The following is a 57,671-nucleotide window of genomic DNA, read 5'->3' on the forward strand; positions in this document are numbered from 1 at the left end:
GAGGCGTTGCCAATCGGCAAAGGTTACGTAGTTGGGTTGGCGTTCTTGCACCAATTTTTCAATGCTCTCACGCTCGGCATGGCTTGGATTGAGCACTTGCCCAGCTACCAAATCTTCGAGCATACATTGCACTGTTTCAACTGCATCAGGCTTATTGGTACCAATTACACCACTTGGGCCGCGCTTAATCCAGCCAGCGGTATATTCGCCAACTTTGGGCTGTTGGCTGGTTGGGTCGATAATGCGGCCTTTTTGGTTGAGGAAGGTTCCCCAGCGTTCGTTGAATGGTACATCGACCAGCGGCGAACCACGATAGCCGACCGAACGGAAAACCAAGCCAACTGGTAAATCTTCGGTCTCACCAGTTGCCCGTGAGGCGATGCTGCCCGATTCGCTGGCGTAGAGTTCGTTTTTGGCCAAACGCAAGCCAGCCACCCGCCCATCGCTATCGCCTAAAACTTCAGTTGGGCTAACCAAGAAGCGGAAAATCAGGCGGCGTTTTTTGCCTGCGGGCGCACGTTGAGCGTAGCCTTGCAGCAACTCGACCTTCTTCTGAGCGGCTTTATCGCCACCAGCTTCCAAATCGGCGCGGCTCACATCGTCGAGGGCAACTTCGCTGGGAATCGCCACCACATCGGCTTCTTCCAGCTCGCCCAATTCTTTGACTTCGGGAGTGGTAAAGGCCGCTTGAGCAGGCCCACGTCGCCCGAGCAAATACACTTCTTTAATATTGCTTTTGCTCAGTGCTTCCAACGCATGGTCAGCAATATCGGTACGCGCCAATTCTTCATGCGAGAGACATAAAATCCGCGCCACATCAATTGCCACATTGCCAACCCCAACCACCGCCACCCGCTCTTGCGAGAGATCGAATTGTAAATGGCGATAATCGGGATGGCCGTTATACCAGGCCACAAAGGCGGTCGCCGGAAAACTATTGGTCAGATCCTCGCCAGGAATCCCCATATGACGATCACTTTGCGCACCAGTGGCATATAAAATTTGATGATAGTGTTCAACTAAATCGGCGTGGCTGAGATCTTTGCCATATTCCACATAGCCAAAAAAGCGAAAACGGGGATTTTTAGCAACCAAATTAAAGGCCTTAGTGACGGTCTTGATTTTCTGGTGATCGGGCGCAACCCCACCGCGAACCAAACCAAACGGTGTTGGCAAACGGTCGAACATATCAACTTCAACAACCAGATCGCTTTGTTTGAGCAAGTGATCCGCCGCATAAAATGCCGATGGCCCAGAACCAATGATCGCAACCCGTAATGGCTGCGCTTCAGTTCCCACAGTTGTCATGATCGCAATCCTTTTGAGCGTCTAGCCCTCTTCGATAATTTGAGTTTCGAGGGTATCGAGCTTACCTTCATATTCCCCAAGTTGCGCCTTGACCACATCGCCAATCGATACAATTCCAAGTAAGATGTCGCCATCAAGAATTGGTAAGTGGCGGAAGCGGCGGTTGGTCATGGTTTGGAGCACGGCTCTAAGATCATCACTGGGGCGACCGGTTATCACATTGGCCGTCATCACATGCTGCACTTGGCGCTCAAAAATTGCCGGGTCTTGGGCTGCGGCCCGAATAATATCTCGCTCGGAGATAATTCCGGCAATTCGATCATCTTCAATTACCACCAATGTGCCAATGTTGTGTTCAGATAAAATCGCCACGGCTTGGCTCAGCGGGGCTTGCGGAGTAATCGTATGAATGATAGGACTTTTGGTAGCGAGCACATGCTTGATCTTCATAGCGTACCTCCAATCTAGCAGCGAATGGGGACGATGTAGGGCAACGATGCCATGCTGATAGTATCATACTTATGTCGATCCCGATATGCAAGATCAATGCCCACCACGCTTAATTGATAATTAATTTTGGTCACAATCGCTCTATTTGAAATTTCTTGCGAGGTTGTATGCTTGATCCCCAGGTTTTTTCAACCAAACGTTTGATTGCTAGCGCGATCAGTCTTGAGCATGCCGATCTGCTGGCTGCAATGCACCAAAATCCGACGGTGATGGCAACCCTCGGCGGTTTGCAAGATCGTCAACGTACCTTGCAAGGCTTGCACAATCAAATTGCTGATTGGCAGCAGGCCGGTTATGGATTATGTATTTTTCATGATCGCGCCAGCGGAGGCTTTGTTGGGCGCGGTGGTTTACGTTTATTGCAACTCGATGAGCAGCCTGAAACTGAAATTGGCTATGCCCTGCTGCCAGAATGGTGGGGCCAAGGCTTAGCGACCGAAATTGCCAGCCAAGCGCGAACGGTCGCCTTTGAACAATTGCAGTTAGCGTCGATTGTGCTTTTCACTATGACCACCAACATTGTTTCGCAGCGGGTTGCCGAAAAATTAGGTATGCGCTATGAACGCCATTTTGAACGAGCCAACCTGCCACATGTACTTTTTCGCCAAACCAAATCAGCTTGGATCGTTAATCGAAACCTGAGATCGATCTAAATTATTAGTAAAACAAATGCCTAAAATCCTCAAGCAGTTGCTGAATGGCTATCTATTTGGCAACTGCTTGGCTTTGAATTCTAAAGAAATACTTAAGATTTTAATTGACTCTTTAAAAATCTATACTATTATCGCTGGTGGGAATGTTCCTATCTTTGCTCTGGACTCTTGGACATTCACACGCGTAGCCATCGCATTCTCGCCTCGTTCTTGCCACGATCAATACCCAATGCTGAGTGTCCTCAATCAAAGGAGATTGTCGCCATGTGGTCGAACCTGAGCCGTTCGCGGTCGTTGTTGACCATTGCGCTCCTTGGGGTCTTGCTTGGTTCACTGAGTTTGTTACCAACGCACACCACCAAGGCCGCGATTACCGCCTATCAAGCCGCCGATCCAAATCTCGCCCCGTATGCCCAAAATGTGCTCGATCGCTTCGTTCAATACAAAGGTCAGTATTGGCTCGGCGGTCAGCAAGAAGTCCACTGGGATAATTCGCGTAAAGACGAAATGTCGAATGCAGTCTTTGCTCGCACCAATCCACAACGTTACCCCGCGCTACGTGGCTGGGATTTTCCGATCGGCGGCGCACTGCCCAACGATGGACAATGGATGATCGACGCGATCATCAGCGATTGGACCAATGCCAAAGTTATTCCAACCATTAGCCAACACTGGACACCGATTGCAAGCCAAGGCACCAATCACCAAGATATGTTTACGGTGGTTGATATTGATCGAATGTTTGTTGATGGCACTGCTGAACGCAATAATTATCTGATTTGGCTTGATAATATTGCCGATGACTTGCAGCAACTCGAAGATGCCAACGTGCCAGTGTTGTGGCGACCCTACCACGAGGCTGGTGGCGGTTGGTTCTGGTGGGATAAAGATAACGGAGCCACCAATTATCGCCGCCTTTGGGATGATATGTTCACCTATTTGGTGACCACCCGTGGCCTACACAACTTGATCTGGGTCTGGACACCTGGGGTCAAAGGGGTCAGCACAGCTTGGTATCCCGCTGGTCAAGCCGATATTTTGGGCAGCGACGTGTATAACGAAACTTCGGGCAACTATGTGAGTTGGTATGAAGATCTTGGGCGTTTCTCGCAAACCAAGATTAAAGCCCTCAGCGAAACCGACTACATGATGGACCCAGCCCTGTTGACCAGTGCCCCATTTGCTTACTTTATGATTTGGCATACCGATATGTTTTATCGCAATACCGATAGTCGCATTCAAAGCACCTATGCTCACTGGGCAACCTTGAATCGTACCAATGTTGGTCAACTTTGGAATGGTACGCTTGGGAGCGCTCCCACAGCAACGCCTGGTACACCAACGCCAACGCCATTGCCTGGGATCGTCGTCAGCGACTTCGAAGATGGCACGCTGCAAGGCTGGACTGGCACAAACCTCGTTTCAGAGCCAGTTGTCAACAGCGAATGGGCTGCCAATGGCCAACGTTCGATCAAGGCCCAAGTTAATTTAGCCGCTACGCCTGCCGATATTCGGCTCGCGCAAGCACTGGATTTGACGGGACAATCACGCATCCAAATTCGCCTGAGTGCCCAAAATGTTGGGAGCGGTCTCAGCGCTAAACTCTACATTAAGACTGGTAGCGCTTGGAATTGGAAAGATAGCGGAACTGTGCTGATCGATTCGGGCACAAGTTTGCTGACGATTGAATTGGCGGGCGTGCCCGATATCAACCAAGTGCGCGAGTTGGGGGTTGAATTCAATGCACTTGCTGGCAATAGTGGCACAGCAACGATCTACGCCGATTATCTAACCGTAGGCGTGGTCAATAGTAACCAGCCAACCCCAACTACGGGGCCAACTGCCACTGCGACCCGCACGCCAACCGCCACGCCCACCGATATTCCACCGCCTTCGCGCACGCCAACCCAAATACCAACGGCCACACGCACGCCAACCCAAGGCCCAACCTCGACCGCAACCAATGTTCCAACGATCACACCAACCACTATTCCAACCGCAACACGTACCCCAACCCAAGTGCCAACAGTTACGCCAACCAGCACTGGCGGCGCTTGTAAAGTTGATTTCAAGATCACCAGCCAATGGGGTGTGGGCTTTATCGCCGATGTTACCGTGACCAATCTCCAGCCAAGTGCCTTAAACGGCTGGAATGTGAAATTCAACTTCCCTGGCGGCCAAACCATCAGCAACCTCTGGAACGGCACGCTCAGCCAAAATGGCAGCGCAGTTACCGTCACCAATGCTAGCTGGAATGGCTATCTTGTAGCCAATGGTGGCACAGCCAACTTTGGTTTCCAAGGTGTTGGTAGCCCGCCAAGCTTGCCAAGCAACGCCTTCCAACTCAATGGAGCCACCTGCCAATAAGCTTAATTTCAGCGGAATAACGACGATCCTAGCAATAGGATCGTCGTTAGCATTTAAGCACCTAGGTGCTAGCTTGAAGCTGGTATGATGAAATAACTGGCTTATAGGTAGCACCCATGATTTTTATTCTGCAATCGATCGCCCTGGCAATTTCCATTTTCAATGCAATTATCTGTTTGTGGTTGGGCATGACCGTGGCGCTTGATGGCGGGCGTGAACGTGGCCCACGTTTGGCGGCGGCTGGTTTATTGATGGCTGGTGTGTTCTTTTTGATTCACGCGGCGATTATTGGGCGTGGCCCGCCAGTCGTTGATGTGGGCTTGCCCTTTTGGTGGCGAGTGATCAGCGTGGTTTCGTTGCTTGCGCCCTATGCCTGGTATGCCACGATGATCTGGTATACCGGAGTAAGCGGCAAGAGTCTGCGGATTCATAAATTGCTGCTGTTTACCATGGGCGTTTTTATTGGAATTTTGGGCTTGGTGCTGACGGCAATTTACCCTTTGCCCCAAGAAGCGCGGATTTTGGCTCTGAAAATTGTACCAGCTTGGTTAGTTGCTAATTTGCCATTTATTGTGGCAGGCTATCTTTTGGCCTTGATTATGTGTTTTAGTTTGCCAATTCATGCTTTATTGACTGGCCCGGGTCGGCGCAACAACTTGCCACATCAAGCATGGCTGCGGGTGCGATCATGGCTGATTCGTACCTCATTGCTGGGGTTGCTGGCCGGAATTGTGGCATTAATTGGGGCGGTGATCGTATTTTCGCAAGGTGCATCGGGTCGCACACCCGAGGTTGCTTGGCTGGCAGATCGCGCAATCGAACTGTTTTTTCAGCTTGATGTGATGGTGTTAATTGTGGTGGCAGCGGCCTTGGGTGCTGCTGGTCAGGCCATGGGAGCCTACGCCGCCTTTACTGATCGCCCCTTGCCGCAGTGGAATCGCATCGATCAATGGCGCTGGTTGGTAGCGATTGCTGGTGGTTTTGCCTTGATGGTCGGGGTCAGCTCAGCGCTGCAAGTCGCTTCGATCTACATTGTGTTGTTTGCCACGACCTTGGCTTCGCTGGCCTATGGCCTGTTGAGTTGGCGCTATCGGGTGGAGCACGAAGCCTTTATGGAGCGTTTGCGCCCGTTCGTCGGCAGTTTGCACTTTCAGGATCGTTTGTTGGATGGCGGAGCAAGCCTTTCGGCTTCGGTCGAAGGCTTGGTTGAGGCGGTCAGTCGTGATGTGCTGCGGGCGGAACGTGCTTGTTTGTTGCTGCGCGATGCGGTGCCAGGCCTGCCCAACGTGATTAGCTATCATTGGGGCCAAACCCCAATTCCGCTACTTGAACAATTGCCAATTTCCAACGAGCGGCGAACTTCGGGTATTCGGCTTGAGGCCCAAAGTGGTGCCGAGTGGGCTGTGCCTTTGTGGGATGGACGTGGTTTGGCTGGAGCGTTGGTGCTTGGTTCGCCCCAAGCAGGTGCGGTGTATAGCGAAGAATTGATGGAAGTAGCAGCGGCCTGCTGTGCTCGTTTGACCGATGCACTGGCTGGCGAACGAGCTGCCCGCATGTTGGGCGATGTGTTGCGCCAACGGATTGCTGAAGTCAAAGTCTTAGGTAGCCAAGGGCGACGCACCTTGCACGATGATGTGTTGCCGCAAATTCATGCCGCCTTGATTCATCTGAGTGCAGTTTCGGCCAACGATCCTATGGCCCAACAAACAATTCAGGCGTTATCGGAGGCCCATACCAAACTCTCGGCGCTGATTCGCTCGTTGCCGCCAGCTACGCCGCATCGTTTGGCCCAAGGTGGTTTAGCCCAAACCTTGCACGACATGGTTTTGGTTGATTTTGGCAATGCCTTTGATCAGGTCAGCTATACGGTTGCACCTGCGGCAGAAGCACGTTTGGCTGATACGCCGCAATTTATCGGCGAAGTGGTTAGCTATGCCCTGCAAGAAACCCTGCGCAATGCCGCCCGCCATGCCCGTGGCAACAATCCTCGCCGCAATTTGCAGATGCGGGTGCAAATCGATTGGCAACATGGTTTAGTTGTCGATATTTGCGATGATGGCGTGGGCATGCAAACCCATCAAGCAAGTTCATCGGGCAGTGGGAGTGGCTTGCGCCTGCATCGTGGTTTGTTGATGGTGATTGGTGGCAGTCTGAATATTGCTACACCAGAGCAGGGCGGCACGCATATTCATATTCAAGTTCCTGAAGAACTATGGAATTTGCCAGTGCTGGAGCCAGAAGAAATTGCCTAAAACCACAAACGGCTCGCATAATGGAGCCGCTTGTGGGAGAGAAGAGAGAGGAGAAGGTTTGATTTCATTATAGCTATCTCAGCTAGATTGTCAAATTAGAGAAGTGTTAACAAGCTTAATCTGGTAAGCTATAGTGTTGGGCAATTAACTGTTGATAATTCTGCCACTCGGTTCGCCAACGCTGCCCATCCCAGCCCAATTCCTCAGTGCAAATCGCTTGAATTTGAGCCTGATATTCGGCTGCACCATTTGGCAATAATAAGCCCAAACGGCTGCGCCGCAACAGCAAATCGCCTACATTGGTTACAGCTTCATACCTCGCCGCCCAACGAATTTCGGCCCACAAACTTGGCAAATCGGCAATTGAACAAAACTCATGGTTGGGCAATTCTTGCAGCATCAAGGGTGCTTCGGCGGCATAACGCCCCAATAGGCGTTGTTTGATGCTTGGGGCGAGCGTGCCAGCCAAATTGCTTGGCGCAGGATTCAGGCGTGGTGCGTTCGGCCAAAGCTTGATCTGTGGTAAGCGTTGGCGTAAAAGCTGCAAGGCTTCGAGCGCAATCAAACGAAAGGTGGTTAATTTGCCACCTGTGACCGTCAACAAGCCTTGCTCTTGCCATAGCACATAATCGCGCGATTCTTTGGATGGATCACTAGCTCCCGTATCGACTACAGGTCGCACCCCGCTCCATGTCGAAATTACATCGCTCAAACTTAAATTTAAACTTGGAAAGGCAGTTTGGGCAGCTTCAAGCAAATAGGCAACTTCAGTAGGGCTGATGCTTGGCTCGTGCCATAAATCCGCTGAATGATCAAGATCGGTTGTTCCAACGATGCTCACACCTTCCCACGGTACAAAAAAGACTGGCCGCTGATCGCGTGGATGCTCCAAATTGATCGCTTGGGCGAGCGGTAATTGGGTTTGGCTAAATACTAAATGGCTACCACGCAAGGGGCGCATTTTGGCTGGCGCTTGAATCTGCTGGCGCAGTTGATCGACCCATGCACCCGTAGCATTCACTATCGCTGTAGCTTTGAGGGTTTGCTGGCGCTGGCTGAGCTGATCGCGCACGACTACCCCAACTACTTGCTCGTTTGCTCGTACCAATTGCTCAACCGCTGCATAATTTAATACCGTGGCTCCAGCCGCCGCCGCTTCGCGCAAAATCCGCAAAACCAAACGGGCATCATCGGTTTGGGCATCGCTGTAGCGTAAACCAGCCGCTAAGTTGGCATCATCAAGGTAGGGCGCTTGTAAACGCAAATTTGCCATGCTCAGATAATGCTGTTCGCGGCGACGTGCAAGCGCATCGTAGGCCAATAAGCCAGCCTGATAGACCCAGCGCTTGAGTGGTTTGCCCTGTGGCAGGCCAATTAAAAAGCCCAATGGTGCAACCAAACCAGGTGCTTCATTTAAAAGCTGTTCGCGCTCAACCACCGAATCATAGGTGACGCACACTTGACCTTGAGCTAAATAGCGCAAGCCACCATGAACTAATTTTGATGAGCGGCTTGAGGTTCCCCAAGCAAAATCGCGAGCTTCAAGCAATAGCGCTTTGAGGCCTGAGCGGGTGGCTTCGCGCACTAAGCCTGCGCCAGTAATTCCACCACCAATGATAATCACATCCCACGCTTGATCGAGCGCTTGCCAAGTGCGCTCACGCCAAGCAGCGTTCCATTGCAACTGCGGATTCATTGGCCATCCTCGTATAATTTGGCGGGATTGAGCAAGCCCTGCGGGTCGAAATGTTGGCCAAGTTGTTGCAATGCGCCAATTCCCAAGCGGCCTTTTTCGGCTTCGAGATAGGGGCGATGATCAAGCCCTACGCCATGTTGATGGCTAATTGTGCCGCCTGCAGTCACAATTGCTTGGCTGGCAGCGGTTTTCAAGGCTTGCCAACGGGCTAAAGTTGCCTGCGCATCGTTGCCAAGCCGAAAAGCATAGGTCGTGTAAATGCTTGAGCCAGTTGGGTAAAAATGTGAAAGATGGGTGAATACATGCACCTGTTCGTGCTCAGCTGCTAATCCATTGCGCAAGCTGTGTTCCAAGCTATGCAACAATGGCGTAACATTCTCCCATGTCGTGGCGGTTTCGACCGTATCTACGCCATAGCCCAACTCCCACAGCCGATTGCGTAGATAAGGCGCACGAAACCGCCCCGTCTGCCAAGCTTTGCCAAAGCTTTGGCCGATATGAACGCCACCATGTTGGCGAGCCAAGCTCAAAACTGCTTGGCGACTAAGCTGAACTTGGGCTTGGCTGCCAATAAAGCCAACCAACAGCATGCATTTTTCCGAGCCAACGCCGCGTAATTTCAAAAAGCCTTCGAGCAAGCCAATCGCTCGTTCATGGCCAGCCAACGCGAGGTTGGTTATGGTTTCGGTGGGCGTGCTAAGCCGCAACATACCCAATGGTAAGTTGGCTTGGGCGATCGTTCGCGCGGCAGTTTGGGCTTGCTCCCAGCTTGCAAAGAAGATCGCATGGACGACATCAAGCTCTGGAATCGGGCGAATTCGCACGGTCGCCTCGGTGATAATCCCGTAGCGTCCTTCTGAGCCAAGCAGCATTTCACGCAGGTCAGGGCCAGCCGCCGAAGCCGGAAAGGGCGCTAATTCTAACGAGCCTTGGGGAGTTTCAACTCGCCCACCTGCCCAGAGTTGTTCAATTCGCCCAAAACCAAGCGATTGCTGGCCACTAGAGCGGGTGGCAATCCAGCCGCCCAGCGTCGAAAGCTCGAACGATTGGGGAAAATGGCCGAGCGTAAAGCCCACAGCCCGTAATTGAGCCTCAAGATCTGGGCCTTTGATTCCAGCGCCAAAGCGTGCCAGCCGCGCAGTTGGGTTGATTTCCAGTAGCCGATTGAGCTTGGCAAGGCTAACAGTTAATATGGGTCGCTCGCCTGCAACTGGATTAATATGGCCAGCCACGCTGGTTCCACCACCATATGGAATCAGGCTAAGATTGTTGGCACTAGCCCAATCGATCAATTCGCGGACTGCTTGACTGGATTGGGGAAAAGCCACGCCATCGGGAATTTGGCCCAACTCGCCGCTGCGCGTAGCCACCAAATCGGCAAAACTCTGGCCACGCGCATGGCGAATCCGCAACTCAGGATCGGTGCTAATTAATTCGTGGTGTGGCAAGTGTGATGCTGGAACTTGGGCAACAATCTCGGCCAAGCTAATATCGCTGGGAGCAGTGCCAACCCCAATTAATTGCTTGAGCAAGCCTAAAATACCAGCTTTAACCGGATAATCTTTGCTCTCATCGCCCCAACCATTCCAACGGCGCATAGTATCCCCTTTGTGCATTATTTGATATTCGCGGCTAACGACTGCCAAAACTCAATGCTCTGGTGCATGGCGGCTTGGCTGGCTTGGCGAGCTAAATCGATATCGCGAGTTTGGGCTGCTTGCAACAGGGTGCGATAAAAGGCTACCGAATGTTCGCGGGCCAGCGCTAGCTCAAAATAATCCAATGCCATCATTTGGTAGAAACTGCGAAAGCCATTTAAAATTAAGGTATAAATTGGGTTTGTCGAAGCGATCGTTAATTGATGCTGCAATTGCCAATCGAATTGAGCATAGGTCGCCGCGTTATCAGCTAACGGCAGCGCTGTTTGCAATAAGGTTACAATTTGCTCAGCGTGATGTTCGATCGCCATGGCGGTGTAACTTGGCGCTAAATCTAAGCGCACGGCTAGCAGTTGCGGCACAATTTGGGCTGGCAGCTCAGTGCTATGTTGCACCAAACTGCGTAATACGCCCAAGCCGCCATCATGCCAAATATTGCAAACCATCGTAGGCTTGCCTTGTTGTACCACCAACCAGCCATCGCGAGCCAAGCGTTGAATCGCTTCACGTAATGTTGGCCGTGTAACTCCCAACTGCACCGCTAGCTCACGTTCGCTGGGCAAGCTGCTGCCTGCAGTATAGCTGCCACCAATAATTTGTTTGATCAATTGTTGTTCGCAATACGATGCTGGTCGTTGTAATTCGCTCATATTCACCAACTGGTCAGACCACTTACCAGTGGAGTATAGAGAAATCTTGAGGCTCTGTCAAGCGGTTTGGAGCTGTTATCGGTATACATTGGTGATGTTTGAATGCTGACAATTTCAATCGGCGTAGCTCAATTCTATACTTTTTTGCTACATCCCTCTGTGTAATGGCTTTTGATTTTCATCCCTCATCCTTCATACTTCATACTTATTAATACTCTGCTAGTTTTTTTCTGGCCTAAATTGTGCGATGATAGCAGTGTGCAATGTGGCACAGCGGAATCGGGCATACAGCTCATGCAATGGAGAATCTGGCTTGATTCGACCTGTTCGCTTGGTAGATAGTCTTGAGTTGCGGCGCACGCCGTATACCTATATGTTGTTGGGCAGCGAGCATGTGCTGGCGGGCAACCATCGGCCTTTGGGTTTTGCGCTGCGCTGTTTAATGCCCTTCGCCCAAGATCGCCATACCTTGGTTTATCATGAGCGTGGGATGCGTGGCTATGTCCAAGGCTGGTATCGTTTAAATAGTGCTGATGCCGATTTGGTGTACCTGGCATCGCAACCGTTTCGGCGTGGCATGCGCCAACCAACCGACCCCGATGTTTGGTATCGTTTGTTAGAAGCATTTGTAGTGCGGATGGGTTCGCGCAATATCGAGCGAATTTTTGCACCGTTGGCCTCGAACTCACCTCATCTGGAAGTTTTTCGCCAACTTGGCTTTCAAAGTTATGCTATGCGGCAGGTTTGGCGGGCCTTAACTCCCGATGTTGCCGAAGGTAGCTCAATTATTGTATTACGCCCACAACAGCGTCGCGACCCCCATGCAATCCAACGATTGTATGAGGCGATCACCCCAGCGACTGTTGTACGATATGAAGGACGAACGTCACGATCTTGGCAATTGCCGGTCGTTGCCCGTCATGGGGTTCGTCAGCGCTCATGGGTGCTTGGGCGCGATGGCCGAGATGATATTTTACGGGCGGCGTTGCATGTGTGGCTTGGCCCACACGCCGCAGTCATGAGCCTTCTGATCGATCCTGCTGAGCAACGCTTAGCCTCGTCGGTTATTCGATTTGGAATGAGCCAATTGGCCAATGCCCATCAAGGTGTCGTCTATCTCCTTTTGCCAGAATATCATGGCGAGTTGCATCACAACTTGGAGGAAATCGGCTTTGAACATATTGGAGATCAACGCCTGACGGTCAAGGAACTCACAGTGCCACTCCGCAATCCATTATTGCGGCCTGTGATCGAAGGAACGCGAGAAAGCGTCGTCAATCCGTCGCTGTCATCGTCGGTTCAATCCGAACCGTGTATCTAACACACCCCGGCGTGTGTTTGAGAGGGATGCAACTATGTTAGATCGTCGCGAAATTACCCATAATATCGATCTGTTGCTGTCAACCTTGCCGCCACGTTTGGCCGAGCCGTTGGCAACCCATGAACAGAAAGATCAAGTTATAGAAATTGTCATGGATTTGGGGCGCTTGCCCGAGGCGCGGTTTCGCCACGACCAATCAAGTTTCCTCAGCGAAACTGAAGTCTCACGCGAAGATCTCGATTATGTGACCGAGCGGATTGGCCAATTTGGTGAGGATAATCGCGCTGGGATTCAGCGCACGCTGCACCGCATTTCAGCCATTCGCAACCGCTCTGGGGTGGTGATTGGCTTGACCTGTCGGGTTGGCCGCGCGGTCTATGGCACAATCGAAATCGTGCGCGATTTGGTCGAAGCTGGTAAATCGATCTTGATTTTAGGCAAACCTGGGACTGGTAAAACCACCATGCTGCGTGAAGTCGCTCGCGTCTTGGCCGACGACTTTCTCAAGCGGGTGGTAATCGTCGATACCTCGAACGAAATCGCTGGCGATGGCGATATTCCCCACCCAGGGATTGGTCGTGCTCGCCGCATGCAAGTGGCTCGGCCAGCCGAGCAACACAATGTGATGATCGAGGCGGTCGAAAATCACATGCCCCAAGTGATTGTGATCGATGAAATTGGTACGGAGTTGGAAGCCCAAGCTGCCCGCACTATCGCCGAACGCGGGGTACAATTGGTCGGTACGGCCCACGGGAATACCTTGGAAAACCTGATGCTCAACCCAACCCTCTCCGATCTGATCGGTGGGATTCAAGCAGTAACCTTGGGCGATGAAGAAGCTCGGCGACGTGGCACGCAAAAAACCGTGCTCGAACGCAAAGCGCCGCCAACCTTCGATGTGTTGGTCGAAATTCAAAGCTGGGACGATGTAACAATTTATCAAGAAGTCGCTTCAGCCGTCGATTCAATTTTGCAGGGCAATGAACCAACCGCTGAACAACGCACCAAGGATGAGCAAGGCGAAATTGTGGTACACGAAGGCCGCCCAGAACGGCTTGATAGCGAAGCCAGCACCATGCTCACACGCCGTGGCGGCTATCGTAGCCGTGAACGCGACCGTGATCGCGGTGACCATGGCGAACGCGACTGGCGGCGTAAAAGCGAACGGCGTGAAGCCCAACGCGAAGAGCGCGAACGCTATAGCTTGGCGCTGAATGGCAGCACCAGCCCAAAAACCGAAGAACCAAGCGTGCTGGTTAAAAAGCCTGGTAAAAATGCTCCTGCTAAGATTTTTGCCTTTGGGGTTAGCCGTAATCGTTTGGAAAAAGCCTTAGATCGATTGGGCATTACCGCTAGTTTGGTGCGCGAGATGGAACAAGCCACGATGGTGATTACGCTAAAAAATTACTATCGCCAGCACCCAACTCGGCTGCGTGATGCCGAAGAACGCGGGATTCCAGTGTATGTGCTACGCTCGAACACCCAAACCCAAATGGAAGAATGCCTCGGCTCGGCCTTCGAAATCAGCATCAGTCCTAGCGACCCGCTGAGCGAGGCCATGGAAGAGGTTGAAGAAGCAATTAGTCAAGTCATGGATGGCTCAACCGAAAGTATCGAACTGAGTCCGCAAAGTTCCTATGTGCGTAGGTTGCAACATCAGATTGTTGAGCGGTACAATCTACAATCAGAAAGTACTGGCAAAGAACCACGTCGCCGTATTCGGATCTTTCGCTAAATCGGCAACGTGGCCTCAACTTGTTGGACTGTAGGGGAACCATGAGCTTGTTCATTACCTTTGAAGGCCCAGAAGGTAGCGGGAAGAGCACCCAAGCCCGCTACCTCAAGGATTATCTACAACAGGCTGGCTATCCAGTCATCTTAACTCGTGAGCCAGGCGGAACGCCAATTAGCGATGCTGTGCGGCGGCTTGTGCTCGATGGTCAATGGACGGCGATGGAGCCGACAACCGAAACCCTCTTGTTTGCTGCCGCTCGTGCTCAGTTAGTTGGCGAAGTGATCTTGCCCTATCTGAAACTGGGCGGCATTGTTTTGTGCGACCGTTATGCCGATTCGACCTTTGCCCACCAAGGTTATGGCTTGGGTCGTAATTTAACCGAATTACGCGAAATTACCCGTTTTGCAACTGGCGGCTTACAACCCGATTTAACCTTCTTTCTGGATTTGCCAGTTGAGCAAGGCTTGCAGCGCAAACGTAAACAGCGCGATGATTTTCGTGAATCAAGCCAATTGGCCTTGCCCTTGCCCCACTTGCCCCAACCAAGCCCCAGCCAAAACGAACATTGGAATCGACTCGATGCCCGCGAGATCGCCTACCACGAACGGGTGCGCAGTGGCTACCTTGAGATGATCGCCGCTGATCCGCATCGTTGGCAGGTGTTTGATGCAGGAATTGAGCGCGAAAGCCTCACCGAACAATTGCTTTTGGCCGTCCAGCCGCATCTCACGACAATTAAAACCTTGAGCTAAAGCCCGCCATATAAGCTGCATCTCAGTCGAGTATCAGGCTGAGATGCGCTTGGGCGGTGGTTCGATATGGTACAATACCCCAATCGTGGTAAATTAATTGCCAGTATTCTAAACCCATGCAATCGCCTCAAACAGCCGAGGCCTTCTTCAGGAAAGCATAGGAACATGACAGAAATTATTGCAGAACTTAAAAGCATCTTGCCAATTGTTGGCATGATTGTTGGGGGCTATTTGGTGCTCTTATGGGTTGCCTCGCTGGTATGGACTTACCGCGATATTGATAGCCGCTCCAACGATGTTTTGGTGCAAGTGCTTTCAACCTCGATGGCCTTCTTTTTGCCATTTGCTGGGTTGTTGTTATATATGTTGGTGCGCCCGCGCGAAACGCTCACCCAAAAATATGAGCGCGAATTGGAAGAAACCTTTATGCGTCGCGATATTGAGGATGAACATGTCTGCCCAAATTGCCAACGCAGCATTCAGGCAGATTTTATTTTGTGCCCGCATTGCCAAACCCATTTGCGCCGCAACTGTGGCAATTGCAATCGGGTGATCGATATGACCTGGCAGGTTTGCCCGTACTGCGCAGCCCCAGCCAACACTCGCATCAACAGCCAACCATTGCGCCAACCAGAATATGAACAACACTACGCCCGCTAGTTTGCAAATGTGCCCCATTTGTAGTAACCCTGTGCAGCCAATGCCCCGCTATCCGCGCTATGTTTGCGCCGATTGTCGGGCATTGGCGGTTGATCAGTATGGCCGTCTAGTTGAGTTTTTCAACACAGGCTTCTTGGGTACAGGCTGCGCTGGTAGCTATCGTGATGATCAATCGGCCTATCTATCCGATCAGTGCTGGATCAACGGGCAACGTTGCACTGCCAAAGAAGCGCGTTTCGGTGGGATTGTGATTGAGGTAACTGAGCATGAATGAGCAGGAGCATTGGCAAGGCTTTATCACCGCCTTCAACGAGGAGCGTTTTGTTGATGGGGTGCTGCAATTAGAAGAATTGTGGTTTCCCACCCGCAACGATCTCTACCGTGGCCTGATTCGGCTGTCGGTAGCGCTTAATCAACTACGTTTGGGGATTGTCGATAGCCCGCGCCAACTGCTTGCCAGCGCCCACGATATGCTGGCTCCCTTTGAAACCAACCAGCACAACCTCAATATTCAACGAATTCGCGAGTATATTCAAGCCTGCGCTAGCTTAATTCCGACTGATCTACGAACTGGCCAAGGCCGCATCGATTGGGATTTGGTTCCACGGATTCAGCTATAAAATCCATCACAAAGAGGAATTAGCGCTTGATCCACGAAGGACACGAAGCGCACGAAGGATGTTTTTTCGCCACAGATTGCACGGATTTATTTGATTATCTGAACCCTTACCCCTAGTCCCTGACCCCTAGCCATCGATCCCCAACCCCTATGTTCTATACTCTAACTCCCTATTACAATTTTCGCATACTTGCATAGCGTAGCACATCGCAGTAGAATGAGCGCTAATTGAATCTGGTACGGCAGCTCCGTACATCAAGCAAATGTTCGGGAACGCTGGGTTCTTGGACGTTTTTTGTAGGCAGCGGGAAACGGCCTGTTGCCAAGGACAAACGTGCTATGCAATGGAAATTAGCACTTCATCGGCCAATTGCTCCGCGTGCGAGCAATGAAGAAACTTTGCGCCGCAATATGCGCTTAGGAGTGGCCAATGGAGTTTTATTTATTTTAGCCGACGCATTTAGCGATGCAAATTTGGTTCTGACGGTGTTTGTACGTGAATTGGGTGCTGCGCCGTGGGTGGTTGGTTTGTTGCCATCGCTTAAATCGGGCGGCTGGCTCTTGCCACAATTGTTGAGTGCTGGTCGCTTGCAAGGTATGACCTACAAATTGCCAGTCTATCGCCAAGTGGGGATTGTGCGTTTTTTTATTTGGTTGGCGATGGTGATGGTGGTTTGGAATGCAACTAGTTTGCCGGTGTGGGTGCTATTGCCGCTGTTTTTGCTGGGTTATGCCCTCTACAACTTTACTGGCGGCTCTGGTTCGGTCGCTTTTCAAGAGGTTGTGGCCAAGACAATTCCTGCTCGCCAGCGCGGGAAGTTTTTTGGGGCACGCAATTTAATCGGTGGTTTGCTCTCGTTTGCCTTAGTTAGCCCGTTGGTTGGCTGGCTATTGAGCCGCGCCAGCCCGTTGCTGTTTCCCCACAATTATGGTGTTTTGCTGTTTATCTCGTTTGTGCTGATTGGCTTTGGGATTATTTCGTTTAGTCTATTTGCCGAGCCGCCAACGACCAACCCACCAGCAGCGATTTCGGCCAAGCAGATGTTTGCCAAGATTCCGGTATTGCTCAAGAGCGATCGTAACTTTCGCCAGTATGTGCTTTCGCGCATGGTTACGCGTTTGTGCGGCCTAGCTGATCCATTTTATATTTTGTATGCCCGTGAAGTATTGAATGTTCCGCCTCGCATGATCGGGGTTTATTTGGCGGTGCGGGTATTCTCAGCAGCATTATCCAACCTCTTTTGGTCACGGATTGGCGACCAACGTGGTAATCGCCTGTTGATTGTATTGACTGGTGGGTTGATTATTACCGTGCCAACCTGGGCCTTGTTGGTAATGCCATTCGCCAGTGTTTTGAGTCCAGAAGCCTTGGGCTGGGTCTTTGGCGTAATCTTTTTGCTGATTGGCCTGAGCGTCGATGGCTCGAACACTGCTAGTTTGACCTATGTGATGGAGCTAGCACCTGCCGAACAACGCCCAGTCTATGTTGGTGTTTGCAATACGTTGATGGGCATTGCCACCTTCTTTCCGGTTTTAGGAGGGGTATTGTTAGCCCAATTTGGCTATTTGCCCTTGTTTTGGATTAGCGCCGCTAGTGCCTTTATTGGCTTGTTACTCTCGCGACGTTTACCTGAGCCACGCAGCAACGAAGGCTAGCAAGAGGCCACCAGCTGATGTATTCTGGTCGGGCGACATCAGTTGGTGGCGTTATGGATTGATCAATCAACCACGAGACTATTGGTGCGAAGGATAAAGGTAAGGCTTGTAAACGTTCTAATCTCGATTTTTGCCTTTTGATTTCTGACTTTTGACCGTATTTATGTGGTAGCATACAGCTAGTTTAGTGGGGGATTGTAATTGTGCGTTTTGTGCGTGCTCGACTCACAACGTTTGACGACCCGCATTATCGGGCGTTTGTTGAACAAATGACTCTTGCTCGTGAAAATCAACGGGCGATTCGGCCACCGCGCCAGCGCGATTTATTCGGCGGCGAGGCCGAACAATTGCTGCGCGAATGGCTGGCTGAGCAAGGCCAGCTGCTTTCCGAGCGGCGAATTCTCGAATATGATGAGCGTAGTGGCCGCCAAACTATCCGCAAATATCGTGAAATCGATGCCTTGGTTGAGCTTGGGCGCAGTGTCCATGTGTTTGAGGTTAAGGCTAGCCGTTCTGCTCACACCATTCGTAAAGCCGCAACCCAACTCCACGACATTCGCGCAGCCCTACAATTAATTATTCCACGAGTCTATACAACGCTCTTATTGGTCGATACTGGCATACCTAATGCCGAGACGGTTAGTGCCTTGATGCGTAGCCCCGATGCACCCCACACTCCACCACCAACTATTGCAGATATCATCGGCGATCAGAGTCGTTTTCATTTAATTGAGCAACCTGACGAAGCGCAACAATGGCCCGATCAGGTGAGCATTCGGCGTTTTAGCCTTGAACAATTGATTAGGATGGCTGGTGATCGTCCGCTCCATCTTGATTGGGATCTTGATGAAGATGAAGAGCCGCCTACGCCACCAGTAATCAATCGTCAGACCGTTGCTGATGATCCCGATGATGAGACTGATAATCCATTTGCCGCGCTGCTTGGCGCAATATGAGGTACTAGCGTGTCCGCCCTCTACGATTCGGCGGTCGAAGCCGACCGCATTGCTGCAACCACCGCCTATCCACCAGCGCCATGGGTCATGCAAGGCACATGGGTTTGGTGTGTTCATCCAGTCAAACGCAACGCTGTGGCCGATTTGTTGCCTGCGCCGCTAAAACCACTTTGGTTGCCAACAGGCCGTACTTTGGCGTTTTCCTTGGTTGGTCAATATGGCACTGGCTCGACCTTGCACTACGGTGAGGCCGCTTGTGGCTTGATTTTGAAGCTTGGGCCACGTCCCGCGATTTGGATTCACGGCTTAGTCGTCGATTTGGATCAATCGGTGGCGGGCGGTCGCAATATTTGGCATTTGCCCAAAGAATTGGCCCGCATTTCATGGACCAACCCCAATCGCGATCGCATCAGCGCCGATCAACATGGGCGTTTGTTGCTGAGCTTCGAGGGGATTCCCAAACGGATCAATGGCTTTAATGCTGGTATGAATTTCGATGTGCTGGTTGTGCACGAACAAGAGCTGTATCGAATTCCGGCCCGCTTTGCTGGCACGGTTGGCATAACCCGCAAAATCCGACCATTTTTTCCAGCTAGCGGCGCATGGGCCAAATTTGGGGTGTCGGGTTATTCGATCTCGGGCTTGGGCCACGGTCGTGGCGATTTCGGCGAATTGATCAAAGTTTAAATACATTTTTGAGTTGAGCCGACTAGCAGAGCAGGCTGGTCGGCTTTTAACATGGTGCGAAAAGATGCGGTATAATTAGCACAGAGGTGCGAAAAATGCCAGATTTATCTCATACAAATATTTCCAATCATGCGCTGTTTGAAGAACGCTTACGCAACTTGCCACTCTCGCCAGGCGTGTATATCTACCGCGATCAAGCCAATACGATCATTTACGTGGGCAAATCCAAAAGCCTGCGTGATCGGGTGCGTTCGTATTTTGGTGCGCCACGTGGCCTGACCAGCAAAACTCGTCGTTTGGTGCAAAATATCGCCGATTTTGAGTTTATTACCACCGATACCGAGCTAGAAGCGCTGCTTTTAGAAATGAATCTGATTAAAAAGCATCGCCCACGCTACAATGTGCTGCTCAAGGATGATAAAAGTTATCCCTATATCAAAATTACCAAGGAAGAATGGCCAAGAGTTTTGCGAGTGCGCAAAGTGCTTGAAGATGGTGGAATTTATTTTGGACCATTTGCCAAGGCTAGCAGTGTCTATGCCACAATTGAGCTATTAAATAAATTATTTGCCTTTCGTTTATGCAACGATGATATGTTTAAAAAACACGAGCGGCGCAATCGGGCTTGTATGTATTATGATATTAAACGTTGCCTTGGGCCATGTGCCAACAACTGTACTACTGAAGAATATAGCACCGCAATTAATCAAGTACGCTTATTTTTAGGTGGCAAACCTGAAGCAATTTTGCGCGACCTGAAAGTGAAAATGAACCAAGCTGCCGAAGATTTACAATTTGAACGTGCGGCCTATGTGCGTGATCAAATCAAAGCTGTCGAACGGGTGATGGAGCGCCAAAAAGTGCTGAATACCGCCGCCAGCGACCAAGATGTAATTGCTTTTGCCCGTGATGAAGGCAAAGCAGTGGTTCAGGTGTTCTATATTCGTGGTGGCAAATTGATTGGCTCGGAGCCGTTTACGCTGCAAGGCACTGAGGAAGAACATCCCGAAGCCTTGATGAGTTCGTTCTTGACCCAATTTTATGATGCCGCCGCCGATATTCCGCCTAATATTCTGCTGCCCGATTATCCCGAAGAAACTCAAATTATCGAGCAATGGCTTGAAAGTAAGGGCGGGCATAAAGTCAGTTTGCAAGTGCCACGGCGCGGCGATAAAAAAGATTTGGTTGATTTGGCGGCCCGCAATGCCAGCCAAACCCTTGACCAGTTACGTTTGCAATGGCTCAACGCCGAACAACGGGCGACAGCGGGGCTGAGCCAATTGCGCGAATTATTGAATTTAGCCGATTTGCCCCAACGGATCGAATGCTACGACATCTCAAATACCCAAGGCACCAATTCGGTGGGCAGTATGGTGGTGTTTGAGCAGGGCGAGCCAGCCAAAAAGCACTATCGTCGTTTCAAAATCAAAACCGTTGAAGGTGCAAACGATGTGGCCTCGCTCAGCGAAGTGCTGCAACGCCGATTTGCCCGCGCCGATGATACTGGCCAAACCGACGAGCCAGCGCCAACCGATCAACCCAACGCCGAGCCAAGCAATAACGACGAAACGTGGGCGGTATTGCCCGATCTGATTTTGATCGACGGTGGGATCGGCCAAGTCAATGCGGCTGCCAAAACCTTGGCAGCCGCCGGCTTTGAGCATATTCCAGTGGTTGGCTTGGTCAAGGGCGATACCAAAGGCCACTTGCCTTATGGCTTGGTCAAACCTGGCCAGCGTGTGCCAATCGCCTTTGCCCAAAACGACCCAGGCTTGCATCTGGTTCAGCGGATTGACGAAGAAGCGCATCGTTTTGCGATTAGTTATCACCGAAAATTACGCACCAAAGGCATGCTGCGCTCGACCATGGAAGATATTCCAGGTATCGGCCCCAAGCGCAAAAAGGCCTTGATCAACGCCTTTGGCTCGCTTGAAGGCATTCGTAACGCCAGCATCGAAGAGCTAGCCGCCGTGCCAGGTATGACCCGCAAAGCCGCCGAGGAGATCAAAGGGCTGTTGTAGAGGGATGAAGGATAAGGGATGAGGGATGAAATTTAGCCACAAAGAAGCACAACGAGGCTTTAACGCAGCGGCGCAGGGTTGGAAAGGATGAGGGATCAGGGATCAGGGGCTAGGGGGCAGTGATCAACGAATCAAGCAAATCTGTGAAATCTGTGGCTAAAAATGTTCGGGCAATTCGCGGCTAAAAACTTAATCTTCGCGTTCTTTGCAGTTTCAGCCCTTCGTGTGCCTTCGTGCGTTTCGTGGATCAAAACCAACCTTCATAGTTGCAGCCTAGGTGCTATGTTCTATGTTCTTTGCTCTATGTTCTTTCTCCCCAAACGTAACAATCTTGCAACAAACCCAATGTTTGAACTTTGACAACTGCTAGGCGATGGTGTATCATCGTAAGCGTTGTCGGGGCGTGGCTCAGCCCGGTAGAGCGCAGCGTTCGGGACGCTGAGGTCGGAGGTTCGAATCCTCTCGCCCCGACCACCAATCACCGTTTTGGCGGTGATTTTTTGTTTTTAGGCTTTTGACAAGCCCGCAACGCTGGTTGATAATGGCCTGCGCTATGCAACGAAGCAGATTTTTTCAATTTCAATCATTGGTTTGGCTTTTGATTGCCGGGGTTTGCGCAGGTAGCCTCGCCGCTTGGTCGTGGCTTGAAAATGAGCAATGGCGCGGCGTTGCCACCAGCGTCGATCAGCCAATTGCTTGGGCTAATGTGCCACAGGGCGGGGTCAATTTGCCCAGCCTGCATCTCGAAGCACCCGAAGTCATTTCGCGTACTCTCGATACCGCCAAAGCGGCTGGCTTTTATTGGCTGCGCGTCCAGTTTCCGTGGGAAGATATTGAGATCCACGCCAAAAACGATTTTCGCGATTATCGCCACGATTACAACGGCGATGGCACGGTCGATCAAACTGATGCTATTTCAGCCTGGACAAAATATGATGGAATTGTGGCCGCTGCGCAAGCCCGAAATTTGCAACTGATCGTGCGCCTCGACCGCCCACCAAGTTGGGCCCGCCAAAACTTGCCCATGGACAGTTTTCGGGTCGCCAAACGTCAACAAGACCCTGGTTCAACTGGTCCGCCCGATAACTATGGCGATTATGGCGATTATGTGACCGCTGTGGTTGAGCGTTATCGTGGCAAAGTGGGCTTCTTCCAAATTTGGAACGAGCCAAATTATGGCCACGAGTGGAATTGGGCAGATCCCAATCCTGATGAGTTTTTTAAGTTATTGCAGCTTGGCTATACTCGCGCCAAAGCTGCCAACCCCGATGCAATTATTCTTTTCCCGAGTTTGACTCCAGCTGATGGCCTCGATTGGCAAGCCATGAACGATTTGCAATTTTTGGAGCAGCTATACGAACTTGGGGCTGCCGATTATTTTGATATTTTCAGTGCTCAAGGTTATGGCCTTGGCCAACCTGCCACCGAAAATCGCTATATTCGCCCCTTGCTCAATGCCGATGGTTCGCTGCGTCGTGATACGCTTTGGCAACGCCCGCTCGATTCGCGCACCGATGTCACACGAGTGGTCTTGCTGCGCGAAGTGATGGAACGTTACGGTGATGCTCATAAGGCCGTTTGGATTAGCGAATTTGGCTGGAATAGCTCAGCAGTTGCCACCCAATATGGCCCGCCAGTCAGCGAGGAGCAAAAAGCCCAATATTTGGTGGAATATCTGCAACGGGCACGCCAGCAATGGCCTTGGCTTGGTGCGATGAATATCTGGTTTTTACGGCCTGGAGTCAACTTCTCGCCTGAAGATCCGACGATTCACTTTGCTTTGCTTAAAAATGATTGGACTGAATTGCCCGCCTACACTGCTGTCAAAGCCTATTTGACCCAAGCACCGCAGTTGGGGATTGGCCACTATCAATCAAGCGATTTGCTCTGGCAGAATGGCGAATATACCGCTAATTGGTGGGGCGAGCATTTAATCGTGCAAAGTGCTGGTCCAATTGAAGTGGTGGTGGATGGTCAAGTGCTTACTGAGCAAGAATTTCGTGGCGAGCTAGGCCAGCATCAAGTAGAAATTCGCGGTGATTGGCAAACCCTAACGATTAGCCGTCAACGCGCTTGGTGGTGGCTGTGGGCCAGCATTCCGTTTGGGCTTTGGCTGGGTTTATTGCTAGCGCTGAAGCGTTTTTATCGCGTCCTAGTGCGAAAGAGAACTGTATGATGCTTGCACGTTGGCGTTGGCATCCCCTCACAACGTTTGGGCTGAGTGGCCTCACGGCCTTGGCAATTGTGGCGCTTTATCGACCCAAACGCTTTGTGCCCTTGATTGGCATTGATGAGGCCGCTGCCCATAATTTACTGTTTGCGCTGGCGCTGTTGGCCCTGTTGGCCGCGCTTGTTTGGCTACGCCCTGAAATTGGTTTGGCGGGTGTGGCAGCGACAATTCCGTTTAACTATCGCTCACGCGGCTTTTGGGATAGCAACTATCCTTTGATTGACGGTAAATATTTCCCGCTGCATGAGCTATTGCTACTGGTCGTCTTGGGCGTTACCGCGCTCGATTGTGGTTGGCGCTTGATTCAACGCCAAAGCGCATGGCAAGCGTGGTGGCGTGAACATTGGCGCATGCTGCTTTTACCCTTGGCTTGGCTGCTCATTGCTACCTTTGCTGCCACCTTGGCCGTACCCGAAGGCCAAGCCGAGGCATGGCGTGAATGGCGTTGGATGATTACTGAGCCATTGTTGCTATATGGCTTGATTCTGTATTGGCAACCACGTTACCCAGTGCGGCGTTGGCTACTTTGGGGCTTGCTGGCTGGCAGCGCAATTGTGGCGATCATTGGCATTTTGCAATGGCGCGACCTCGATTGGACTCCGATTGATGGTACGGGCATGTGTTTTAGTGATTTGATTGTTGATTCAGGCGGTACAAAACGCACCTCATCGGTCTACTGCCACCCCAATAATTTGGCCTTGTGGATGGATCGCGCCAGTATGTTGGCGGTTGTAGCAACTGGTTGGGCGATCTGGCAATGGTGGCACAACCGCACCTGGCAACATGCGGCATGGTCGTTGCTGTATTTTGGGGCTAGCAGCTTGTTGCTGCTCAGTTTGATGCTGACCTATTCCAAGGGGGCGCGATTTGCCGTGGCCTTGGTATTGATTGGCCTGAGCTGTTTGCCGCGCCGCTGGTGGCTACCGCTGCTTACCAGTGTTGTACTTGGTGGGTTGTTGCTCTATTCATCGTTGAGTGGCCCTGAGCGCTTGAACGTGACTGGCGATTCGAGTTCAGCACGCTTGAGCATTTGGCGCTCAGCGACAGCGATGATTATTGATCATCCGATTGTAGGCATTGGGCTTGATCAATTTTATTTTTATTTCAACCCCCAATTCAATCGTGGCTATATTGAGCCAAGCCTTGCCGCCGACCCTGCCGAGCGTAACACCGCCCATCCGCATAATTTGCTGCTCGATTTGTGGTTGCGGGTCGGAATTGTGGGAGTAGTTATTTTTGCAGCATTGGCGTGGCGTAGCCTGCGGCGCACATGGCAACTCTGGCATAGCGAGCAGCCTGAACGCTGGTTGGCCTTAGCGGCTTTGGCGGCCTTGATGGCAGGTTGGTTGCATGGTGGCGTTGATCAAGGCTATTTCTCCAGCGATCTGGCCATGGTGACATGGTTAACCCTAGGGATGATCGATAGTTTCACCCTCAAGGGCCAAAATTGACTGAAAATAGCAGAATAGTCCTATTGAAAAATGGGACTATTGCGCTATAGTCTCTAATTAATGGTTTTTAATATTTTGCTCTAACGTTGCTTGAACTTGCAACGCCGATCTTTCATCGTAATCTCAAGTAGCAAGCGCACTGATTTAGGAGGCGTTCTCGTGACAGCTACTAGCACTGATATTTATAGTGTCGTTCGTGAGACACTCCGCGCCAATTCGTTGCACAATGCTGGCACATTGCCCCCACCACGTCTCCACACAATTGCCATGCAAATTGGCCAATTTTTGCTCGCTGAGCAACCAACATCGGCGACGCTGATGGGACGGATGCTGTTTCAACAAGGCATTGGCTTGAAAAGCCTTTTAGCGGTTGTTGGCGCAGTTCAGGCCGATTATTTGCGCCATGGCGAACAATTACGGGCGATCGAGAGTTACGAATTACTCAAAGTGGTGATCGAAAGCTTTGTTGAACACCAAATTGCCCATGTGCGTTCAGAACATGATCGTTTTCGCCAAACCGTGGAATTGTTACAACGCTCGCTAGGCTAAATGTTGTTTGCAGTGAGGAGTGCTCGCCGTGGAATTTGATCCATCGCAGCCCAATGCTGGGCGAATTTACGATTATTTGTTGGGTGGTAGCCACAATTTTGCTGTTGATCGCATGGCGGCTGAACGTTTGGTGCAGATGATTCCAACAATTGAAAATGGCGCACGCCTAAATCGTTGGTTTTTGGATATTGCGGTCAATCGTTTGGCTGATTTGGGTTTTAATCGCTATCTCGATTTGGCCAGTGGCCTGCCGACCCAAGGCTATATTCACGAAATTCGCCCCGATGCCTTGGTGCTGTACAACGATTATGATCAAGCAACTGTGGCCTATGCCCGCGAAATTATCGGCAACAATCCCCGCGTCATCTATCATCAAGCCAATATTGCTGAACTTGACAGTATTTTGGCGCAAGCAGATCAACATTTTGCTGGCGAACGCAAGCTGGCAATTTGTATGATTGGGGTCTCCTATTTCTTAGATAATCATGTGTTGCAGCAAACCTTGCAACGTTTGTACGAATGGTGTAGCCCAGGCTCGCAAATCTCCATCTCGTGGATTGCCCTGCCCGAAGATCCCAATCCCCAACTGCAAGAGTTGCTAGCACGTTATCGCGCAATGGGCAGTCCAATTTATGCTCGGACTGTCGAGCAAATCAAGCAATTTATCGAGCCATGGACGTTGCTCGAACCTGGTTTTCAGCGGCTCTCTGAATGGAATGAGATTGATGGCACATGGGTGATTGAAGGTGATCGCCAAGCGGGCGATGAGCAAAGCGATATGTATGGCACATTTATGATTAAAGGCTAAGGATCAGGAATTTTTTAACCACGAAGAACACGAATGATAAGAGGGCTGGGATCAGGAGTCAGAACATGCAATCCAAAACGATTGTCCTATGGTCTGTCCCCTGACCCCTAGCCCCTGACCCCTAGCCCCTGACCCCTATCACCCTCTGCGCCTCTGCATTAACCCCTGACCCCTAACATCTAGCCCCTGATCCCTCGTTTGACTTCTGCCTTTTGAGTTTTATTGGCTTCGTCGCCAACCGATCAATGCGCCAACTCCGGCTAAAACTCCAATGCCAACCAGAATCCAAATCATGCTGCTCGATTGACTAGCCGGTGGCTCAGTTGTTTGCGGTGGATTGACGACAGGGACGGCATCAAGCGTTGCGGTCGGCATGAGCATGGGCGCGTTAGGTTCAGCGGTTTGACCTGTTGGTAATAGCGTAACCGTGGCCGAACTTGCCATACTATAATTGGTTAGCGTGCTGATTAGATCAACCAGTGGCAGGGTTTGGGGTTGATTCTGCTCAGTATAATGCACCTGATCTTGTTCAACCTTGAGTGCTCCATCAGTAACAAAGCCAAGCGTTTTCCAAACAGCTGGGCCATGAACATGGTTTGGGACTAAAAATAAGACCCATTTGCTACCTTCAGCAAAGCGATTACCAACGCCAAGGTGGGGCTTACATGATTCGTTAAAACCCATCATATGGTTGATACAGCGATCAAAGGTTCGTTCGAAACCGAACCTTTGATCGCTGTATCAACCGTAAAAAAACCTGATCGTTGTCAATTTTGCTGACTGTAGCAACGACCACCAGATCAGCTTTTTGAGTTAGGTCGTCAAATGTAGGTTCAGCTATTGAACAGGCAGCAGCCGGAGTTGTGGGCAGCAGCACAATTAATATGATCAAACATCCCCAAATCCAACGCATGTTAACCTCCTTACAATCACTATCTCACAGATATACTGATTACTGTTTAGCACTACGGCTACGTTGCCAGCCAATTAATGCGCCGATGGCGGCAACTACACCTACCCCGACCAAAACCCACGGCAACCAGCTTGGAGCAGCAGAAGTTGGTGCAATAGTTGGTGCAACATCGACTTGGGCAACGGGGTTGGCATTCGGATCGGTATCGATCAATTCGGGGGCTGGGGCAGGCAAAATTTGTGGCTCAACTGCTGGTGCTGCTGCGCCGCCAGGCAGCGGATCAACCAATTCATTTGGATTTAGGCTGGCATAATTGCTCAAGGTTTCAACCATATCAGGTAATGGAATTTGCTGTGGCGTGCCTTGTTCGGTATAGCTGACTTGATCTTGCTCAACTTTGAGTGCCCCATAATCGCCGAAGCTAGCAGTTTGCCAAGTGATATCAGGGTCGAGGGTGGTTGGCACAAGGAATAAGACCCAGCGGCTGCCCTCAGCAAAGCGCTCGCCATCGCCGAGGCTTGGCTGACAATCGGCTCCATTGTTAATTTGATGGTTCAGCACATCAAGATCATTTTGTGGCAAGCTCCCCTTGATTGGAGCCTCGACGCTAAATGTTGCTTGGCTGCCTTCAATCTTGGTAACGGTGGCGACAACCACTAGTTCGGATTGCTGGGTTACGCTATCGAGGGTTGGTTCCATCATTTTACAGGCAGCGGCTGGCGAGATTTGCCAGAGGGCTAAACAGGCGGCGAAAAAACCAAACATCCAACGCATGACACACTCCATTTGAATAAAATTAGCTTAATTTGTTGCATAGTAAAGGTTTGATTAAAGTCATAACGTTGGCTGGGCCTGAGAAGTTCCTTGGTGCTCGGGCGATTGGCATGCCCTCACCCCCTGCCCCCTTTCTTACAAGGGTAGGTTTTTAACAATAATTTGGATGGGACTTACCGTCGATGTTCATGCCCTCACCCCCGCTCCCGCACGCGAGTCGAGGGGGAATAAGCGTGGAACTCCCCTTGCCCGCCGCAGTGGGAGAGGGGTTGGGGGTGAGGGGGCGTTACAGTCTGATTATTCGCTAGTCGGGGGTGAGAGGCTGGGCGCGAATCGTGGGAGAGGGGTCAAGGGTGAGGGAATATCAACTTGGATGAGTGGTCGCAAGCGTTGCGGCATGTGGTATCATTCATGCTAGATAAATCGCGCAGTGCTACTTTTGGAGGCAACCCGTGGTGGCGTTTCATGGCTTCTCAACTGAGAATCTCGTGCCGCTACCGGCAGAATTCTTTAGCGATGTTCTCCCTTCAATCAGCAATTTGGCTGAACTCAAAGTAACCCTGCATGTCTTTTGGTTGGTCAGCCAGCAGCGTGGCCGCGCCAAACGCGTTTCATGGGATGCCCTGAGCAGCGACAGTGCCTTGGCTCAATCGTTGCGGGCTGTTTCGCAATTGCGCCCAACCAGCGACGTGTTAGAAGAAGCCTTGGGTTTGGCGGTTGAACGAGGCACATTACTGCACTTAATCAGCCCTGAGCCTGGCCGCGTGGTCAGTTGGTATTTGGTCAATACCCAAGCCAATCGGCATTGGGTTGAGCGCCAAGCGGGCCAGCGTGTGCTTGCGCCAGAAGCTAGCCCAGCAGCCCTGCCAACCATTTTTGGGCTTTACGAACAAAATATTGGCCTGCTAACGCCGCTGCTGATCGAGCAATTGCACGAGGCCAGCGCTAAATATCCCGCTGTATGGCTCGAAGAAGCCATCGCCAAAGCGGTTGAGGCCAATGTGCGCAATTGGCGCTACATTCGGCGCATTCTAGAACGGTGGGAAACCGATGGAAAAGAATCTACGTCGCATCGATCCGAGCAGCTTTTCGATCTCAGCAAATATACCACGGGCAAATATGCCGCCTTCTTCGGAAGAAGCGGCGATTCCGATGGAGGAGATTTGTCCGATTTGTAAGGGTGCTGGCTATTTCTGCATGGATGTGCCGATCAGCGACCCCAACTTTGGCCATTTGATTACCTGCCAATGTAAACTCGCCGAAAAAGAAGGCCGCCAACGTGATAAACTATGGCAACAAAGTAATTTGCAGGCCTTTGAAACTAAAAACTTTGATACCTTTAACACACATGTGGTTGGGGTTAGCGAGGCTTTTACCCGAGCCAAGGCCTTTGCCCAAGCGCCCAAGGGTTGGCTATTTCTATATGGAACCTATGGCTGTGGCAAGACCCATCTAGCAGCCTCGATTGCCAATGAAGCAGTGCGCCGCGAGTATCAAACGATTTTTATGGTTGTACCGGATTTGCTGGATTATTTGCGCTCGACCTTTGGCCCAAACTCCGAGGTGGCCTACGATGAGCGCTTTGAGAAAATTCGCAATATTCAGCTTTTAGTGCTCGACGATTTGGGCACCGAAAGTTCAACTGGTTGGGCTCGCGAAAAGCTGTTCCAAATTATCAATCACCGTTATAATCATCGCTTACCAACCGTCATTACATCAAATGCCGATTTAGATAAATTCGATCCACGGGTCGCATCACGTTTGTCTGATGCAGATATTTGTAGTCAGGTGCTGATCAAAGCAACTGATTACCGACAAACAACAACACGTAACAATAACATTCGATACAAGTAAGATCGCCAACGGGCCGAGTGGCAGTTCATCAGTCCAAGTATGTGGCTGTTGATCTGATACTCATCCAACGAAGTTCTTCATCCTTGTGTCTGTGGGGGTTCGGATGGCAGGGAACCAAGCAATTTTTGACCGTGCGTTAGAACAATATCAGCTTGCATCACGTGCTGGCGATTGGAACAAGGCCTTAACCGAAGCTGCTCGGGCCATGACCGAATTTCCGACTCACGAGCAGGCTCGGATTGCTGTCGCCACCGCGTTGTTTCATACCAATAAGCTTCCACAAGCGCTACAATTGTGGCAGGAGTTGCTCAAACGCAATCCTGATAATCCGATTTTTACTGAATATATTGCCAAGATTTATCGTGCTCAAGGCGATACCGATCAAGCCATCGAGCTTTTTATGCAGCTGGCTGAGCGCTTGATCGCCCAAAAATTGCCTTTGAAGGCAGTACGAGCCTATCGCGATATTTTGGATATTCACCCCAGCCACGAAGAAGCCCGTGTGCGTTTAGCGATGGTGCTGGCTGAATCCGGCGATAAACCTGGCGCAATTCGTGAATATTTGCATCTGGGCCAGCAATTTTATGATGCTGAACAATACGATGCTGCTGATGAAGCCGCTGTCGAAGCCCTCAACGTAGACCCCGCTAGCCTCTCGGCCCAAGAATTTAAGAAGAAAGTCGATTTGGCGCGGCAAGCCTTAATTACTGCTGCCACAGGCGATCAATTGCCCGACCAAGGCCGTTTGCAAACCAAAGAACAAATCGAACGTGCAGTCAACGAGGCGATTGAGTATCAAAATAATGGGTTGTTGGAGCAAGCCGCCCAAATGTATGAACGGGTGGTTGAGGTGCTTCCCGAACGCGCCGACATGCAATATAGCTTGGGCTTGATTTACGATGAGCTTGAGCGGCATAAAGATGCCTTGCAGGTGCTCGAAATTGCTAGCCATAATGATGAGTATGCGCTCTCGGCTCACTTTGCAATTGGTACGATCTACCAAAAGCTGGGCCAAATGGAACGCGCTGCCCAAGAGTTCGAGCAAGCGATTCGCTACGTTGATTTGCAATCGATCGGCAAAGAAGAAGCCAACGATTTGATCGATATGTACGAAGCGACCTCAGCAATCTATCTTGAGCTTGGTGATGTGGCGCGGGCCGCCTCGTTGTATTCAACCTTGGCGGGCTTTTTGCAGGGCAAGCGTTGGGGCGCGGAACAAGCCGCTCAATATAATACCAAGGCTAAAGAGTTGACCGACCGCAGCATGATGTCGAAATTGCGCATGCTTGGTACGGGTATTTTGAATGCGCCGCCACCTGAAGAGGCTGTGCCTGAACCACAGACCGAAACTTGGGGCAAGATGCCCTCGATCACCGATTTCCTCAGCCCCAAAAGCCGCGTCGAAGCTAGCCCAGTCGATGAGATGGCCAGCCTTGAGGCCTTAATTAGCGGTAATGCTAGCCCAGCGCCCCAAACCATGCTGACCGATATTGATCCGCTTGATGTGTTGGCCGCCAATTTGCCACCAGCTGGCGAAGTGCATTTTGCGCCGCTCACGCCGATCGATACCGAAGGGCGCAGCGAGCGGATTCAACGTTTGGTTGAGGCCAGTGAATCGTTTGCTGAACAAAATTTCTTGTATGCAGCGCTCGATGCCTGCCATGAAATTATTCGTTACGATCTTGAGTTTTATGCCATCCACTTGCGCATGGCCGAAATTCTCGAACGTTTGGGGCGCATGGATCAAGCCCTCTCCAAACTCAATTTGTTGATCGAAACCTACAAAGCACGCGGCGAAACCCACAAGGCAATTGGGGTTTATCACAAACTGATCGATCTCTCGGCGGATAGCACAATCATTCGAGCTGAATTGGCCGAGGTGCTACGCAAACAAGGTCGTAGCGACGAGGCCGCCGAGCAGTTGGCCTATGTTGCCAACCAACAATTCCGCCAAGGCCAAACCGTCAAAGCTTTGGAGCAATTTCGCAAGCTGTTGGAATGGGCACCTGATAGTGTCAATTTACGCGCTCAATATGGCCAAGTGCTGCTCAAACTCGAACGCTGGGAAGCAGCCTTGGAAGAATTTCGCCGCGTGATTGTGCAAAAGCCCGATGATTTGGTGGTGATGGCCCAAGCCAATATTGCCCTCGCCATGATGGGCGAATTCCCCGATGCGATTTGGGATTCAGTCGCCGCCTTGATTCAAAAGCTGGCTAGCAATCCGCAACAACTTAACGATGTGCAAGCCGAATATCGGGCCGTAACTTTGATTACTGATCGGGCGATTATTCAATTTCTCTTGGGCTTGATTCAGCAATCAACTAAGCAACATCCGGCGGCGATGCATTCGTTCAATCAAGCGCTCGAGTTGCTGGAAATTGATGCTGATCCCTTAGTTCCGCCAGTGTTGGTTTATCAAGCAATTGCCGATAGCTACATTGCCGAGGGTAATGCTGCTGGCTCAATCGAACAACTGCGCAAAATCGAGGCGATTTTGGTGACTGGTACTGTGCCTGCTATGAGCACCAAGCATGCCTTTGCCCAACCCTTCAACGAGGGCGAGTTGCAACGGCGTTTGGCCGAAGCCTATGCAGCCAATGAGAATTTCGAAGGGGCGATTCAGGCCTTGCAGCGGGTCAAGCAATTGTTGCCCTACGACCGCCAAGCCTACACCAAATTGGCTGATATCTACTTCCGCCAAGGCCGCTTGAACGAAGCCTTGACCCAACTTGATGAATTGGCAACCTACTACGAAAGCCAAAGCCAGCTTGACCGTGCCTTGGAGATTTTGGCCACGGGCTTGCAATTAGCACCCAAGAATATCCCGATCAAATCGCGCCATGCCCAGCTGATGATGCGACGTGGCTATCTTGATGAAGGCTTGGTGGGCTTGGATGAATTGGCCGAATTGCAGCGTAAACAAGGCTTGGTCAAAGATGCAGTGGCGAGCATTCAGCAAGTTGCCGATGTTTATTGGACTTTGGGTAAGGTTGATAAGGCTGCCGAAATGTACAACCGAATTGTGCAGATCGCGCCCAACGACACCGAAGCCCGCCAACACTTGGTCAGCTTTAATATTCTCTCGTTGCGCACCAAAGATGCGATTACCCAGTTGCGTGAAATTGCGCGACTTTCGATTCAGCAGCGCAACTACGAAGAAGCGATTGCTTCATATCACCAAGTGATTGCGCTCGATCAAAAAGATGCCGATGCCTATGAGCAATTGGCCGATGTTCTGATGCGAGCACAAGAGTATGGTCAGGCAGTCCGTACCTATAAACAATTGGCGAAATTGTTGCCCGATGATGATCGGGTTGAAGCCTTGCAAAGTGCCGCTCAACGCATGCTCGATCAGCAACAGGTGGCCAAAGGCTAGCATTCTCCTAAACTTTTCAAAATTCAAAGCAGCGCTGAAGCCTTGTGCTCGGCGCTGTTTTTGTTAATGGCTTGGGGCAATCAAGGAGCAGCTTGGATATGCAAGCGCCACTTAATCGTGAAACCGTACATTTTTGGCAGGATCGGGTGTTGAATAACTTGGAGTTGTTGCATGCCCACTATATTACCCAGCGTTTCGCACCACATAGCCATGAAGAGTTTGCGATTGGGGTGATTGAGGCTGGTGGCCAAGCCTTTACCTATCAACGGCGCTCGCAGTGGCTCATGCCCGCTGGCAGTATTGCGGTGATTAATCCGCAGGTGGTGCATACTGGTCATGCTGCTACGCCCCAAGGCTGGGTTTATCGCATGTTTTATCCTCCAGCGCATATCTTGCAGCAAGCTGCCAGCCAATTAGCTGGGCGCAATCAAGCAACCCCCTTTTTTCCTCAGCCAGTGATTCATGATCCATTTTTGATGCAGCGCCTGCTGCAACTTCATCAATTATTGTAAGACCCCAGCACCACCGCGCTCGAACGCGAATCGCGCTTGCTCTGGACGATGGCGCAACTGATTATTCGCCATGCCCAAAGCAAACCAGCGCTTACCGCCCAGCAACGGCACCCCAAAGCGGTAACGACGATTCGTGAATATTTGGCGGTGCACTATGCCGATTCAATTTCGCTTGAACAACTGGCCCAATTGGTCAATTTAAGTCCGTTTCATACGTTACGGATGTTTCGCCAAGCAACTGGCCTGCCACCACACGGCTATCTCGTTCAACTACGGATCAATCAAGCGAAACAGCTGTTGCATACTCAGTTGCCATTGGCCGAGGTAGCCGTACAAACCGGATTTAGCGATCAAAGCCATTTGAATCGCCATTTCAAGCGGGTTTTGGGTGTTACGCCACTTCAATATCGCCGCCAAGCCTAAATCAGCAAGATCATCCAAGCAATTAATCTTCAATCAGGCTATGCTCAATTTAATCATAGTTTACAAGCTTTGGAGCAGCGCCATGCACTCAATTTCTGCTACCTTTCGTGCTGGAATTCGCGCGTTTTTACCGATTGCCGTGGGTATTATCCCGTTTGCCTTGATTTCGGGCATTGCCGCGATGAGTGTTGGCTTATCGATTCCCCAAGCTATTGCCATGTCGATGATTGTGTTTGCTGGCTCGGCTCAGTTGGTGGCGATGCAACTCTTGGCTGAACATACCCCGGTGCTGTTGATTATTCTGACGACCTTGATTATTAACTTGCGCTTTGTGATGTATAGCGCCTCGTTGGCCGACCATTTGGCTCAATTGAAGCAGCGCTGGAAGTGGCTTAGTGCCTATTTGCTGACCGATCAGGCCTATGCCTTGGCAATTAGCCTATATCAGCGTAAACCCCAAATGCGCTACAAACCATGGTTTTACCTTGGCGCAGCAATCAGTATGTGGATTACTTGGCAAATTGGGGCGGTGGTTGGAATGTTGGTTGGTCAGCAATTTCCGGCCAGTTGGCAACTCGATTTCACGATTCCGCTGACCTTTATTGCTTTGGCCATGCCTGCGATCAAAAATCGGCGCTTGGCGGCGGTAGCTCTTGGCGCGGCGATTATGGCTGGAGCCACGGCAATGTTGCCTTATAAATTGGGCTTGGTGCTGAGTGTATTGGTAGGTGTTGGGCTTGGGTTGTATCTTGAGGGGCGGCAGGCATGATGATTTTACTGCTGATTATGGGGATGGGCTGCGTGACATTTTTGCTGCGGCTCTCGTTTATTAGCGTGGCGGGCAAAACCTCTATGCCTCAATGGTTGCAACGTTGTTTACAATTTGTGCCAATTGCGGTGCTGATGGCGATTATTGTGCCGGATTTAATCTATCAGCAACATCATTATCAATTGCTTAATAATAATGAACGCTTGATTGCTGGCTTGGTTGCGGCCTTAGTCGCTTGGAAAACCAATAACGTGCTACTGACGATTGGAACTGGCATGGGTTTGTTATGGTTATTGCAGAGCTTGTAGCCGAGTGTTCCCTCACCCCCTGACCCCCTCTCCCGCACGCGAGGCGAGGGGGAACCATCCCACCATGAAGGTTTGAATGCCCCTCGCCCGCCGTAGTGGGAGAGGGGTTGGGGGTGAGGGACTCTCAGCGGTCGGTTGGTGGTGGCAATTGGTCGCTTGTGCCCTGCATAGCGCTGACTTGCACCCAGCCAACAATATTGGAGCTACCGCGCACAAAGCCTTCGTACCAGCCATCACGCTGGCGAAATGGCATAAAACGTTGATCTTCTTCTAGCGTATGCAATACCCTAGCCTCAGCATCTGGTGCTGAATGCACGGTCACATCGGCAGTTTTGGGGCGCTGAATCGCATATTCAATCACCCGCAACGCTTCTAAATCATTGGGATCACGCACTTCGAGGTAGCGCAGCAAGCCATTGGCGATGCTCTGAGCAATCACATCTGATTGATTAAGCATAAACGCCCGATCCGTGGGATTGGTCAAAAAGCCCATTTCGACGATCACGGCTGGGGTAGTTGGAGCAATCGCATTGCGATGTCGCCGCCAGCTAAAGGCATAGTAGCCGCGCATGTTGGCGGTAATCGCCGAATCTTGGGGCATATCAGTGCCAGCGGCATATTCGCTGACCAAGCTATCGAGTAACAATAAACTGGCCTCTGAGGCTCTCCATGGAGTCGCCATTTTAAAGCCGCGACTGCTGGTGCTAGTCGAACCATCGGCATGGATCGAGATAAAGGCATCGGCTTTGTAGGCAACTGGCACAGTCGCAGGCAACAGATCGACTGTAATTCCCTCGGCCTCAAGCAAGGCTTTGACCTGTTCGGCAACTGGTAAGTTCACATCCGATTCGGTAATGCCATTGACGAATGCCCCAGTCGAGGTACGGAATTTAGCTAAATCATCGGGTAAATCTTCGGTTTGCCAATGGCCAACTTGAATTCCGACCCGTGGCGGTTGGGGCACGGGGGTTTCAGTTGGTGGTGCTGGAGTCGCACTTGGTGCTGGAGTCGCTGTCGGCACAACCCTGGTTGGGGCACTGGTGGCGATCGCGATTTGCTGCACCGCAGCAGGTTTGGGAGCTTCAACAAGTATAGCAGTATCGCTACAGCCTACAACGAACAGCGTGCCAACAATCAAAGACCAGCGTTTCATCGGGTGGTTCCTTGTATGGATGGGGTTAGGGACTAGGGGTCAGGGATCAGGGACTAGGGATCAGGTTAATATACATTTTGGTTTCTATCCTTAAATTGGGCTTGCGTCTCTTCCATTAGTTGATACCTTCTGGCCCCTGAATCCTAACCCCTGACCCCTAAACATTAACATGGCTTTGCACTTAATTGCTTGACACAAAGATTAAGGTTGAGCATATATTTGATGATAATTGGCTAAGGATTCTCCCATGCAGACAATCCAAACATTGGTGGTTGAAGATCATCCGGCGTTGCGGGCGGCAATGGTTGCTGGGTTGCACGCTACCAAAGAGATAACTGTGATTGGCGAGGCTGGTAGCGGCGAGGATGCAATTGAATGGTGTGCTCAACATACGCCGCAAGCCATTTTGATGGATGTGGCCTTGGCCAGTCAACTCAATGGCATTCAAGCTGCGGTGATTATTCGCCGTGAACATCCGCGGATTCCGGTGGTGTTTTATTCAATCCAAGATGATGATGCCTATTATCGCGATTTCCAGCGTTCGGGCATTCTAAGCCACTATGCGTATGTGCGCAAAAGTAATTATCTACTACCAGCGATGGTTGCGCCGCTGCTGCGTGATGCCTTTCAAGGCCGGGCTTTTATCGACCCCGATATTGCTAGTCGGGTGCAAGAAGTTCGCCATCGCGATGAGCAATCGGCGCTTGATTTGCTTGAGCCAGCCGAGCGTGAAGTGATGACCTTGGTGGCTCATGGCTTTACCAACGATCAAATTGCCCAGCGCTTGGGGTTTCGTGATGCCCGTGCGGTCAGTCGCATCAATGGTCAAATTTACACGGCCTGGGGTTTGAATGAAAATACCACTGATGAAAAAGTAGCACGTACTCGGGCGACAATTATTTTTCATGAGCGCCAACTGATTGTCTGGGATGAAGAAGGGCGTGGGCGGGCGTATATGCCCGATGGTCAGTGGCAAGCACGCTGGAACGATTAAGCAAATTGCCAATTTGTTGCATATAATGTGCTATACATACGAGTTTACCCATTTGATGGGAGATTAAGATGCTTGATCAATCTGTTGTTGAAGAGCAGCCCAGCGTCGGGCAGCTTGATCGGCTGCGGGCGTATTGGGTGCGTCGCGATACGATTGTTTGGAATATTCATGCGCTCCCCAATGCTCGCTATGAGTTGCATTATTCGCTTGATGGTTCGTTGGAGCTAACGCCGCAGGGAATTCAGCATGGCAATGTTTTGCCGCTCGAACGTGATCCTTTCGGCTTAGATTCGACGTTGGCAGCGGCTTTTCCGCATTTGCAAGGTTTGCCAGTGTTGCGCCTCGCTCCTGAACACCACGACTTGGTTGCGACAATGTTGCGTGGTCAAGTGGCAGTGCAGGCCTATCACGCTGACGATCAGAGTTTGATCGATGCGACTGCCTTGCAAATTCCAGGTGTGCTTGATGATTTGTATCACTACACTGGCGAGCTTGGGGTGAGTTTCGACGAGCAGAAACGCCCGATTCTGCGCTTGTGGGCACCGACGGCTCGCTCGGTTGGCTTGTTGCTCTACGCCGATTCGGCCAAAGGAACTCGCGCAATTCGCAGTGCAATGACGTTCGACCCTCAGACTGGGGTTTGGAGCATCGTTGGCAAGCCTAGTTGGAAAAACCAGTTTTATCGATTTTTGGTCGATGTGTTTGTGCCCAGCACAGGCCAATTTGAGCAAAATGTGGTAACTGACCCCTATTCGCTGAGTTTATCGACTAATAGCCAACATTCGCAAATTGTTGATCTACAAAGCCAACGCCTCAAACCCAAAGGTTGGAGCAAACTCGCCAAGCCCAGCCTAGCCAAACCGACCGATATTGTGCTTTACGAGCTGCATGTGCGCGATTTTTCGATCACCGATTCGAGTGTGCCAGCCGAGTTACGCGGCACCTACAAAGCCTTTACCCAATTTGAATCGAATGGTGTGCAGCATCTCCAGCGGCTGGCTAAGGCTGGAGTGAGCCATGTGCACTTGCTGCCAGTCTTTGATATTGCTACCATTGAAGAACATCGACCTGATCGCACGCGAATTGATTTTGACTATTTAGCCAGTTTGCCTGCTGATTCAACTGAGCAGCAAGCCTATCTTTTTCCAATTCGCGATCGTGATGGCTTCAATTGGGGTTATGACCCGCGCCATTACACCACGCCCGAAGGTTCCTATAGCACCGATCCTGATGGCTCAACGCGGATCTACGAGTTTCGCGAGATGGTGCAAGCACTGAATCAAATTGGGCTGCGAATAGTGATGGATGTGGTCTACAATCACACCCATTCGAGCGGCCAAGCCAGTTGCGCCGTGCTTGACCGAATTGTGCCAGGTTATTATCATCGCTTGGATGCTGACGGCAATGTTTGCAACAGCACTTGTTGTGCTAATACCGCTAGCGAACAGCATATGATGGAAAAATTGATGCTTGATTCGTTGCGCACATGGGCTGTTGACTATAAAGTTGATGGCTTTCGCTTCGATTTGATGGGCCATCATCTGAAACGCAATCTGTTGGCGATTCGCGCGATGCTCGATAGTTTGACCCTGGCTGAGCATGGCGTTGATGGTAAAGCGATCTATGTGTATGGCGAGGGCTGGAATTTTGGCGAAGTTGCCGACGGTGCACGCGGCGAAAATGCCTCGCAACATGCCATGGCTGGCACGGGCATTGGTACCTTCAGCGATCGTTTGCGCGATGCGGCGCGAGGTGGCGGCCCATTTGTGGGCTTCCAAGTGCAGGGCTTTGCCACGGGCTTGCTTGATCGGCCTAATGTGTACGAACAGCGGGCGTTCGTTGAGCGCCATTACCAAGTTGCAGTGCTGAGCGATGTGGTACGGCTGAGTTTGGCAGGCAATTTGGCCGATTATCCAATCCTCAGTTGCGAAGGCCAACAAACCTTGGGCGGCCACTTGTATATCAATGGCAAACCTGCGGCTTATGGTTTACGCCCTGATGATCATATTGCCTATGTTTCAGCCCACGATAATGAAACCTTGTTTGATGGAATTCAAGTCAAAGCCCCAATCGAATCGCCGATGGCCGAGCGGGTGCGCATGCACAATTTGGCCTTGAGTTTGGTGGCCTTAGCCCAAGGAATTCCATTTTTTCATGCTGGCGATGAGTTGCTGCGCTCAAAATCGCTGGATCGCAACAGCTATAATTCCAGCGATTGGTTTAATCGGATCGATTGGACGGGCCAGCAGAACACTTGGGGTTCGGGCTTGCCACCCTCGGCGGATAACCATGAACATTGGGCCACGGTTGGGCCGTTGTTAGCCAACCCTGCGCTCAAGCCAACCGCTGAGGATATGGCATTCAGCTATGCCCATTTCCAAACTATGTTGCAAATTCGGCGTAGCTCAGGTTTGTTTCGTTTGAATAGTGCTGAATTGATCAAGCAAAAAGTCTGGTTTCCCAATACGGGGCCTGATCAAGTGGTTGGTTTGGTGCTGATGGTGCTTGATGATGGAATTGGTGAGCAGTGCGATCAGCAATTTAGTCGCGTTGTAGTGGCCTTCAATGGCTCGCATCATAGTTTGAGTTATAGCGATGCCAGTTTTGGTCATTACAATTTGCAATTGCACCCCTTGCTGGCGAATGGTTATGATCCAGTGCTGGCGCAGGCTAGCTTTGATCGCAGCCATGGCAGCATTAGCGTGCCTGGGTTTAGTTGTGTGGTTTGGGTCGAATATCGCTAAGTGATCTATTTTATGGGTCAATACTGGCTAAAGTGTTGGCCCATAAAGCCTAACATCCTATTGACGTGAGTATTACACTGGCAGCATCAATAGCGTGATGGAGGCTGCAATGAATGTTCGTAACAATTTGGCATTGTTAATTGGAGTTGGTAAAAATAAGACCGAAAGTTTTAAACCATTACCAGTACAAAATGATATTGAAGCCCTTAAGTCGGCATTGAGTGATCGCGATGTAGGAGGGTATCAGCCTGAAGCAATCCAATGTTTAGTTGATCAACAAGCGACTATACCTGCAATTGAACGACAACTAATCTGGTTAGCAGAGCAAGCCCAAGCTGAGCCAGATGCAACAATTTTTATCTATTACAGCGGCCATGGAGCCTATGATGATCATGATCGTTATTATTTAATTAACTATGAAGCAACCACTGATTTGGCTGCAAGTGCATTTTCGGCCCAACGTTTGATGGAGTTGCTCAAAAATATCAACAGTCAGCGGGTAGTGATTGTTTTTGATTGTTGTTATGCGGCAGGCTTGGCGCGTGGCAAAGGCTTGAACGGCACACTTGAATTTGGTAATCCATCGAAAGCCTTGGTGAGCCAGTTTGGTCAAGGTTCAGGCGTGGTTGTAATTGCTTCGTCGCAACCACATGAAGAATCTTTTTTTGATTATGATAGCGTTAGTATTTTTACCAAAGCATTTTTAAGCTTGTTATATGGTTATAATGCCCCCGCCGATGCAACTGAAGTTATGATTGGCCATGTGATTGATACACTCCCTAAAATGCTTGCGCACACCAATCAAACCCCAGAAATTGCGTTCCATGGCCAGAGTTTTAGCTTAGCCAAATTGCTTGGGGGCAAAGGTTTAGGTGCTGGTGGTTGGCAAGGCTATCAGGCCCAAGCAGAGGCGAGTATCCAAGATTTAATTGCTCGTAGCCAAGTAACAAATGTTCAGATTCAGAATCCAATTAATGCCCACAATGTTCAGCAAGATTCTTCACAACATACAACGACCAACCATGGGATGAATTTTGGTGGGGCAAGCTTTGGCAACAATACCGAGATTACAAGCGGTGATTCTTATAAAAGTACGATTTCGATTGGCGGTCGCAGCACCGTGAATGGCCCAGTTGTGGGAATTAATCGAGACACGATTAATTATACCTACTCGTCACAGCCATCTACGGCTATCGATCTGAAAAATTTAGATCTGCTTGAAAAACAACTTAGTGGTTTAGTTCAAACGTATAGTCATAATCCTGCCTTGGCTGATCAATTGCAGATGATCGCTATTCACTTGCGCAAAGCGCAGCGCAACCAAGCTGAGCAAGCTCAAGCTGAACTAGCGAAGGCTAAGGCCGTTGCACTTGAGATTCAATCGGATGATCCAACTCTCCTCGGATTACTTCAAACGTTCCATAATCTTTAAAATCAAAAACCGCCCGACTGATCTAGCCGGGCGGTTTTCCATTCGTCTTAATTGGTGGCATCAAGCTCAGTTTTGAGCGCTTCTTCGACCACTTGCGGGTTGGCTTGGCCTTTGGTAGCTCGCATCACTTGACCAACCAAAAACTTGATCGCTGGCAATTTGCCGCTCTTGTAGTCGGCAACAACTTTGGGATTAGCGGCGATCGCATCGCGGGCAGCTTGGGTCAAAACGCTGCTATCGCTAATTTGGCGCAAGCCTTTGGCGTTGATGATCGCAGTTGGCGTTTCGCCAGACCGATACATTTCTTCAAAGACCTGCTTCGCAACCGTGCTGCCGATTTCGCCCTTGGCCACAACCTCGATCAAGCTGGTAAGGTTGGCAGGGGTGACGCGTTGTGCCACAGCAGTGAGCGTTTCATCGCCATCTTTGATCAAACGGAACAACTCGCCCGTGATCCAGTTGGCAACTGGTTTGGCGTTGGTAGCCCCAGCGGCGGCAACAACCGCTTCAAAATAATCGGCGGTTTCGCGTTCACCGCTCAACAAAGCTGCATCTTGTTTGGATAAGCCAAATTCGCTGAGATAGCGGGCAAATTTGGCATCAGGCAATTCGGGCAATTCGGCGCGGCGCTCAGCAACCCATTCGCGGCTCAACTCCAGCGGCGGCAAATCTGGCTCGGGGAAGTAGCGATAGTCGTGGGCGTGTTCCTTGGAGCGTTGGCTCAAGGTGATTCCAGCGGTATCGTCCCAACCACGAGTTTCTTGAATAATCGTGCCACCTGCGCGCAGGATCTTTTCTTGGCGTTCCAATTCGTAAACCAAAGCACGCTCAAGGTTGCGGAACGAGTTCATGTTTTTAATTTCGACCTTGGTGCCAAATTCCTTTTGACCTTCGGGGCGAATTGAAACATTAGCATCAACCCGTAATGCGCCTTCTTCGAGGTTGCCGCTGTTGACTCCCAAAAAGACCAAAATTTGGCGCAATTTGGTGGCATACAAACGAGCTTCTTCAGGCGTGGTCATATCTGGTTCGCTGACGATTTCGAGCAATGGCACACCAGAGCGATTGTAATCGACCAGCGAATGGGTTTCATCACCGTGTTGCAGCATGCCCGTATCTTCTTCGAGGTGGGCACGGGTGATGCCAACCCGCTTGGTTTCGCCATTGCCAAGGGTAATTTCTAGCTCACCATTGATACAAATTGGCTTATCGTACATGGTAATTTGCCAGGCTTTGGGCAAATCGGGGTAGGTATACGATTTACGCGAAAACTCGCAATACTCAGGAATTTGGCAATTGAGCGCCAAGCCAAGCAGCGCCGCCTTGCGAATTGCTTCTTGATTGACAACTGGCAAGGTGCCAGGTAGGCCAATGCTGACTTCATCGATACAGCTATTGGCGGGAGCGCTGGCATAGGCCGCGTTACAACCGCTGAACATTTTCGATTTGGTAAGAATTTGGGCATGCACTTCTAGCCCAATCGTGGCAGTATATTTCATAGCAACTCCGAGGCAACACAACAGCACAATCTCCCGCTGATTGTGCCCGATCATGGCTGATTATGCAAGCTGTTATAGCGTTGCCAGCAGTTGCATCGTCGCATATTCTTGTTCGGCGATTTGGTTCATCAGCTGACTAGCCTGTTGAATTGCCCCAAGATCGTGCTGTTTGCCCGCTTGATCGATCAAATTGGCAACTTTCTGCCAGTCCGCGCTAATTGTGGTGAAGGCTAGTTCAGCTTGACGTAACTGTGGAGCTGCGATGATTGTGCTGGCCTCGGCCAAAAAATCACGATACAGCTTGCGAAACAGCGAGCCGCCGGTTCCGGCCCGCTCCATCAACAGCGCGGTAGTACAAAAATCAGCTTCAACATCAGCCGATGTTTCAAACCATGGCTGCAAGGTGGCGCTTGCTTTACGAATGCCTTTGTAGCTCACATTGGTAATCGGCGGATTGAGATAGGCTTGGGCATTATTGATGATTGCTTGGCGCACTGCTTGAGCTAAATCATAACTGCCCTGTGGTTTGAGGGTGTAAGCCAAGCTTTTTGAGGCCATCGAGCCTTTGGCCGCTCGCGCTTGGGCCAAACTTGCCAATGATGTTTGCACTGTGCTGCCCTGCTGCTGGGTATCAACCAAATAAGCTTGATCGTGATCATAGCCATAGATCGCCACATAATGCCCAGCAAAATGAATGGGATTGCTAAAATATTCGAGATAAAAACAATCGAGTTTCAAACCAACGACTTGGCCTTGATCAAGCCAATGTTTGACGATGGCCCAAGCCTTAGTGGGCGAACTGGTTTCTTGGCGCTCAAGTTTGAGATTGAGCTGCTTGGCGAGGGTTTCGGTTAGCTGATCAGGTTTAACTCGTCCGCCGATAAAGGGCATCGGCATCGATTTCATGTGCCAAAAGATGAAACTTAGGCCTTCGCCCAAGCCAAACAGCAATGGCTCGGCAAGCTCAATGCCCTGTTGATAGAGCAAGGTTCCAGTGGTGGTAGTTTCACAATGTTGGCCGATAAATGGTTTGATTGCCAGCATAAATCCTCATCACTAGGCGGCTTTGCCAAGCATACTACTCAATTCACGTAGTTTTTGGGGTGTAAATAGGCCAAGATTTGGCACATACTGGGCTGTGCCTTCGCGCCAACCCCGCAGTGCTAAGCCAATTTCAACTGGATTACGGCACTCCAAAATTTCTAAAAGCTCGGTTTCGGCCACAAATCCCGCTTGATCGAAGCGCAACGCTAGACGACTCCAGCGATCTAATGGCGCTTGAGCTGGGGCAAGGTGTTCGAGTTGAGCGAGCACCATCAGCATATCAGGCGTAGTTTGATAGATTACTTTGGCGACCTGGCAATTGCGCAAGAGGTTTTGATAGCTTTTGGCGATTACGACCAAGACTTTGGGTTGACCAACTAAGCGTTGCGCCAAACTCGCTGCCATTGCTTCGGTCGCAGGCACAAAGATCGGAATCCGTTCGCTGCCACGTTGGGCAATAAAATCGGGCACAAGCAGCCGATGGGCCAAACTAAATGGCACAGGATCACGCCGAATCCGCCAGCCTGCATTTTGACCTTTGCTAACCAAGCGGCTCCAGGCTTGGCTAAATTGCTGTTCAAGCGTGGTTTCCCAGCTATCGCCAAGATTGTCTGGTTGCTGACGAGCAGTGCCACCAAGCACCGTTAACTCGCGTTTTGCCAGCTTGATGAGGCTGTTTTTGCCCTGCATATGCACCTGAATCAGGCCTTCGCTGGCAGCATTGGGGTGTGCCGCTAGTAAACGCAAGGCACAACGGGCGATTCGGCGGCCTGTGCGCGTCCAATTGCCTAGGGCATCTTTGGCTCCATGCAAGGTCAGGGTTACAAACGTTGCCATGCAATCTTCTGGTTCGCTCAGTTCATAGCGTAGGTTATAGCGCTGGGCTAAATTGTGGGCTGAAACGGCCAAAGCATTAATATCACCATCAAGCCGTAATTGTAACGAACGACAGTTGCGCAAACCTGTTTCAAGCGAATGAAAATTGTATAAGGCCACGATCGCGCTTGGTTCTGGGCGTTCGGCGCTGCGTACCAACAAGGCTTCTTGTTCATCATCGAGATATAGCACCCGCTCAAATTGGCTTGGCGTTAAGCCTAGTTCTGTGGCTAGTTGGCTTACCGCAGGCCAACGTTCGCTCGGCAAAATGAATCCATGGGTTTGATTGGCATGGGCATACAGCAAGGCCCGAAAATCGGCGGAATTGCGCAAGCCGCGTTCGGCCAATTGGGCATAGGTTGTTTGATCGAGCACTTCGGCTAGTTGCGGTTGATGCCAGCGATAAGTTTGGCTTAAACAGGCCACCAAGCCGCGTGCCAACTTGGGATCGCCAAAAAACTCCAGCAAGGTGGCGGCTTCAAATTCACGCCGAGCGCGGCCAAGCATCTGCTCATAATAGCCAATCGCATAGTCAATCGCCGCCAAATAGCGATCATCACGCAATTGATGCGGGTAGAGTTGGCGGCCAAGCTCTCCGTTGCGGCTGGTATATTTGAAATCGGCTGGTGTAAATGACATAATGATTCCGATACTCTAAAGATTCAGCGATTGATCCACGAAGAGCACGAATGACAAGGGGTGAGCGAACAGGACTCAGGGAGCAGATTGGCTATGCTGGGCTGAATCCGAACCCCTAACCCCTGAAATCTGACCCCTACCTACCTTCCCCGCTGATTATGGGCGGCCACGGCTTTTTTACGCCGACGGGCGGTTTGAACTTCGCTGGTATTGCGCGTGACCAACTCGTAAAGCAAGGCTTCATCGGGCTTTTTGCGCAGCACCCGCCCTAAGCGCTGAATATATTCGCGAGCCGTGGCTGAACCACTGACCACAATCGCTACATTGGCATCGGGCACGTCAACGCCCTCGTTCAGCACTCGCCCCGTGACCAACTTGGAATAGCGGCCTGATCGAAAGCCATCCAAAACCGATTTACGTTCATCAGCCGTCGTGCGATAGGTAATGCTGGGAATGGCAAATTGGCGACTGATTGTGTTGACTAAGGCGTTGTATTCGGAAAAGATGATGATTTTATCGTTGGGATGCTGACTGAGCAATTGTCCAACATGCCCAAGCTTTTTCTCGGCGTTGAGCGCAATCAGCCGTGCTTGATGCTGGGCTTGGAGCGCATTGCGAGCTTGGGGATCGCTGCCTGATCGTCGAATGAGTTCGCCGAAGAAATCGCCTCCACTGGCCAATTTATGTCGATGTTTGGCCAAAAACCAGCGCCAGGTGGTCATCAAGGTTTCGTAGCGCACCAACTCATCAGCAGTTAGATCGACTAAAATGCGTTTTTCGCGAAACTTGGCGATATGGCCTTCTTCGGCTAGATCGGCAGGCGCACGTTGATAGACCACCTTGCCGACCAAGCGATCAAGCGCTGTATGCGAGCCATCGCTGCGTTCGGGGGTGGCGGTTAAGCCTAGGCGATAGGGTGTGCGGCTGCGCAGGGCAATCGTGCTATAGGCTGGTGAAGGCAAATGATGCACTTCATCACAAATGAGTAAGCCCAAATTTTCGAGCGGTGCATCGGGCATGGCTGCCGAAGCATAGGTGATTACGGTGATTGATCGCCATTCGCGCTGGCCATCACCGACCACGCCGACCAATGTTGGATCAAGTGCGAGGGTTTGGACTACGGTGTCGCGCCATTGGTAGAGCAATTCAATCGTGGGTACAACAATCAGCGTGCGCAGCCCAAGTTTGGCAATTGCCAACATTGCTGTAATTGTTTTGCCCGCTCCTGTTGGCAGCACAATGACCCCACGCCCTTCGTTGGCCGTCCAGGCAGCGACAGCCTCGGTTTGATAGGGGCGCGGGGCGAATTGCAATTTGGCTTTGAAGCCGCCTTGTAAACGGGCATCGACCTCTGGTAAATCCTCGTCGGGTTCGTCAAGCAGGCTTGCATCGAGCAAACTTGCCTCGTCGAGCAGCCATTGTTCTGGCTCTGGCTGCTCGGCTTGGGTGGCAGGTCGGGTCATGCATCCTCCTAGGCGGCTTTTTGCCCATACTCCCATAAAGTTGGTTGGGTATAGATGACGTTGCTTTTGCGGGCACTGTGAGCGGCATTGGCTGGCGGTGGTGGATCATCGGGAAACATATTCGAGACGATCAGATCAGCCCGTTGTGGCCCAACTCCCCAGATCGCCGTCAAGCGTTGGTAGGCAGCTTCGCGTAGCAAGGTAGCTAGCTCGACTTCGCCTAGCTCTTGGCTAATACGTTCGGCCAAAATTGGCCCAATGCCCGCAATTTTGAGCAAGCGTTGTTGGCTAGGTGGCAGCAAGGCACACAAATCGTCGTAAAAATCGAGCTGGCCTTGGGCGGCTAGCACGGTGATTTTGCGCGTGAGGCTGGCCCCAAGCTTGTTGATGCCTAAGGTTTTGCCAGCTAAGGCGCGTTCGGTGAGGGAATGGCGCAGGCGGAGAATTGCGCGAGCCACTTCGCGATAGCGCCGCACCCGATAGGGATTGGCGTTTTGGCGCTTCAGCAGCGTGGCAATGTTAAACAGAATTTGGGCAATTGCTCGATTGTTCATGGCTATCACCAAAGCTTTCTACTGGTTCAAACGTACTGTGTCTGTGATGAAACATCTGTGCTAATTATACTATATTTAAGCTAAATCGCAAGCGCGATTATGTTGATTTGGACAATTCATAGAGTTTGTTAACGTAGCCAAATGATAGCATTTGGTTGTGTCAAAAACGATCACAAATTGGTTTTGGTCTGAATTTGAATCTGTAAATCGCTGGCGTTGATGCCATTAAACAGCTGGCGTGGAATTGTCACTGCGGCATAGCCAGTTGCATCGAAACGCCGTTCAATCGCAAAATTGGGAGTGGCAATATTGACCGTTTGGGCATAGGCCGCCTCGCAATGAATCAACAAAGCCCAATCGCCGTTTGCAAGCTCTTGGGCTTCAAGATCGTAGAGATAATCCGGCATTGCTGGTTCCTTTCATGAATTTGGTTCATTTTTTGCAACGCCGCCGATTGTACCAGAATTTGTGGTTGATTTATTTGCAACCCTTCTGTTTCTCCACGGGAGAGAAATGCAGTTTTCAAGGGCTGGTTCTAACTATCACCAATGATCACCACCCTGCGTCTCCCGCCTTGGGGCGGGAGACGCAGGGGTTTTCAGCCCCTGCACCCAAATATTCATGGTGTAGAATGTGCAATTTCTTCTGATTCCCCTTTGCGGTTGGATATCGCTGACTCCTGATCCCTCGTTCGTCCACATTTCGTGTTTGATACTAAGGTCTTGGGGTAAGGGATTTAATTGATCAGTGCTCCTAAATTGAGCAAGCTGACCTGCTCGGCTGAATTTAAACCAGTGGCCTGGTTGATGATTAGCCCTTGATAGGGGCGATCACTGTGCAGTTTTTTGAGCAATTTGCCAGTTGCGAGTTGCCAGATGGCGATTGCACCTTGTTGGTCGCCAGTTATCAGCATTTGGCCATCGCTGCTGAGGCAGATGCTATCTACGGCTGCTTGATGCTCAAAGCGTTGAACCAGTTGTTGGTTTTGCCAATCCCAAATCAGAGCTAGCGAGCCAGCCGCAATTACAATCCAGCGCCCATCAGCCGACCATTGCACCGCTTTGAGCAAGCCAGGTTTATGCAATAGTACAATTTCATAGCACTGGTTACTCAAGTCCCAAATGCGTACCTGTTGATCGGCTCCGGCACTGACCAAATGGCGTTGATCAGGGCTGAAAGCCATGCTAATAATGCCCGCACTATGCCCCGCCAATAAACTTAAACAACTATGTTCAGCCACCCCCCAAATTCGAATAGTGCGATCGGCACTGCCTGTTGCCAATAAACTGCCGTTCTGGCTCCAAGCAAGGGTGGTAACTAAATCATCGTGACAGCCAAAGACTTGGACAATCTGGCCATGGGGCATCGACCACACATGAACCGTATGATCTTCGCTGCAACTTGCCAACATACTGCCATCAGGTCGAAAGGCAATGGCGCGAATCAAGGCTTGATGATCAGTCAACATCGTTGCTAATTGCAAACGTTGGCAATCCCAGAGTTGAATCACCTGTTCTTGGCTGATTGCCAGCAGTTGGCTGGCTTGATGATAGGCCAATTCGCGACCATTGTTGGTTGCTTGCGGTAGATTTAGGCGATAGAATGGCTCGGCTAGTTGCCATAATGTGACGGCTTGGGCTTCACTGGAATTAAATAATAAATCAGCGTTGTTGCTCAAGGCTAAACTACGCACGCCGCCGCGATAGCCTTGCAAGCTATGCAGCAAACGTCCGCTGGCTTGCTCCCAGATGCGCAAACTTTGATCGCTACTGACCGAGTAAAGCCGCGAACCATCGCGATTATAGTGCAAGGCCCGTACCCAATGGGCATGTCCGTAGAGCATATGTGTCAAATGAGCGGTTTCTACCTGCCAAATCCGAATACATTGATCAAGGCCAGCGGTGGCGAGATTAGCTCCGTCAGGGCTAAATTGCAGATCAAACACCCGATCTTCGTTAGGCAGACTGGTGATTAACTGATTGGCTGGTAAATCCCACAAATAGACATCGCCATCAAGCCCAGTGCCAGCTAAAATTGTTGCATCGGGGCTAAACGCTAGGATTTCGATTGGCTCGTGATGAGTTGTTATGGTGATTTGATAGTTTAACTGTGGGCCGTGCCAAAGTTTAATCTGACGATCAAGCCCTGCCGTTGCTAAACATTGGCCATTGGTGCTCAGCCCAATGCTGCTTAGGCCATCCATATGCGCATTAAAACGATGCAGACACTTGCCGCTCAGTCGATCCCACAGGCGAACTTCACCGTCAAGGCTGGCGCTGATTAATTGTTGGCTTTGGGGCACAATCGCCACGCCAATTACTGGCCGGGTATGGCCTGCTAAAATACGTGGATTCTGGCCTTGAGTGCTCTCCCACAGCCGAATTAGCCCATCGTTGCCAGCGCTGATCAGGTAGCGCCCATCGCTGCTAAAACAGATTGCCCGAATGCCATCGTGGTGGCTGGGCACTTGCCAAAGTTTTTTCAGATCCAAACTTTGCCAAACAATCAATTGATCATCAGCGGTTGCTGCGGCCAAAAAACGATCAGCCGGATCGCGGGCGAAGGCAATCAATGCGCCAAATTGTTCGTTAAATACACTGCGCGAAAGGTCGCTATAGCTCAAATCAAGCTGTTTGGGAGCAAGGCCACGTAGGTTGGCTTGCCACAGCGGTTTATGCCGAAAATCAAATTGGCTCAAATCGGCCTTGAGTTCAACCAATAAATTAAAAATATTACCTGGGGCATAGCCCATTTCCAAGGCGCTCAAGGGCTGCATGGTTTGCAATAATTGGCGCAAGGTTGCCAACAAACGCTCTTGGCCAAGCTCAACGAAAATTCGGTGCAGCAAAGGCCGCAAAATTGCCCGACTTTGGTGCTCGCGAATGCTATCCAAACTGTTGGCTTTAATCAAGGCATGGCGATAAAGCAAACCCTGCGTGCCATCAATTAACTCTTGGGCAATTTGGTCAATCAAACGGTCGGTGGTATATTCGAGCACCACATTGTGCAACATAAACCCATCTTGGTGCCGCTCCACCAACGAACGGCGCAGCAACGATTCAAGGGTTTCGAGTAGCATATGTTGATATTTTGAACGCACCAGATCATGCTTAAGCTCGGCCAATTTGACTGTGTGACGTTCGATTGCGAGCCAATACAATAATTCTTGCTCTTGGTCGGATAAACGCTCGAATTGTTGAGCCAAAATTGTGCGTACATCGCCAAAAATTAATTCTTCGTGCTGCAAAAATTCAGCAATTTGGCCAAAAAACATGGTTTTGATCACTTGGGCAACTAATTTTAAGGCCAGCGGATTGCCGGTATAGTGCTTAATCAGCTCCTGCCACAGTTGCGGCGTGCCATATAACTCTTGATTATCGAGCAACATTTGAGCATCATCGCGCATGAGTCCTGTCAAAACCATCGAACGGGTGTACACGCCTTCAAGTCGATTGAATTCATAGGGTTTTTCGCGGCTGGTCAGAATCAAACAGCTTTCATGTGAGCGCTCGCTGATTGCTTGAAACAGTTGGGCATATTGCTCATAGCCCTCGCGGTAGCGGCCAGCTGGATATTGCGGCTGTAAAATGGCCTCAATATTGTCGAGAATCAACAGGCAGCGGGTGGTACGCAAATAATCGATCAACACACTTAGGCGTTGCTCAAATTGGCTGGGGTAGGCCGAATTGGGGCTGGGCATAATCCGATGCAAACATTCCAACAGAAAATCATTGGCTTGTTGGCCTTGTTGCAGCGAACGCCAGACAATCACCTTGAAATCATCTTGGGCTTGTTGGGCAACGCGGGTGGCAAGACTGGTTTTGCCCATGCCGCCCAGCCCAATAATTGCCACCAAACGGCAGCGATCACGTTGCAACCATTTAACTAAGGTGGCGGTTTCATCTTCGCGACCGACAAAATTCTGCACGTCGGGCGCATCGCCCCAATCGTGCAAAACGCCCATCAACGGGCCAGTCTTAGCCTGCTCCTGCTTTTGCTGCTGCACTTCGGCCAAGTAGGTTGTGGCTAAATTGGTTAACTCAGGCCAAGTTGCTAGCGGCGTGGGGTCAATCGCATACTCAGTTAATGCATATTGAATTGTGGCTAATAATTGCTGCTCAGCCAAACCCCGCTGATAGGGAGGCAAATCCAATTGCTCGATCACCAATTGAGCGAGGGCGGCGATATAGCCCAGCGGACACAAGATTTGGTCATTTTCATAGCGCATAATTGTGGTATGCGCCAAGCCAAAATGGCGGGCAGCCCGATTTTTTGAACGAAAAACCCATGAACGCAAATCGCCGAGAAATGCGCCAAGCCCTTCGGTTGCATGAAAAACAGGCAACGATAAAACAACGTTTGTCATGACAAACCCCATGATGCGCAGGAAAATATCAAGTTCGGTACGAACGAATTATGCCTGAATCATAGAGGCAAGCCCGTAGAACTTCAAGAGCCACGAAGATAGTGCCAAAGTACTATTTTTAACCGTGGTTTAATGGATAAAGGCAGAAGGCAAAAGTCAAAAGAAGAGCATAGAACATAGAGCATAGAACATAGGGGTTTCAGAAGGCAAAAATCATAAATCAAAAGAAGAACAGCGAACATAGGGTGAAGGATAAGGGATAAAATTTAACGCAGAGGCGCAGAGAATGCAAGGTTTTTGGCGATGGACTTTGAGTTGGCGAGAGCATAATCATAAAAACTGGGCCAATCTGTGGCTGAAAATTTGTACAAGGCAAAAGTCCACACCATGAATATTTGGCTAAAAATTGCGGGTAAAAGATTTAGACACTGGCAACAAGATTTGATACTATCTCATTGAGCGATCAATCACTGCCTGTACGCAGCCATATGTCAACTTGAGAGTTTTCGATAACAGTGTACAATTGGGGTGATAGCGAACCAGTAACTCCCCCAACTCCAAGTTCATGCCACCACGAGATTGCGCGTGGGCGGTTTGAGTGGAGTTGACTCTGATTTAGTAGTATTGGAAAGGCCAATCGTTCGACTTGGTGGCGGATGTTCGCGGTGCCAACGACGATTTGGAGAACACGGTCTTAGCAAGGAGGCATGGATGCCCAATCGTTCGCCTGCCAAGGCTCTGCTGCGCCCTACGGCAACCCTGTTGCTTGGAAGCGTTGTACTGGCAGCGTGCGGTCAGAAGACCCCTCAAACGACCCTGAACCCAGCAAGCGAGAGCACCCGCGCAATTTACAATCTCTCGGAATTGTTGTTTTGGTTGGGCGTTGTGGTCTTTTTGATCGTACAAACCTGGTTGATCGTTTCGATCATCAAGTATCGGCAAAAAGATAGTTCGCAGATTCCCACACAGATCCATGGCAATACGAAGGTTGAAATTGCTTGGACAATCGTGCCAGCAATTATTGCGATTGTCATTTTCGTCTTTACCTTCGACACGATTCGCAAAATCGAGTTCATGCCGGCTGAAGCTGCTGGTAATACCTTGAATGTCAAGGTTATCGGCCATCAGTGGTGGTGGGAGTTCCAGTATCCTGATATTAAGGATGCGAGCGGTAAACCTTTGGTCACTGCCAACGAGTTATGGATTCCATCAGGAAGCTATATCGACGTGAAAATGACCTCGGTTGACGTAATCCACGACTTCTGGATTCCTGGCTTGGCAGGCAAGCGCGACGTGATGCCCAATCGCGAGAGTGGCTTGTGGTTTAAAGCCGATGATGTAGCCGATGGCTCGCCAGGCGTATTCTGGGGCCAATGTGCCGAGTATTGTGGTGGCCAACACGCCTATATGAAAATGCGCGTAGTTGTAGCTAGCCCTGCTGACTTCCAAAAATGGTCAACTGAGCAAAGCCAAGTAGCGGTTAACACCAACTTGCCTGAATCGTTTACCAAAAATTGTATCGGTTGTCATGTGGTACGTGGCACCAACGCCGCTGGTATTACCGGCCCCGATTTGACTCACTTCGGTGGCCGCATGACGATTGCCGCTGGCACCGTCGATAATACCCGTGAACATCTCTATGCTTGGTTAGACGACCCTGATGCAGTCAAGCGTGGCAACATTATGACCACCGCGATCAAGGCCGATACCCTGACCGAAGCAGAAATTACCGAGTTAGTCGATTATCTGGAAAGCCTCAATCCTGGCACCAGTGTTAAAGGTCAGCAGTAGGAGGGCCGTATGGCAACTGACGTAAGTACCCTCCATCACGCCCCAGCTAAGCAACGGCGGGGTTGGTTGGAATGGATCACCACTGTCGATCATAAAAAAATTGGCATCATGTATGCAGTGACTGCCTTTTTGTTCTTTGTGATCGGTGGGCTTGAGGCGTTGCTCATCCGTTTGCAGCTTGGTACGCCCCAAAATACGCTGCTGACACCCGAAGCTTATAACCAAGTCTTTACGATGCACGGCACAACCATGGTGTTTATGGCAATTATGCCAGTCAACGCTGGGTTTATGAACTATTTTGTGCCCTTGATGATTGGCGCAGGCGATATGGCTTACCCACGCATGAACGCCATGAGCTATTGGCTCTTGTTGTTCGGCGGGATTGTCATGTATTCCAGCTTTGTCTTCGGCGGCGGCGCTCCCGATGCTGGCTGGTTTGCTTATGCTCCACTGACCTCAACCACCTACTCGGTTACCCGAGGGATGGATTATTGGGTGCTGGGTTTGCAGCTGCTGGGGGTTTCCTCGCTGGCTGGCTCGGTCAACATCATCGTAACGATTATCAGGCTCCGTGCACCTGGCATGCGTTTTAATCGGATGCCGCTGTTCGTTTGGATGAGCTTCGTTACCTCATTCTTGTTGATTTTTGCCTTGCCAAGCATCACGGTTGGGATCACCTTGCTGTTCTTTGACCGCAACTTTGGTACCAACTTCTTCTTGCCTGCTGCTGGTGGCGACCCACTGTTGTGGCAACACTTGTTCTGGTTCTTTGGTCACCCCGAAGTGTACATTATGATTCTGCCCGCCTTCGGCGTGGTTTCAGAAATGTTGCCAGTCTTTTCACGTAAGCCAATCTTCGGTTACGAGTTTGTGGCCTACTCTGGGGTAGCAATCGGCGTGTTGGGCTTCACCGTGTGGGCACACCACATGTTTGCCACCAACTTGGGCGTGATTGCCGACACCTTCTTTGCTGCTGCTTCGATGTTGATTTCGGTTCCGACTGGGGTCAAAATCTTCAACTGGCTAGCAACCTTGTGGCGTGGTGAGTTGCGCTTCAAAACCCCAATGCTGTTCAGCCTTGGCTTTATCGCCATGTTTGTGATCGGCGGGATTTCCGGGGTTTCGTTGGCGGCTGCGCCGTTCGACTTGCAAGTTACCGATAGCTACTTTGTGGTTGCCCACTTCCACTATGTGCTGTTTGGTGGCGCTGTCTTTGCCTTGTTTGGTGCATCCTACTATTGGTTCCCCAAAATTACTGGCAAGATGATGAGCGAACGGATCGGCAAATGGCACTTCTGGATTTTGATGCTGGGCTTTAATTTGACCTTCTTCCCACAACATATGCTTGGGTTGCAAGGCATGCCACGGCGGGTCTGGACGTATCAACAAAACCAAGGCTGGGATTTCTACAACCTGCTCTCAACCATTGGGGCATTTTGTATCGCCTTGGGCACGTTGGTGTTTATCGTCAACTTTATCATCAGCTTGCGCAAGGGCGCTCCTGCGGGCAACGACCCATGGGATGCCGCAACCCTGGAATGGGCGACCACCTCGCCACCACCAGCCCACAACTTCGATGTGGAATACATTGTGCATAGCCGTCGCCCCTTGTGGGATAACAAATATAGTGGCGAAGGTCGGGGCATGACGATCAATTACGATTTCCATCCCCACTTGCCACCGCCATCGTTTGCCCCAATCATCTTCTCGTTTGGCTTGTTTGTGCTGGCCTATGGCATGCTCAACCTCGCCTCTGCGCCATTGATTGGGATTCCCTTGATCTTGGTGGCCTTGGCAATTGCCTTCGTCGGCATGAATCGCTGGGTCGGCGAAATTGCCCAAGATCCGGTGCTGTAAACAACCTTGCTCGGTGTCGATTGCATGATCGACACCGAGCCCAGTTATTTGGGAGAATCTATGGCACAGGCAGTCGTGCGCGATATCGATAAAAATGATCCTGGGCGTGGCCTCGATTTACGCAAACTGGGCATGTGGACGTTCCTTGGCTCAGAAGTGTTTTTCTTCGGGGCTTTGGTGGTTACCCACCTTTCAATGCGTGGGGTTGTTGCGCCATCAGCAAGCAAAGCCAATTATGATGTTGCGGCAGTTCGCACCTTGTTTGGCGATAATGTATTGACCTCGATTCTAGCTTTCATCTTGTTGACTAGTAGTTTGACAATGGTGTTGGCGCTAGATGGGGTTAAAACCAATAATCAAAAGCGTTTCCGCTTTTGGTTGGGGGCCACTATCGTCTGTGGTTTGGTCTTCTTGGGTGGTCAGGTTTACGAGTTCTATCACATTGTTCACCAAGGTGTGACGATTAAAAATATGATGTTTGGCTCGACCTTCTTCTTTGTAACGGGTTTCCACGGAACCCACGTTGCAGTTGGGGTAGTTTGGCTCACATCATTGTTAGTTTCGGCAATTCGCCACCCTGAGCGCTACAATGCTGGCAATTATATGGCTGTCGAGCTAGGCGGCTTATATTGGCACTTTGTGGACTTAGTGTGGGTCTTGATCTTTACGGTGATCTATCTGATCTAACCATTATTTATCCAAGGAGTACATAATGGCCCACGGTCATGATGAACACGCCCCAACCGAACACGAAGCGCATCACAGCCATGCTAAGTTGTATGTGATCATTTTCTTTGTCTTGTTGGTGATGACGGGGATTGAAATTGCCCTGCCGATCATCAACAAAGCTGAGATTATGGCCAAACAATTAGAAGTCGCATTGTTGCTTGGATTGATGACAATCAAAGGCGCAATTGTGATGATGTTCTATATGCACCTTAAAGGCGATCGCCGCATGTTTGGGACGCTGTTTGTCTTCCCAATTGTGTGTGTGCTGTTGATGATGTTGGGCTTCTTTGCCCTGTTCCAACCTGTATTGTGGTAAGCAAATGAATGACTGGACGCTTGATTGGCCGCTGCTTTTTGGCTTAATCGCCGCAACAGTTGGCTATCTCTGGGCAGTTGGCCCAGGTCGCAAGCGCCTAGGCGGGCCAGCAGCCTTCCCAGTCGGGAAGGCTGTTGCCTTCTTAAGTGGCTTGTTAGCCCTTGGTTTGTCGATCATGTCGCCAATTGGCATTTGGGCCGATCGCTATCTCTTTACGATGCACATGGTTCAACATATGATTTTGACCATGTTTTGTGCCCCGATGTTGTTAATTGGCATCCCTGAGTGGCTGCTGCGGCCATTGGTGCAATTGCCATGGGTCTATACCATTGTGCGCTTTGCCGTTAATCCAATTGTGGCATTTAGTGCCTTTAATATTTCCTTCAATGGCTGGCACTTTCCCCAATTCTACGATTTGGCCTTGCGCAACGAACTGGTGCACATTCTCGAACACCAAATGATGATGGGCAGCGCAATTTTGTTGTGGGCACCATCGCTGATTCCTTTGCCAGAATTACGCTCATCGTATCCGGTGCAAATGCTCTATTACTTTGTGAATTCAATTATCCCAACGATTTTGGGTGCCTTGATTACCTTTGCTGATAGTGTTTTGTACCCAACCTACGAGCTAGCGCCACGGATTTGGGGCATCAGTGCGATCGCCGATCAACAAATTGGCGCGTTGATTATGTGGATTCCTGGTGGCTCGATTTTTATCCTTGCCATTACCATCGCTTTTTTCAAGT

48 protein-coding genes and 1 tRNA gene (2 of these 49 only partly in view) are annotated in these 57,671 nt (G+C 50.7%); 33 read left to right on the plus strand and 16 right to left on the minus strand.

Features of this window, described 5'->3' with window-relative positions:
* Together ABEB26_RS01755 and ABEB26_RS01760 are read right to left on the minus strand one after the other, a co-directional pair.
* Positions 1-1,308: the 5' portion of an FAD-dependent oxidoreductase gene (locus ABEB26_RS01755; protein WP_345720219.1), read on the minus strand. 105 nt of this gene lie to the left of the window's left edge; the window shows 1,308 of its 1,413 coding nt (coding positions 1-1,308); it begins with the start codon at positions 1,306-1,308; the stop codon falls past the left edge of the window.
* Positions 1,309-1,329: 21 nt separating this feature from the next.
* A complete protein-coding gene (locus ABEB26_RS01760) occupies positions 1,330-1,758 on the minus strand; it encodes a CBS domain-containing protein (protein WP_345720220.1) in 429 nt (142 codons plus the stop codon).
* A 167-nt stretch (positions 1,759-1,925) separates the two neighbouring features.
* On the opposite strand from ABEB26_RS01760, the gene ABEB26_RS01765 reads away from it, so the two are divergent.
* From ABEB26_RS01765 to ABEB26_RS01775, 3 genes are all read left to right on the plus strand, one after another.
* Complete coding sequence (locus ABEB26_RS01765; RefSeq protein ID WP_345720221.1) at positions 1,926-2,471, plus strand: GNAT family N-acetyltransferase; 546 nt, start codon at positions 1,926-1,928, stop codon at positions 2,469-2,471.
* A gap of 264 nt (positions 2,472-2,735) precedes the next feature.
* Positions 2,736-4,838: a glycosyl hydrolase gene (locus tag ABEB26_RS01770; protein ID WP_345720222.1), complete on the plus strand. Its 2,103-nt coding sequence runs from the start codon at positions 2,736-2,738 to the stop codon at positions 4,836-4,838.
* 116 nt (positions 4,839-4,954) lie between these two features.
* Entirely contained in the window at positions 4,955-7,090 is a 2,136-nt protein-coding gene (locus ABEB26_RS01775) for a sensor histidine kinase (RefSeq protein WP_345720223.1), read from the plus strand.
* 115 nt (positions 7,091-7,205) lie between these two features.
* Here the strand turns inward: ABEB26_RS01775 and ABEB26_RS01780 are convergent, their stop codons facing one another.
* Genes ABEB26_RS01780 through fadR form a run of 3 tightly spaced genes read right to left on the minus strand, consistent with a single transcriptional unit; the run spans position 7,206 to position 11,094 of the window.
* Positions 7,206-8,786 carry a glycerol-3-phosphate dehydrogenase/oxidase gene (locus tag ABEB26_RS01780; protein WP_345720224.1) on the minus strand — a complete coding sequence of 527 codons (1,581 nt, stop codon included), beginning with the start codon at positions 8,784-8,786 and terminating at the stop codon, positions 7,206-7,208.
* Complete coding sequence (locus ABEB26_RS01785) at positions 8,783-10,384, minus strand: FAD-binding oxidoreductase (protein ID WP_345720225.1); 1,602 nt, start codon at positions 10,382-10,384, stop codon at positions 8,783-8,785. The genes ABEB26_RS01780 and ABEB26_RS01785 overlap by 4 nt, the downstream gene beginning before the upstream one ends.
* A gap of 17 nt (positions 10,385-10,401) precedes the next feature.
* Positions 10,402-11,094 carry a fatty acid metabolism transcriptional regulator FadR gene (gene fadR, locus ABEB26_RS01790; RefSeq protein ID WP_345720226.1) on the minus strand — a complete coding sequence of 231 codons (693 nt, stop codon included), beginning with the start codon at positions 11,092-11,094 and terminating at the stop codon, positions 10,402-10,404.
* A 313-nt stretch (positions 11,095-11,407) separates the two neighbouring features.
* Between fadR and ABEB26_RS01795 the strand changes: the two genes are divergently transcribed.
* From ABEB26_RS01795 to ABEB26_RS01865, 15 genes are all read left to right on the plus strand, one after another.
* A complete protein-coding gene (locus tag ABEB26_RS01795) occupies positions 11,408-12,415 on the plus strand; it encodes a hypothetical protein (protein ID WP_345720227.1) in 1,008 nt (335 codons plus the stop codon).
* Between the two features lie 34 nt (positions 12,416-12,449).
* A complete protein-coding gene (locus ABEB26_RS01800; protein WP_345720228.1) occupies positions 12,450-14,150 on the plus strand; it encodes a R3H domain-containing nucleic acid-binding protein in 1,701 nt (566 codons plus the stop codon).
* Positions 14,151-14,191: 41 nt separating this feature from the next.
* A complete protein-coding gene (gene tmk, locus ABEB26_RS01805) occupies positions 14,192-14,902 on the plus strand; it encodes a dTMP kinase (protein ID WP_345720229.1) in 711 nt (236 codons plus the stop codon).
* A gap of 165 nt (positions 14,903-15,067) precedes the next feature.
* On the plus strand, positions 15,068-15,562 hold the full coding sequence (locus ABEB26_RS01810; RefSeq protein WP_345720230.1) for a zinc ribbon domain-containing protein: 495 nt from the start codon (positions 15,068-15,070) through the stop codon (positions 15,560-15,562).
* A 40-nt stretch (positions 15,563-15,602) separates the two neighbouring features.
* Positions 15,603-15,836: a hypothetical protein gene (locus ABEB26_RS01815; RefSeq protein WP_345720231.1), complete on the plus strand. Its 234-nt coding sequence runs from the start codon at positions 15,603-15,605 to the stop codon at positions 15,834-15,836.
* The gene (locus tag ABEB26_RS01820) at positions 15,829-16,182 is read left to right on the plus strand and encodes a hypothetical protein (RefSeq protein WP_345720232.1); all 354 of its coding nucleotides are present in this window, start codon (positions 15,829-15,831) and stop codon (positions 16,180-16,182) included. The genes ABEB26_RS01815 and ABEB26_RS01820 overlap by 8 nt, the downstream gene beginning before the upstream one ends.
* Before the next feature lie 338 nt (positions 16,183-16,520).
* Positions 16,521-17,837, plus strand: a complete 1,317-nt coding sequence (locus ABEB26_RS01825) for an MFS transporter (protein WP_345720233.1) — start codon at positions 16,521-16,523, stop codon at positions 17,835-17,837.
* 203 nt (positions 17,838-18,040) lie between these two features.
* The gene (locus ABEB26_RS01830; RefSeq protein WP_345720234.1) at positions 18,041-18,793 is read left to right on the plus strand and encodes a hypothetical protein; all 753 of its coding nucleotides are present in this window, start codon (positions 18,041-18,043) and stop codon (positions 18,791-18,793) included.
* Between the two features lie 9 nt (positions 18,794-18,802).
* Positions 18,803-19,480: an acetoacetate decarboxylase family protein gene (locus ABEB26_RS01835; protein WP_345720235.1), complete on the plus strand. Its 678-nt coding sequence runs from the start codon at positions 18,803-18,805 to the stop codon at positions 19,478-19,480.
* 95 nt (positions 19,481-19,575) lie between these two features.
* Entirely contained in the window at positions 19,576-21,501 is a 1,926-nt protein-coding gene (gene uvrC, locus ABEB26_RS01840; protein ID WP_345720236.1) for an excinuclease ABC subunit UvrC, read from the plus strand.
* Positions 21,502-21,898: 397 nt separating this feature from the next.
* Positions 21,899-21,975, plus strand: a tRNA-Pro gene (locus ABEB26_RS01845).
* Between the two features lie 79 nt (positions 21,976-22,054).
* Positions 22,055-23,677 carry a cellulase family glycosylhydrolase gene (locus ABEB26_RS01850; RefSeq protein ID WP_345720237.1) on the plus strand — a complete coding sequence of 541 codons (1,623 nt, stop codon included), beginning with the start codon at positions 22,055-22,057 and terminating at the stop codon, positions 23,675-23,677.
* Positions 23,674-25,182 carry an O-antigen ligase family protein gene (locus ABEB26_RS01855; RefSeq protein WP_345720238.1) on the plus strand — a complete coding sequence of 503 codons (1,509 nt, stop codon included), beginning with the start codon at positions 23,674-23,676 and terminating at the stop codon, positions 25,180-25,182. The genes ABEB26_RS01850 and ABEB26_RS01855 overlap by 4 nt, the downstream gene beginning before the upstream one ends.
* A 159-nt stretch (positions 25,183-25,341) precedes the next feature.
* Complete coding sequence (locus tag ABEB26_RS01860; protein WP_345720239.1) at positions 25,342-25,731, plus strand: hypothetical protein; 390 nt, start codon at positions 25,342-25,344, stop codon at positions 25,729-25,731.
* Positions 25,732-25,759: 28 nt separating this feature from the next.
* Entirely contained in the window at positions 25,760-26,539 is a 780-nt protein-coding gene (locus ABEB26_RS01865) for an SAM-dependent methyltransferase (RefSeq protein ID WP_345720240.1), read from the plus strand.
* Between the two features lie 219 nt (positions 26,540-26,758).
* Here the strand turns inward: ABEB26_RS01865 and ABEB26_RS01870 are convergent, their stop codons facing one another.
* Genes ABEB26_RS01870 through ABEB26_RS01880 form a run of 3 tightly spaced genes read right to left on the minus strand, consistent with a single transcriptional unit; the run spans position 26,759 to position 28,226 of the window.
* Positions 26,759-27,226, minus strand: a complete 468-nt coding sequence (locus tag ABEB26_RS01870; RefSeq protein WP_345720242.1) for a hypothetical protein — start codon at positions 27,224-27,226, stop codon at positions 26,759-26,761.
* Between the two features lie 16 nt (positions 27,227-27,242).
* A complete protein-coding gene (locus tag ABEB26_RS01875) occupies positions 27,243-27,452 on the minus strand; it encodes a hypothetical protein (RefSeq protein WP_345720243.1) in 210 nt (69 codons plus the stop codon).
* Positions 27,453-27,491: 39 nt separating this feature from the next.
* Positions 27,492-28,226, minus strand: a complete 735-nt coding sequence (locus ABEB26_RS01880) for a hypothetical protein (protein WP_345720244.1) — start codon at positions 28,224-28,226, stop codon at positions 27,492-27,494.
* Between the two features lie 452 nt (positions 28,227-28,678).
* Between ABEB26_RS01880 and ABEB26_RS01885 the strand changes: the two genes are divergently transcribed.
* The 7 genes from ABEB26_RS01885 (at position 28,679) to ABEB26_RS01915 (ending at position 35,468) form a co-directional block, all read left to right on the plus strand.
* The gene (locus ABEB26_RS01885) at positions 28,679-29,404 is read left to right on the plus strand and encodes a DnaD domain-containing protein (protein ID WP_345720245.1); all 726 of its coding nucleotides are present in this window, start codon (positions 28,679-28,681) and stop codon (positions 29,402-29,404) included.
* Positions 29,346-30,080 (plus strand): ATP-binding protein, encoded by a 735-nt coding sequence (locus tag ABEB26_RS01890; protein ID WP_345720246.1) that lies wholly within the window; start codon positions 29,346-29,348, stop codon positions 30,078-30,080. Before ABEB26_RS01885 ends, ABEB26_RS01890 begins: the two co-directional genes overlap by 59 nt.
* Before the next feature lie 103 nt (positions 30,081-30,183).
* Complete coding sequence (locus tag ABEB26_RS01895; RefSeq protein WP_345720247.1) at positions 30,184-33,456, plus strand: tetratricopeptide repeat protein; 3,273 nt, start codon at positions 30,184-30,186, stop codon at positions 33,454-33,456.
* A 98-nt stretch (positions 33,457-33,554) separates the two neighbouring features.
* Entirely contained in the window at positions 33,555-33,968 is a 414-nt protein-coding gene (locus tag ABEB26_RS01900) for an AraC family ligand binding domain-containing protein (protein WP_345720248.1), read from the plus strand.
* A gap of 48 nt (positions 33,969-34,016) precedes the next feature.
* Positions 34,017-34,391: a helix-turn-helix domain-containing protein gene (locus tag ABEB26_RS01905; protein ID WP_345720249.1), complete on the plus strand. Its 375-nt coding sequence runs from the start codon at positions 34,017-34,019 to the stop codon at positions 34,389-34,391.
* 82 nt (positions 34,392-34,473) lie between these two features.
* Positions 34,474-35,160: an AzlC family ABC transporter permease gene (locus tag ABEB26_RS01910; RefSeq protein WP_345720250.1), complete on the plus strand. Its 687-nt coding sequence runs from the start codon at positions 34,474-34,476 to the stop codon at positions 35,158-35,160.
* Positions 35,157-35,468, plus strand: a complete 312-nt coding sequence (locus ABEB26_RS01915) for an AzlD domain-containing protein (RefSeq protein WP_345720251.1) — start codon at positions 35,157-35,159, stop codon at positions 35,466-35,468. The genes ABEB26_RS01910 and ABEB26_RS01915 overlap by 4 nt, the downstream gene beginning before the upstream one ends.
* A gap of 124 nt (positions 35,469-35,592) precedes the next feature.
* Here ABEB26_RS01915 and ABEB26_RS01920 read toward each other — a convergent pair whose 3' ends face one another.
* A complete protein-coding gene (locus ABEB26_RS01920; protein WP_345720252.1) occupies positions 35,593-36,621 on the minus strand; it encodes an N-acetylmuramoyl-L-alanine amidase in 1,029 nt (342 codons plus the stop codon).
* A 247-nt stretch (positions 36,622-36,868) separates the two neighbouring features.
* Between ABEB26_RS01920 and ABEB26_RS01925 the strand changes: the two genes are divergently transcribed.
* From ABEB26_RS01925 to ABEB26_RS01935, 3 genes are all read left to right on the plus strand, one after another.
* Complete coding sequence (locus tag ABEB26_RS01925; RefSeq protein WP_345720253.1) at positions 36,869-37,615, plus strand: response regulator; 747 nt, start codon at positions 36,869-36,871, stop codon at positions 37,613-37,615.
* 68 nt (positions 37,616-37,683) lie between these two features.
* The gene (pulA, locus tag ABEB26_RS01930; protein ID WP_345720254.1) at positions 37,684-40,359 is read left to right on the plus strand and encodes a pullulanase-type alpha-1,6-glucosidase; all 2,676 of its coding nucleotides are present in this window, start codon (positions 37,684-37,686) and stop codon (positions 40,357-40,359) included.
* A 109-nt stretch (positions 40,360-40,468) separates the two neighbouring features.
* The gene (locus ABEB26_RS01935) at positions 40,469-41,791 is read left to right on the plus strand and encodes a caspase family protein (protein WP_345720255.1); all 1,323 of its coding nucleotides are present in this window, start codon (positions 40,469-40,471) and stop codon (positions 41,789-41,791) included.
* 47 nt (positions 41,792-41,838) lie between these two features.
* On the opposite strand, the gene gatB is transcribed toward ABEB26_RS01935, so the two are convergent.
* The 7 genes from gatB to ABEB26_RS01970 form a co-directional block, all read right to left on the minus strand.
* A complete protein-coding gene (gatB, locus tag ABEB26_RS01940; RefSeq protein ID WP_345720256.1) occupies positions 41,839-43,290 on the minus strand; it encodes an Asp-tRNA(Asn)/Glu-tRNA(Gln) amidotransferase subunit GatB in 1,452 nt (483 codons plus the stop codon).
* A gap of 72 nt (positions 43,291-43,362) precedes the next feature.
* Positions 43,363-44,334 carry a BtrH N-terminal domain-containing protein gene (locus ABEB26_RS01945; protein WP_345720257.1) on the minus strand — a complete coding sequence of 324 codons (972 nt, stop codon included), beginning with the start codon at positions 44,332-44,334 and terminating at the stop codon, positions 43,363-43,365.
* A gap of 12 nt (positions 44,335-44,346) precedes the next feature.
* Entirely contained in the window at positions 44,347-45,849 is a 1,503-nt protein-coding gene (locus tag ABEB26_RS01950) for a DUF790 family protein (protein ID WP_345720258.1), read from the minus strand.
* Positions 45,850-45,989: 140 nt separating this feature from the next.
* A complete protein-coding gene (locus ABEB26_RS01955) occupies positions 45,990-47,312 on the minus strand; it encodes a DEAD/DEAH box helicase (RefSeq protein ID WP_345720259.1) in 1,323 nt (440 codons plus the stop codon).
* A gap of 8 nt (positions 47,313-47,320) precedes the next feature.
* A complete protein-coding gene (locus ABEB26_RS01960) occupies positions 47,321-47,866 on the minus strand; it encodes a helix-hairpin-helix domain-containing protein (RefSeq protein WP_345720260.1) in 546 nt (181 codons plus the stop codon).
* A 170-nt stretch (positions 47,867-48,036) separates the two neighbouring features.
* Positions 48,037-48,273 (minus strand): hypothetical protein, encoded by a 237-nt coding sequence (locus tag ABEB26_RS01965; RefSeq protein WP_345720261.1) that lies wholly within the window; start codon positions 48,271-48,273, stop codon positions 48,037-48,039.
* A gap of 329 nt (positions 48,274-48,602) precedes the next feature.
* A complete protein-coding gene (locus tag ABEB26_RS01970) occupies positions 48,603-52,232 on the minus strand; it encodes a WD40 domain-containing protein (RefSeq protein ID WP_345720262.1) in 3,630 nt (1,209 codons plus the stop codon).
* A gap of 711 nt (positions 52,233-52,943) precedes the next feature.
* Here ABEB26_RS01970 and coxB point away from each other — a divergent pair.
* The 5 genes in view from coxB to ABEB26_RS01995 are tightly spaced (at most 60 nt apart) and all read left to right on the plus strand, a layout consistent with a single transcriptional unit that may run on beyond the window.
* A complete protein-coding gene (gene coxB / locus ABEB26_RS01975) occupies positions 52,944-54,023 on the plus strand; it encodes a cytochrome c oxidase subunit II (RefSeq protein ID WP_345720263.1) in 1,080 nt (359 codons plus the stop codon).
* Positions 54,024-54,032: 9 nt separating this feature from the next.
* Complete coding sequence (ctaD, locus tag ABEB26_RS01980) at positions 54,033-55,880, plus strand: cytochrome c oxidase subunit I (RefSeq protein WP_012187665.1); 1,848 nt, start codon at positions 54,033-54,035, stop codon at positions 55,878-55,880.
* 60 nt (positions 55,881-55,940) lie between these two features.
* Positions 55,941-56,567: a cytochrome c oxidase subunit 3 gene (locus ABEB26_RS01985; protein ID WP_345720264.1), complete on the plus strand. Its 627-nt coding sequence runs from the start codon at positions 55,941-55,943 to the stop codon at positions 56,565-56,567.
* A gap of 25 nt (positions 56,568-56,592) precedes the next feature.
* Positions 56,593-56,925, plus strand: coding sequence for a cytochrome C oxidase subunit IV family protein (locus ABEB26_RS01990; protein WP_345720265.1), 333 nt, complete (start codon positions 56,593-56,595; stop codon positions 56,923-56,925).
* A 4-nt stretch (positions 56,926-56,929) separates the two neighbouring features.
* Positions 56,930-57,671, plus strand: the 5' portion of a protein-coding gene (locus ABEB26_RS01995) for a cytochrome c oxidase assembly protein (RefSeq protein ID WP_345720267.1). The gene runs 71 nt beyond the window's last position; 742 of the gene's 813 nt are visible here — the first part of the coding sequence; the start codon lies at positions 56,930-56,932; the stop codon falls past the right edge of the window.

Origin of the sequence: Herpetosiphon gulosus, from assembly GCF_039545135.1 — a bacterium.
GTDB classification, from domain to species: domain Bacteria; phylum Chloroflexota; class Chloroflexia; order Chloroflexales; family Herpetosiphonaceae; genus Herpetosiphon; species Herpetosiphon gulosus.

Bases quoted from the DNA above. Each gene is read 5' to 3' on its own strand.
- ABEB26_RS01780 (WP_345720224.1), bottom strand. From the start codon at position 8,786: ATGAATCCGCAGTTGCAATGGAACGCTGCTTGGCGTGAGCGCACTTGG.
- ABEB26_RS01950 (WP_345720258.1), bottom strand. From the start codon at position 45,849: ATGTCATTTACACCAGCCGATTTCAAATATACCAGCCGCAACGGAGAG.
- ABEB26_RS01960 (WP_345720260.1), bottom strand. From the start codon at position 47,866: ATGAACAATCGAGCAATTGCCCAAATTCTGTTTAACATTGCCACGCTG.
- ABEB26_RS01920 (WP_345720252.1), bottom strand. From the start codon at position 36,621: ATGAAACGCTGGTCTTTGATTGTTGGCACGCTGTTCGTTGTAGGCTGT.
- pulA (WP_345720254.1), top strand. From the start codon at position 37,684: ATGCTTGATCAATCTGTTGTTGAAGAGCAGCCCAGCGTCGGGCAGCTT.
- ABEB26_RS01870 (WP_345720242.1), bottom strand. From the start codon at position 27,226: ATGATGGGTTTTAACGAATCATGTAAGCCCCACCTTGGCGTTGGTAAT.
- ABEB26_RS01890 (WP_345720246.1), top strand. From the start codon at position 29,346: ATGCCGCCTTCTTCGGAAGAAGCGGCGATTCCGATGGAGGAGATTTGT.
- ABEB26_RS01965 (WP_345720261.1), bottom strand. From the start codon at position 48,273: ATGCCGGATTATCTCTACGATCTTGAAGCCCAAGAGCTTGCAAACGGC.
- ABEB26_RS01775 (WP_345720223.1), top strand. From the start codon at position 4,955: ATGATTTTTATTCTGCAATCGATCGCCCTGGCAATTTCCATTTTCAAT.
- ABEB26_RS01915 (WP_345720251.1), top strand. From the start codon at position 35,157: ATGATGATTTTACTGCTGATTATGGGGATGGGCTGCGTGACATTTTTG.
- ABEB26_RS01990 (WP_345720265.1), top strand. From the start codon at position 56,593: ATGGCCCACGGTCATGATGAACACGCCCCAACCGAACACGAAGCGCAT.
- uvrC (WP_345720236.1), top strand. From the start codon at position 19,576: ATGCCAGATTTATCTCATACAAATATTTCCAATCATGCGCTGTTTGAA.
- ABEB26_RS01945 (WP_345720257.1), bottom strand. From the start codon at position 44,334: ATGCTGGCAATCAAACCATTTATCGGCCAACATTGTGAAACTACCACC.
- ABEB26_RS01760 (WP_345720220.1), bottom strand. From the start codon at position 1,758: ATGAAGATCAAGCATGTGCTCGCTACCAAAAGTCCTATCATTCATACG.
- ABEB26_RS01825 (WP_345720233.1), top strand. From the start codon at position 16,521: ATGCAATGGAAATTAGCACTTCATCGGCCAATTGCTCCGCGTGCGAGC.
- ABEB26_RS01925 (WP_345720253.1), top strand. From the start codon at position 36,869: ATGCAGACAATCCAAACATTGGTGGTTGAAGATCATCCGGCGTTGCGG.
- ABEB26_RS01895 (WP_345720247.1), top strand. From the start codon at position 30,184: ATGGCAGGGAACCAAGCAATTTTTGACCGTGCGTTAGAACAATATCAG.
- gatB (WP_345720256.1), bottom strand. From the start codon at position 43,290: ATGAAATATACTGCCACGATTGGGCTAGAAGTGCATGCCCAAATTCTT.
- ABEB26_RS01770 (WP_345720222.1), top strand. From the start codon at position 2,736: ATGTGGTCGAACCTGAGCCGTTCGCGGTCGTTGTTGACCATTGCGCTC.
- ABEB26_RS01900 (WP_345720248.1), top strand. From the start codon at position 33,555: ATGCAAGCGCCACTTAATCGTGAAACCGTACATTTTTGGCAGGATCGG.
- ABEB26_RS01905 (WP_345720249.1), top strand. From the start codon at position 34,017: ATGGCGCAACTGATTATTCGCCATGCCCAAAGCAAACCAGCGCTTACC.
- tmk (WP_345720229.1), top strand. From the start codon at position 14,192: ATGAGCTTGTTCATTACCTTTGAAGGCCCAGAAGGTAGCGGGAAGAGC.
- ABEB26_RS01855 (WP_345720238.1), top strand. From the start codon at position 23,674: ATGATGCTTGCACGTTGGCGTTGGCATCCCCTCACAACGTTTGGGCTG.
- ABEB26_RS01810 (WP_345720230.1), top strand. From the start codon at position 15,068: ATGACAGAAATTATTGCAGAACTTAAAAGCATCTTGCCAATTGTTGGC.
- ABEB26_RS01850 (WP_345720237.1), top strand. From the start codon at position 22,055: ATGCAACGAAGCAGATTTTTTCAATTTCAATCATTGGTTTGGCTTTTG.
- ABEB26_RS01880 (WP_345720244.1), bottom strand. From the start codon at position 28,226: ATGCGTTGGATGTTTGGTTTTTTCGCCGCCTGTTTAGCCCTCTGGCAA.
- ABEB26_RS01985 (WP_345720264.1), top strand. From the start codon at position 55,941: ATGGCACAGGCAGTCGTGCGCGATATCGATAAAAATGATCCTGGGCGT.
- ABEB26_RS01955 (WP_345720259.1), bottom strand. From the start codon at position 47,312: ATGACCCGACCTGCCACCCAAGCCGAGCAGCCAGAGCCAGAACAATGG.
- fadR (WP_345720226.1), bottom strand. From the start codon at position 11,094: ATGAGCGAATTACAACGACCAGCATCGTATTGCGAACAACAATTGATC.
- ABEB26_RS01815 (WP_345720231.1), top strand. From the start codon at position 15,603: ATGCCCCGCTATCCGCGCTATGTTTGCGCCGATTGTCGGGCATTGGCG.
- ABEB26_RS01875 (WP_345720243.1), bottom strand. From the start codon at position 27,452: ATGCGTTGGATTTGGGGATGTTTGATCATATTAATTGTGCTGCTGCCC.
- ABEB26_RS01935 (WP_345720255.1), top strand. From the start codon at position 40,469: ATGAATGTTCGTAACAATTTGGCATTGTTAATTGGAGTTGGTAAAAAT.
- coxB (WP_345720263.1), top strand. From the start codon at position 52,944: ATGCCCAATCGTTCGCCTGCCAAGGCTCTGCTGCGCCCTACGGCAACC.
- ABEB26_RS01820 (WP_345720232.1), top strand. From the start codon at position 15,829: ATGAATGAGCAGGAGCATTGGCAAGGCTTTATCACCGCCTTCAACGAG.
- ABEB26_RS01970 (WP_345720262.1), bottom strand. From the start codon at position 52,232: ATGACAAACGTTGTTTTATCGTTGCCTGTTTTTCATGCAACCGAAGGG.
- ABEB26_RS01910 (WP_345720250.1), top strand. From the start codon at position 34,474: ATGCACTCAATTTCTGCTACCTTTCGTGCTGGAATTCGCGCGTTTTTA.
- ABEB26_RS01765 (WP_345720221.1), top strand. From the start codon at position 1,926: ATGCTTGATCCCCAGGTTTTTTCAACCAAACGTTTGATTGCTAGCGCG.
- ABEB26_RS01785 (WP_345720225.1), bottom strand. From the start codon at position 10,384: ATGCGCCGTTGGAATGGTTGGGGCGATGAGAGCAAAGATTATCCGGTT.
- ctaD (WP_012187665.1), top strand. From the start codon at position 54,033: ATGGCAACTGACGTAAGTACCCTCCATCACGCCCCAGCTAAGCAACGG.
- ABEB26_RS01800 (WP_345720228.1), top strand. From the start codon at position 12,450: ATGTTAGATCGTCGCGAAATTACCCATAATATCGATCTGTTGCTGTCA.